General features: G+C 73.3%; 56 protein-coding genes. 33 read left to right on the top strand and 23 right to left on the bottom strand.

The features are described from left to right. Positions 1-693, bottom strand: a 693-nt coding sequence (locus ECOMGDLI_RS04685; protein WP_143447514.1) for a hypothetical protein, incomplete at its 3' end; no start/stop codon positions are given. A 196-nt stretch (positions 694-889) separates the two neighbouring features. On the opposite strand from ECOMGDLI_RS04685, the gene ECOMGDLI_RS04690 reads away from it, so the two are divergent. The 8 genes from ECOMGDLI_RS04690 (at position 890) to ECOMGDLI_RS04725 (ending at position 8,850) form a co-directional block, all read left to right on the top strand. Next, the gene (locus ECOMGDLI_RS04690) at positions 890-1,801 is read left to right on the top strand and encodes a catechol 2,3-dioxygenase (protein ID WP_088314393.1); all 912 of its coding nucleotides are present in this window, start codon (positions 890-892) and stop codon (positions 1,799-1,801) included. A 9-nt stretch (positions 1,802-1,810) separates the two neighbouring features. Beyond that, the gene (locus tag ECOMGDLI_RS04695; protein ID WP_088314398.1) at positions 1,811-2,728 is read left to right on the top strand and encodes a catechol 2,3-dioxygenase; all 918 of its coding nucleotides are present in this window, start codon (positions 1,811-1,813) and stop codon (positions 2,726-2,728) included. Beyond that, positions 2,725-3,780 carry a histidine phosphatase family protein gene (locus ECOMGDLI_RS04700; RefSeq protein ID WP_088314404.1) on the top strand — a complete coding sequence of 352 codons (1,056 nt, stop codon included), beginning with the start codon at positions 2,725-2,727 and terminating at the stop codon, positions 3,778-3,780. The genes ECOMGDLI_RS04695 and ECOMGDLI_RS04700 overlap by 4 nt, the downstream gene beginning before the upstream one ends. Then, positions 3,777-4,583, top strand: a complete 807-nt coding sequence (locus tag ECOMGDLI_RS04705) for an IclR family transcriptional regulator (RefSeq protein ID WP_088314407.1) — start codon at positions 3,777-3,779, stop codon at positions 4,581-4,583. The genes ECOMGDLI_RS04700 and ECOMGDLI_RS04705 overlap by 4 nt, the downstream gene beginning before the upstream one ends. Before the next feature lie 43 nt (positions 4,584-4,626). Further along, complete coding sequence (locus ECOMGDLI_RS04710) at positions 4,627-5,526, top strand: acetaldehyde dehydrogenase (acetylating) (RefSeq protein ID WP_088314409.1); 900 nt, start codon at positions 4,627-4,629, stop codon at positions 5,524-5,526. Beyond that, positions 5,523-6,608, top strand: a complete 1,086-nt coding sequence (gene dmpG, locus ECOMGDLI_RS04715; RefSeq protein WP_088314412.1) for a 4-hydroxy-2-oxovalerate aldolase — start codon at positions 5,523-5,525, stop codon at positions 6,606-6,608. The genes ECOMGDLI_RS04710 and dmpG (ECOMGDLI_RS04715) overlap by 4 nt, the downstream gene beginning before the upstream one ends. A 17-nt stretch (positions 6,609-6,625) precedes the next feature. Beyond that, positions 6,626-8,074: an aldehyde dehydrogenase gene (locus tag ECOMGDLI_RS04720; RefSeq protein ID WP_088314418.1), complete on the top strand. Its 1,449-nt coding sequence runs from the start codon at positions 6,626-6,628 to the stop codon at positions 8,072-8,074. 74 nt (positions 8,075-8,148) lie between these two features. Next, positions 8,149-8,850, top strand: coding sequence for a Clp protease N-terminal domain-containing protein (locus ECOMGDLI_RS04725; protein ID WP_088314421.1), 702 nt, complete (start codon positions 8,149-8,151; stop codon positions 8,848-8,850). Here ECOMGDLI_RS04725 and ECOMGDLI_RS04730 read toward each other — a convergent pair. The 3 genes from ECOMGDLI_RS04730 to ECOMGDLI_RS04740 form a co-directional block, all read right to left on the bottom strand. Further along, positions 8,837-9,445: a class I SAM-dependent methyltransferase gene (locus ECOMGDLI_RS04730; RefSeq protein ID WP_088314424.1), complete on the bottom strand. Its 609-nt coding sequence runs from the start codon at positions 9,443-9,445 to the stop codon at positions 8,837-8,839. The genes ECOMGDLI_RS04725 and ECOMGDLI_RS04730 overlap by 14 nt on opposite strands. 41 nt (positions 9,446-9,486) lie before the next feature. Beyond that, positions 9,487-9,954: a hypothetical protein gene (locus ECOMGDLI_RS04735; protein WP_088314427.1), complete on the bottom strand. Its 468-nt coding sequence runs from the start codon at positions 9,952-9,954 to the stop codon at positions 9,487-9,489. Between the two features lie 63 nt (positions 9,955-10,017). Then, the gene (locus tag ECOMGDLI_RS04740) at positions 10,018-10,692 is read right to left on the bottom strand and encodes a histidine phosphatase family protein (RefSeq protein ID WP_088314431.1); all 675 of its coding nucleotides are present in this window, start codon (positions 10,690-10,692) and stop codon (positions 10,018-10,020) included. Between the two features lie 118 nt (positions 10,693-10,810). Here ECOMGDLI_RS04740 and ECOMGDLI_RS04745 point away from each other — a divergent pair, with 118 nt between their 5' ends. The 4 genes from ECOMGDLI_RS04745 (at position 10,811) to ECOMGDLI_RS36410 (ending at position 14,320) form a co-directional block, all read left to right on the top strand. Beyond that, entirely contained in the window at positions 10,811-11,008 is a 198-nt protein-coding gene (locus tag ECOMGDLI_RS04745; protein WP_088289221.1) for a hypothetical protein, read from the top strand. Positions 11,009-11,132: 124 nt separating this feature from the next. Further along, complete coding sequence (locus ECOMGDLI_RS04750) at positions 11,133-11,720, top strand: SigE family RNA polymerase sigma factor (RefSeq protein WP_198954551.1); 588 nt, start codon at positions 11,133-11,135, stop codon at positions 11,718-11,720. Further along, on the top strand, positions 11,717-12,763 hold the full coding sequence (locus ECOMGDLI_RS04755) for a glycoside hydrolase family 16 protein (RefSeq protein WP_143447515.1): 1,047 nt from the start codon (positions 11,717-11,719) through the stop codon (positions 12,761-12,763). Before ECOMGDLI_RS04750 ends, ECOMGDLI_RS04755 begins: the two co-directional genes overlap by 4 nt. A 105-nt stretch (positions 12,764-12,868) precedes the next feature. Further along, a complete protein-coding gene (locus ECOMGDLI_RS36410; RefSeq protein ID WP_158220900.1) occupies positions 12,869-14,320 on the top strand; it encodes a ricin-type beta-trefoil lectin domain protein in 1,452 nt (483 codons plus the stop codon). A 42-nt stretch (positions 14,321-14,362) separates the two neighbouring features. On the opposite strand, the gene ECOMGDLI_RS04765 is transcribed toward ECOMGDLI_RS36410, so the two are convergent. After that, positions 14,363-15,181, bottom strand: a complete 819-nt coding sequence (locus tag ECOMGDLI_RS04765; RefSeq protein WP_088314440.1) for a 2-keto-4-pentenoate hydratase — start codon at positions 15,179-15,181, stop codon at positions 14,363-14,365. Positions 15,182-15,289: 108 nt separating this feature from the next. Here ECOMGDLI_RS04765 and ECOMGDLI_RS04770 point away from each other — a divergent pair, with 108 nt between their 5' ends. After that, the gene (locus ECOMGDLI_RS04770) at positions 15,290-16,219 is read left to right on the top strand and encodes a hypothetical protein (protein ID WP_088314443.1); all 930 of its coding nucleotides are present in this window, start codon (positions 15,290-15,292) and stop codon (positions 16,217-16,219) included. Between the two features lie 30 nt (positions 16,220-16,249). Here the strand turns inward: ECOMGDLI_RS04770 and ECOMGDLI_RS04775 are convergent, their stop codons facing one another. The 4 genes from ECOMGDLI_RS04775 to ECOMGDLI_RS04790 form a co-directional block, all read right to left on the bottom strand. Next, positions 16,250-16,540, bottom strand: a complete 291-nt coding sequence (locus ECOMGDLI_RS04775; RefSeq protein ID WP_198954552.1) for a hypothetical protein — start codon at positions 16,538-16,540, stop codon at positions 16,250-16,252. After that, positions 16,540-17,787 carry a Rieske 2Fe-2S domain-containing protein gene (locus tag ECOMGDLI_RS04780; RefSeq protein ID WP_088314446.1) on the bottom strand — a complete coding sequence of 416 codons (1,248 nt, stop codon included), beginning with the start codon at positions 17,785-17,787 and terminating at the stop codon, positions 16,540-16,542. The genes ECOMGDLI_RS04775 and ECOMGDLI_RS04780 overlap by 1 nt, the downstream gene beginning before the upstream one ends. A gap of 79 nt (positions 17,788-17,866) precedes the next feature. Next, positions 17,867-19,675: a PEP-utilizing enzyme gene (locus tag ECOMGDLI_RS04785; RefSeq protein ID WP_088314449.1), complete on the bottom strand. Its 1,809-nt coding sequence runs from the start codon at positions 19,673-19,675 to the stop codon at positions 17,867-17,869. 95 nt (positions 19,676-19,770) lie between these two features. After that, entirely contained in the window at positions 19,771-20,916 is a 1,146-nt protein-coding gene (locus tag ECOMGDLI_RS04790; protein WP_198954553.1) for a PEP/pyruvate-binding domain-containing protein, read from the bottom strand. Between the two features lie 167 nt (positions 20,917-21,083). Here ECOMGDLI_RS04790 and ECOMGDLI_RS04795 point away from each other — a divergent pair, with 167 nt between their 5' ends. Continuing rightward, positions 21,084-21,896: an IclR family transcriptional regulator gene (locus ECOMGDLI_RS04795; protein ID WP_198954554.1), complete on the top strand. Its 813-nt coding sequence runs from the start codon at positions 21,084-21,086 to the stop codon at positions 21,894-21,896. A gap of 73 nt (positions 21,897-21,969) precedes the next feature. Here ECOMGDLI_RS04795 and ECOMGDLI_RS04800 read toward each other — a convergent pair whose 3' ends face one another. The 3 genes from ECOMGDLI_RS04800 to ECOMGDLI_RS04810 all read right to left on the bottom strand — a co-directional run bounded on the left by ECOMGDLI_RS04800 (position 21,970) and on the right by ECOMGDLI_RS04810 (position 23,828). Beyond that, positions 21,970-22,755 carry an SDR family NAD(P)-dependent oxidoreductase gene (locus tag ECOMGDLI_RS04800; RefSeq protein WP_088314455.1) on the bottom strand — a complete coding sequence of 262 codons (786 nt, stop codon included), beginning with the start codon at positions 22,753-22,755 and terminating at the stop codon, positions 21,970-21,972. Next, positions 22,752-23,027 carry a tautomerase family protein gene (locus ECOMGDLI_RS04805; protein WP_088314458.1) on the bottom strand — a complete coding sequence of 92 codons (276 nt, stop codon included), beginning with the start codon at positions 23,025-23,027 and terminating at the stop codon, positions 22,752-22,754. Before ECOMGDLI_RS04805 ends, ECOMGDLI_RS04800 begins: the two co-directional genes overlap by 4 nt. 69 nt (positions 23,028-23,096) lie before the next feature. After that, the gene (locus ECOMGDLI_RS04810) at positions 23,097-23,828 is read right to left on the bottom strand and encodes an HAD-IA family hydrolase (RefSeq protein ID WP_088314462.1); all 732 of its coding nucleotides are present in this window, start codon (positions 23,826-23,828) and stop codon (positions 23,097-23,099) included. A 91-nt stretch (positions 23,829-23,919) separates the two neighbouring features. Here ECOMGDLI_RS04810 and ECOMGDLI_RS04815 point away from each other — a divergent pair, with 91 nt between their 5' ends. Next, on the top strand, positions 23,920-24,708 hold the full coding sequence (locus tag ECOMGDLI_RS04815) for a maleylpyruvate isomerase family mycothiol-dependent enzyme (protein WP_088314464.1): 789 nt from the start codon (positions 23,920-23,922) through the stop codon (positions 24,706-24,708). 53 nt (positions 24,709-24,761) lie between these two features. Continuing rightward, a complete protein-coding gene (locus ECOMGDLI_RS04820; protein WP_198954555.1) occupies positions 24,762-26,165 on the top strand; it encodes an MFS transporter in 1,404 nt (467 codons plus the stop codon). On the opposite strand, the gene ECOMGDLI_RS04825 is transcribed toward ECOMGDLI_RS04820, so the two are convergent. Further along, positions 26,138-27,139, bottom strand: coding sequence for an inorganic phosphate transporter (locus tag ECOMGDLI_RS04825; protein WP_088314467.1), 1,002 nt, complete (start codon positions 27,137-27,139; stop codon positions 26,138-26,140). The genes ECOMGDLI_RS04820 and ECOMGDLI_RS04825 overlap by 28 nt on opposite strands. A 96-nt stretch (positions 27,140-27,235) precedes the next feature. Here ECOMGDLI_RS04825 and ECOMGDLI_RS04830 point away from each other — a divergent pair, with 96 nt between their 5' ends. Both ECOMGDLI_RS04830 and ECOMGDLI_RS04835 read left to right on the top strand, forming a co-directional pair. After that, positions 27,236-27,856 carry a DUF47 family protein gene (locus ECOMGDLI_RS04830; RefSeq protein WP_088314470.1) on the top strand — a complete coding sequence of 207 codons (621 nt, stop codon included), beginning with the start codon at positions 27,236-27,238 and terminating at the stop codon, positions 27,854-27,856. 24 nt (positions 27,857-27,880) lie between these two features. After that, positions 27,881-28,657 (top strand): DUF1345 domain-containing protein, encoded by a 777-nt coding sequence (locus tag ECOMGDLI_RS04835; protein ID WP_198954556.1) that lies wholly within the window; start codon positions 27,881-27,883, stop codon positions 28,655-28,657. A gap of 6 nt (positions 28,658-28,663) precedes the next feature. Here the strand turns inward: ECOMGDLI_RS04835 and ECOMGDLI_RS04840 are convergent, their stop codons facing one another. Next, positions 28,664-29,368 (bottom strand): NUDIX domain-containing protein, encoded by a 705-nt coding sequence (locus ECOMGDLI_RS04840; RefSeq protein WP_088314474.1) that lies wholly within the window; start codon positions 29,366-29,368, stop codon positions 28,664-28,666. Between the two features lie 91 nt (positions 29,369-29,459). Between ECOMGDLI_RS04840 and ECOMGDLI_RS04845 the strand changes: the two genes are divergently transcribed. From ECOMGDLI_RS04845 to ECOMGDLI_RS04870, 6 genes are all read left to right on the top strand, one after another. Beyond that, entirely contained in the window at positions 29,460-30,497 is a 1,038-nt protein-coding gene (locus tag ECOMGDLI_RS04845) for an SPFH domain-containing protein (protein ID WP_088314477.1), read from the top strand. 5 nt (positions 30,498-30,502) lie between these two features. Then, a complete protein-coding gene (locus ECOMGDLI_RS04850) occupies positions 30,503-31,411 on the top strand; it encodes a hypothetical protein (RefSeq protein WP_088314548.1) in 909 nt (302 codons plus the stop codon). A gap of 59 nt (positions 31,412-31,470) precedes the next feature. After that, a complete protein-coding gene (locus ECOMGDLI_RS04855) occupies positions 31,471-32,490 on the top strand; it encodes a 1-aminocyclopropane-1-carboxylate deaminase (RefSeq protein ID WP_088314480.1) in 1,020 nt (339 codons plus the stop codon). A gap of 88 nt (positions 32,491-32,578) precedes the next feature. After that, on the top strand, positions 32,579-34,060 hold the full coding sequence (locus ECOMGDLI_RS04860; protein ID WP_088314483.1) for a cryptochrome/photolyase family protein: 1,482 nt from the start codon (positions 32,579-32,581) through the stop codon (positions 34,058-34,060). Positions 34,061-34,234: 174 nt separating this feature from the next. Beyond that, complete coding sequence (locus tag ECOMGDLI_RS04865; protein WP_088314551.1) at positions 34,235-34,561, top strand: 2Fe-2S iron-sulfur cluster-binding protein; 327 nt, start codon at positions 34,235-34,237, stop codon at positions 34,559-34,561. 55 nt (positions 34,562-34,616) lie between these two features. After that, complete coding sequence (locus ECOMGDLI_RS04870) at positions 34,617-35,540, top strand: catechol 2,3-dioxygenase (RefSeq protein WP_198954558.1); 924 nt, start codon at positions 34,617-34,619, stop codon at positions 35,538-35,540. A gap of 119 nt (positions 35,541-35,659) precedes the next feature. Here the strand turns inward: ECOMGDLI_RS04870 and ECOMGDLI_RS04875 are convergent, their stop codons facing one another. Beyond that, the gene (locus tag ECOMGDLI_RS04875) at positions 35,660-36,133 is read right to left on the bottom strand and encodes an HIT family protein (protein WP_198954559.1); all 474 of its coding nucleotides are present in this window, start codon (positions 36,131-36,133) and stop codon (positions 35,660-35,662) included. Positions 36,134-36,351: 218 nt separating this feature from the next. Between ECOMGDLI_RS04875 and ECOMGDLI_RS34460 the strand changes: the two genes are divergently transcribed. The 3 genes from ECOMGDLI_RS34460 to ECOMGDLI_RS04885 are packed head-to-tail and all read left to right on the top strand — an operon-like array spanning position 36,352 to position 37,899. Continuing rightward, positions 36,352-36,522: a hypothetical protein gene (locus ECOMGDLI_RS34460; protein WP_158220901.1), complete on the top strand. Its 171-nt coding sequence runs from the start codon at positions 36,352-36,354 to the stop codon at positions 36,520-36,522. Between the two features lie 12 nt (positions 36,523-36,534). After that, complete coding sequence (locus ECOMGDLI_RS04880) at positions 36,535-37,077, top strand: hypothetical protein (protein ID WP_088314488.1); 543 nt, start codon at positions 36,535-36,537, stop codon at positions 37,075-37,077. Positions 37,078-37,113: 36 nt separating this feature from the next. After that, the gene (locus ECOMGDLI_RS04885; RefSeq protein ID WP_088314491.1) at positions 37,114-37,899 is read left to right on the top strand and encodes a hypothetical protein; all 786 of its coding nucleotides are present in this window, start codon (positions 37,114-37,116) and stop codon (positions 37,897-37,899) included. 5 nt (positions 37,900-37,904) lie between these two features. Here ECOMGDLI_RS04885 and ECOMGDLI_RS04890 read toward each other — a convergent pair whose 3' ends face one another. The 8 genes from ECOMGDLI_RS04890 to ECOMGDLI_RS04925 all read right to left on the bottom strand — a co-directional run bounded on the left by ECOMGDLI_RS04890 (position 37,905) and on the right by ECOMGDLI_RS04925 (position 44,657). Further along, entirely contained in the window at positions 37,905-38,996 is a 1,092-nt protein-coding gene (locus ECOMGDLI_RS04890; RefSeq protein WP_088314494.1) for an NADH:ubiquinone reductase (Na(+)-transporting) subunit F, read from the bottom strand. 40 nt (positions 38,997-39,036) lie between these two features. Then, a complete protein-coding gene (locus tag ECOMGDLI_RS04895; RefSeq protein ID WP_088314497.1) occupies positions 39,037-39,960 on the bottom strand; it encodes a catechol 2,3-dioxygenase in 924 nt (307 codons plus the stop codon). 98 nt (positions 39,961-40,058) lie between these two features. Further along, positions 40,059-40,385 (bottom strand): phenol hydroxylase subunit P4, encoded by a 327-nt coding sequence (locus ECOMGDLI_RS04900; RefSeq protein ID WP_088314500.1) that lies wholly within the window; start codon positions 40,383-40,385, stop codon positions 40,059-40,061. Positions 40,386-40,399: 14 nt separating this feature from the next. Then, positions 40,400-41,941, bottom strand: coding sequence for a YHS domain-containing protein (locus ECOMGDLI_RS04905; RefSeq protein WP_088314502.1), 1,542 nt, complete (start codon positions 41,939-41,941; stop codon positions 40,400-40,402). A gap of 13 nt (positions 41,942-41,954) precedes the next feature. Beyond that, positions 41,955-42,263: an MmoB/DmpM family protein gene (locus tag ECOMGDLI_RS04910; RefSeq protein WP_088314505.1), complete on the bottom strand. Its 309-nt coding sequence runs from the start codon at positions 42,261-42,263 to the stop codon at positions 41,955-41,957. Position 42,264: 1 nt separating this feature from the next. Continuing rightward, positions 42,265-43,269: a phenol 2-monooxygenase gene (locus ECOMGDLI_RS04915; protein ID WP_088314507.1), complete on the bottom strand. Its 1,005-nt coding sequence runs from the start codon at positions 43,267-43,269 to the stop codon at positions 42,265-42,267. A 49-nt stretch (positions 43,270-43,318) separates the two neighbouring features. Further along, a complete protein-coding gene (locus ECOMGDLI_RS04920) occupies positions 43,319-43,753 on the bottom strand; it encodes a hypothetical protein (RefSeq protein ID WP_143447517.1) in 435 nt (144 codons plus the stop codon). Between the two features lie 124 nt (positions 43,754-43,877). Then, the gene (locus ECOMGDLI_RS04925; RefSeq protein ID WP_088314513.1) at positions 43,878-44,657 is read right to left on the bottom strand and encodes an IclR family transcriptional regulator; all 780 of its coding nucleotides are present in this window, start codon (positions 44,655-44,657) and stop codon (positions 43,878-43,880) included. 188 nt (positions 44,658-44,845) lie between these two features. On the opposite strand from ECOMGDLI_RS04925, the gene ECOMGDLI_RS04930 reads away from it, so the two are divergent. From ECOMGDLI_RS04930 to ECOMGDLI_RS04955, 6 genes are all read left to right on the top strand, one after another. Further along, positions 44,846-45,760, top strand: a complete 915-nt coding sequence (locus ECOMGDLI_RS04930) for an IclR family transcriptional regulator (RefSeq protein WP_088314514.1) — start codon at positions 44,846-44,848, stop codon at positions 45,758-45,760. A gap of 46 nt (positions 45,761-45,806) precedes the next feature. Continuing rightward, on the top strand, positions 45,807-46,610 hold the full coding sequence (locus ECOMGDLI_RS04935) for a 2-keto-4-pentenoate hydratase (protein WP_088314517.1): 804 nt from the start codon (positions 45,807-45,809) through the stop codon (positions 46,608-46,610). Next, positions 46,607-47,617, top strand: a complete 1,011-nt coding sequence (locus ECOMGDLI_RS04940) for an acetaldehyde dehydrogenase (acetylating) (protein WP_088314520.1) — start codon at positions 46,607-46,609, stop codon at positions 47,615-47,617. The genes ECOMGDLI_RS04935 and ECOMGDLI_RS04940 overlap by 4 nt, the downstream gene beginning before the upstream one ends. A 6-nt stretch (positions 47,618-47,623) precedes the next feature. Beyond that, on the top strand, positions 47,624-48,757 hold the full coding sequence (dmpG, locus tag ECOMGDLI_RS04945; protein ID WP_088314523.1) for a 4-hydroxy-2-oxovalerate aldolase: 1,134 nt from the start codon (positions 47,624-47,626) through the stop codon (positions 48,755-48,757). Further along, positions 48,757-49,557, top strand: coding sequence for a 2-keto-4-pentenoate hydratase (locus ECOMGDLI_RS04950; RefSeq protein WP_088314526.1), 801 nt, complete (start codon positions 48,757-48,759; stop codon positions 49,555-49,557). The genes dmpG (ECOMGDLI_RS04945) and ECOMGDLI_RS04950 overlap by 1 nt, the downstream gene beginning before the upstream one ends. Positions 49,558-49,618: 61 nt before the next feature. After that, positions 49,619-50,944: aldehyde dehydrogenase (locus ECOMGDLI_RS04955; protein ID WP_369812714.1), on the top strand; the 1,326-nt coding region annotated here is incomplete at its 3' end.

The raw sequence follows: 50,944 nt of genomic DNA on the forward strand, positions 1-50,944 counted from the left end.
GTCCGGGGCGGGTGGGGACCACTGGGTGCGGCCGCCGAAGTGGCCGAGGAGAGCCTTGCGGAGGGCGTCGGGGTCCGGGGCCGGGGCGTCCGCGAGGGCGACGACCTCGGCGGCGTGCGGGGCGATCGCCTTCGCGAGCAGCGCCTGGGCCCGCGGCAGGCCGGCGTTCGCGGCGCCCGCCAGCTCGTCGACGAGGGCCTCCCGGCCGCGGGCGCGGGAGCGGATCGTCTCGAAGTCGCGCGCGGCCGAGGAGTGCCCGTTCGCCAGACCGGTCCCGACGTGCCCCGCCTGGTGCGCTGACAGGCCCGCCCCGACGGTGGCGACCACGTGGTAGACGACGGTCGTCACCCCGAGGGCGTGCTTGACCTCGTCGAAGGCCGGCCCTTCGGACTCGTCGAGGAGGGCGAGGGACGGTGTGACGACGGAGTCGAAGAAGCGCAGCTCCCAGGCGAGCCCCTGGTACGCGGCCTCGATGCTCACCTCCTGGCCCTGGAGCGGGCCGAGCGACTCCCGGGTCGCGAGCAGGTGCAGGTTGCGGGCCGCGACGGCCGCGACGGTGAGCCGGCCGCCGTCCAGCATGGGCATCCGGCCGCGGACGGCGGGCGGGAAGGTCAGCGCCTGGTCCACGTAGGAGCGGTGGATCTCCTGGACGTAGCCCGCGACGGCCCGCCGCATGTCCTCGGGTCCGGCCATGACCCCTCCCGTCCTGCCGCACCGCGCCGTCGCGGTGCCCGCCCGCCGCACGCTACCCCGCGCCGCGCGACCACGGGGCCTGTTGTTCTTCTATGTGGAACGGCGGTCCTTCCCACGGAACGCCGGCGCGACCTACCGTCGGCAGCGAGCGACCGACGCACGTCCACCCGGTCGCCCGCGACGAGGAGGTCATCCCGTGGGAGTCCTACGCCTGGCACACGTCGACGTCCGGACCCCGGACCTCGAGCTCTCGACCGCGTACTACACGCAGGTCCTGGGCCTGCAGCTCGCCGGCCGGGACGAGGACTCGGTCTACCTCAAGGGCTGGGACGAGGAGGACCACCACTCGCTGCGGCTGCGCTACGACAACCGGATCGGGATGGACCTGTTCTCGTTCCGGGTCGAGCGAGAGGACGACCTCCACGACCTCGAGAAGCGGCTGGAGAAGGCCGGCTGCCACGTGCAGCGCCTGTCCAAGGGCGACTACCTGGGCCAGGGCGAGTCGATCCGGTTCGAGGTGCCGTCCGGCCAGACGATGGAGCTCGTCTGGGACCTGGAGAAGACCGGCAACATCCTCGGCAAGCTCAACCCGTCACCGGTGCCGCCGCCGGACCTCGCCGGGATCGCCCCGCCCCGGATGGACCACCTCCTCATCAACGCCGAGGAGGTCGGCGAGGCCTACCGCTTCTTCAAGGAGGTCCTCGGCTTCCGGATGACCGAGCAGGTGCTCGACGCCAACGGCCACCAGCTCGGGGTGTGGATGGAGCGGTCGCACTCCCCGCACGACGTCGCGATCGTCAACGGCCCCAACGGCGCGCTGCACCACTTCGCGTTCTGGCTCGACGACTGGGACCACGTCCGCAAGGCGGCCGACATCCTCGCCTACAACGGCGTCCAGATCGACCAGGGCCCGACCCGGCACGGCGTCACCCGCGGCAACACCATCTACTTCTTCGACCCGCTGGGGATCCGCAACGAGGTCTTCACCGGCGGCTACAGCCCCGACCCCGACTTCCCGGCCATCACGTGGTCCGAGGAGCAGTTCGGCCGCGGCCTCTTCTACTACGAGAACGTCGTCTCCCAGCGCTTCCTGCGCTTCCACACCTGAGGAGTGCCCGTGTCCGATCGCATCCTTCGCCTGCAGCACGTGCAGATCCGGGTCCCGGACCTCGAGCTCTGCACGGCCTACTACACCGAGGTCGTCGGTCTCGTGGAGACCGCGCACGACGAGGGCCGGGTCTTCCTCAAGTGCTGGGACGAGCACGAGCACCACTCCGTCGTGCTGCGCCAGGCACCGACGTACGGGCTGGACCACATGTCGTTCAAGGTCGCCGAGCTCGACGACCTCGACTACTACACGCAGCGGGTCGAGGGCGCCGGCATCGCCGTCAAGCGCTACGCCCGCGGCGAGCTCGGCCCGGGCTGGGGCGACGCGATCCGGTTCGAGGCGCCGTCCGGCCACACGGTCGAGCTCGTCTTCGGCATGGAGAAGGTCGGCAACATGCTGCCGCTGTTCAACCCGCCGCCCCGGCCGGGCAACCTCGTCGGCATCGCGCCGCCGCGGCTGGACCACATCTTCATCATGGCCGAGGACGTCGACGCGGCCACCGCGTTCTTCCGCGACGTGCTGGAGTTCCGGCTCACCGAGCAGATCCTCGCCAACGACGGCCACCAGATCGCGACCTGGCTCGAGCGCTCGCACACCCCGCACGACCTCGCGATCGTCACCGGCCCGAACGGCGCGCTGCACCACTTCGCGTTCTGGCTCGACGACTGGAACGCCGTTCGGGAGGCCGCGGACGCGTTGGCGTACAACGGCGTGACGATCGACGTCGCCCCGACGCGGCACGGCGTGACGCGCGGCTACACCGTCTACTTCTTCGACCCGGTGGGCAACCGCAACGAGCTCTTCACCGGCGGCTACTGGGTCGACCCCGACTTCGAGCCGATCACCTGGACCGAGGAGGAGATGGGCCGGGCGATGTTCTACTACGCCCGCGAGGTCAACGAGCGCTTCTTCACGGTGCACTCGTGACGGCCACCGACGAGGGGAATGCGACGTTCCGGCGGACGGACCGCACCGACGCCCCTCTCTACCTGTCGAAGTACACCGCCCGCACCCATCGCGCGAACCCCGGCCGGCCGGACGCCGACCCGTCCCAGGACGAGTCGACCCCGCTCTACCTGCGCCGCTTCCGCGAGCGCCAGGACGGCTCCGGCCCGGCCCGGCCCGCGCTCCTCGAGGTCGACGGCGAGCGGTTCGCCCAGCAGTACGCCGAGGCGACCCGCAGCCACGAGATCATCCCGGAGCCGGCGCAGCGCGAGACGGACGACTACGTCGCCGAGATCCGGATCATCCGGCACGGCATCACGCAGGGGTACTCCACCGACGCCGGCCTCACGCCGATGGGCGGCTGGCAGGCCCACCAGCGCGGCCACGCGCTGTCGAAGACCCTGCGCGCCTGGCCGAAGATGCGGATCATCTGCGCCGACACGAACCGGGCTCGGCAGACCGCCGAGCAGATCCACCGCGGGCTGCTCGACGGCCTCGACCAGTTCGGCCGCGACGCCCAGATCGAGGGCCCCACGGCGATCCCGGAGCTGCGCAACTTCCAGGTGTGGACGCCCGACGGCCCCCGCGACATCACCGCGGCGTTCCGGCAGTACCAGGCGCTCATGGAGAAGCTCGAGCGGATGGCCGTCGGCGACCGCCCCCGCTGGCTTGTCGAGATCGACCGGTTCTACCGCACCCAGCTCGGCGGCCAGGACCCGATCCAGACCTGGCTGACGATCCCGCTCATGTACTTCGAGTCCCCGCAGGCCTGCGTCCGCCGGTTCTGGAAGGGCTTCCTGCGGATCATGGAGGAGTCGCCGGGGTCCCGGATCATCGCGGCCACCCACTCCGGGCCGATCCGCGCCTTCGCGACGTGGGCGCACGGGTACGACCCGGGCGAGCCGCACAACGTCGAGGAGGTCATCGTCCGGATCCGCAAGGGCGGGAAGACCGCTCTCGTCGGCTACCGGAACCGGGTCACCGAGGTGAACATCCCGGACCCGGACGACATGCCGGTCTGGGACGGGGCATGACCGTCACCGAGCTCGCGCCGCACCAGCCGCACGCGGAGGGCGAGCTCCGCTCGGTGTCGATCGCGGTCGCCGTCCTCGACTGCTTCGCGGACGCCGTCGAGCTCGGCCCGACCCAGGTCGGCCGCCGGATGGGGATCGCCAAGAGCACCGCGAGCCGGATGCTCAGCGCGCTCGCCGTCGGCGGCATGCTCGAACGCACACCGGCCGGGCGGTACCGGCTGTCGATGCGGCTGTTCCACTACGGGCAGCTCGCCGTCGACCGGCTGCCCCTGCGCAGCGTCGCGCGCCCGGTGCTGCTCGACCTCCACGAGTCGCTGCGCGAGGTGGTCCAGCTCGGCATCCCGGTCGGCGGGCACGTGCTCTACGTCGACCGGGTCGGCGGCGGCGCCTCGACCGCGCGGCTGTCGGGCGAGGTCATGCGCCGGGTGCCCGGCTACTCCTCGAGCGCCGGCCGGGTGATGGCCGCGTTCGACCCCTCGATCGCGCGGGCGACCGCGGGTGTCGAACGGCGCAAGCACACCCCGTTCACGGTCACGGACGGCGCCCGGCTCGGCCAGGTGCTCCGGCAGGGCCGGCAGGTCGGCTGGGTCGCCAGCCGCGAGGAGTACGAGCTCGGGTACTCCTCGATCGCCGCCCCGGTGCTCGTCGGCGTCCCCGGTGCCCCGCCGCGGGTCGTCGGGGCGATCTCGGTCGTCGGCCCGAGCGTGCAGGTCGTCGGCCAGCGCCGCGAGTTCGTCGCGGCGAGCGTGTGCCGGGCCGCGCGCCGTGTCGGCACCGCGCTCACCGGTCTCATGGAGGACTGACCGTGCCCACGAAGGCAGTGCCCACCACAGCAGGAGGACCGCGTTGACCAAGGCTCTCGCCGCGATCGTCGGCCCCGGCAACATCGGGACCGACCTGCTCGCGAAGCTGCGCCGCAGCGACGACATCGAGGTCGGCTACGTCGTCGGCATCATGGAGTCCGAAGGGCTCGAGCGGGCCCGGGCGCTCGGCGTCGAGGCGTCGGCCGGCGGGGTGGACTGGCTGCTGGACCGGCCGGTGCTGCCGTCGATCGTCTTCGACGCGACGTCCGCGAAGGCGCATCGCGCCGCCGCGCCCCGGTTCGCCGAGGCGGGCATCGTCGCGATCGACCTCACCCCGGCGGCGGTCGGTCCGCTCGTCTCGCCGCCGGTGAACTTCCGCGACCACGTCGCGGCGCCGAACATCAACATGATCAGCTGCGGCGCGCAGGCGACGGTGCCGATCGTGCACGCGGTGAGCAGCGTCGTCCGGGTCGACTACGCCGAGATCGTCGCCTCGGTGGCGTCGAAGTCGGCCGGCCCCGGCACCCGCGCGAACATCGACGAGTTCACCCACACGACGAGCCGCGCCGTCCGCGAGCTCGGCGGGGCGACCCGGGGCAAGGCGATCATCGTCCTCAACCCCGTCGAGCCACCGATGATCATGCGGGACACCGTGTTCTGCTCGATCCCGGCCGACGCCGACCGCGACGCGGTCACCGCCTCGATCGAGCGCCGCGTCGCCGAGGTGCAGGAGTACGTGCCGGGCTACACGCTGCGCAACGCACCGCAGTACGACGAGCCGCGCGAGCAATGGGGCGGCAACGGCCGGGTCGCGGTGTTCCTCGAGGTGCGTGGCGCCGGCGACTACCTGCCGGAGTACGCCGGCAACCTCGACATCATGACGGCGGCCGCCGCTCGCGTCGGCGAGCTCGTGGCCCGCGAGAAGGCGAGCGTGACCGCTTGAGCAGCAACGGTTCCCAGCCGGACGGCGGCACCGCCACGACGGGCGGCACGCAGCGGCCGGTCCGGATCACCGACACGACCCTGCGCGACGGCAGCCACGCGATGTCGCACCAGTTCACCGAGGCCCAGGTCCGGGCCACGGTGCACGCGCTCGACGGCGCCGGCGTCGAGGTCATCGAGGTGACCCACGGCGACGGTCTCGGCGGCTCCTCGTTCAACTACGGCTTCAGCCACACGAACGAGATCGACCTCATCCGGGCGGCCGTCGAGGAGGCCGCCCAGGCGACGATCGCCGTCCTGCTCGTCCCCGGCATCGGCACGATGGACGACCTGCGGCAGGCCCGCTCCGTCGGCGCCGGCATCGCCCGCGTCGCGACGCACTGCACCGAGGCCGACGTCTCGGTGCAGCACTTCGGCCTCGCCAAGTCGCTCGGCATGGAGACCGTCGGGTTCCTCATGATGAGCCACCGCACCGACCCCGCGAACCTCGCCCGGCAGGCCCGGATCATGGCGGACGCCGGGGCGGACTGCGTGTACGTCGTCGACTCCGCGGGCGCGCTCGTCCTCGGCGACGCCCAGGAGCGGGTCAAGGCGGTCTTCGACGAGATCGGCCACCAGGCGCAGGTCGGCTTCCACGGCCACCAGAACCTCTCCCTCGGCGTCGCCAACTCGGTGCTCGCGTTCCAGACCGGTGCCCGGCAGATCGACGGCTCGCTCTGCGCCCTCGGCGCGGGCGCCGGCAACTCGCCGACCGAGGTGCTCGCCGCGACGTTCGACCACCTCGGCGTCACGACCGGGGTCGACGTCGGCGGGGTCCTCGACGCCGCCGAGGAGGTCGTGCGGCCGTACCTGCCGCGCTGGCCGAAGGCCGACCGGACGGCGATCGTCCAGGGCTGGGCCGGCGTCTACTCCTCGTTCCTCCTGCACGCCGAGCACGCCGCCGAGCGCTACCACGTGCCCGCGCACGAGATCCTCCAGCGCGCGGGCGAGGCCGGGTACGTCGGCGGCCAGGAGGACATGCTCATCGACATCGCGCTCCAGCTCGCCCAGGAGCGCGACCTCGCCGCCACCGGCGCCCGCTGAGCGACAGGAAGGTCACCGTGGAGTACTTCGGTCACGTCATCGACGGCCAGGAGGTCGCGTCGGTCGACGGCGCGACGATGCCGTCCGTCGACCCGTACACCCGCGAGCCGTGGGCGACGGTCGCCCTCGGCGGGGCCGAGGACGCCGCCCGGGCGGTCGCGGCGGCCCGTGCGGCCTTCGACTCCGGCCCGTGGCCGCGGATGGGGTTCGAGAAGCGGCAGGCGATCCTGCACCGGCTCGCGGACCTCATGGAGGAGCACGCCGACGAGCTCGCCCTCGCCGACACCCACGACATGGGCAAGCCGATCACGCAGGCCCGGCACGACGTCGCGCGCAGCGTGTGGAACTTCCGGTTCTTCGCCGACCACGCGCGGATGACGTCGTCCGAGGCGTACCCGATGGACTCCGGGCACCACGCCTTCACCCAGTACGACCCGGCGGGCGTCGTCGTCGCGATCTCGCCGTGGAACTTCCCGCTCATGCTCAGCACGTGGAAGGTCGCCCCCGCGCTGGCCTGGGGCAACACGGTGGTCCTCAAGCCGGCCGAGGACACCCCGGTGTCCGTGACGATCCTGGCCAGGCTCGCGGTCGAGGCGGGCTTCCCGCCCGGGGTGCTCAACGTCGTCCACGGCTACGGCCCCGACTCGGTCGGCTCGGCACTGACGGCGAACCCGGACGTCGACCGCATCACCTTCACCGGCGAGTCCGGCACGGGCAAGATCATCGCCGCGGCGGCGTCCCGCAACCTCGTGCCGGTGAGCCTCGAGCTCGGCGGCAAGGGCGCGAACATCGTCTTCGACGACGCCGACCTGGACAACGCCGTCCACTGGGCGATCGAGTCGATCTTCCGCAACGCCGGGCAGGTCTGCCTGGCCGGCTCCCGTCTGTACCTCCAGCGCGGCATCCACGACGAGTTCATGGCCCGGTACACGGCCGCCGCCGAGGCGCTCGTCGTCGGCGACCCGAAGGACCCGGCCACGCAGTTCTCCGCCGCGCTGGCCAGCGAGGAGCACTTCCGCAAAGTGACCGCCTTCCTCGACGAGGCCTCCCTCGGCGGCGGCCGCGTCGTCACCGGCGGGCGGTTCACCGACGACCGCAGCGACGGCTGGGGCGTGCGTCCCACGATCGTCGCCGACGCCCCCGAGGACGCCCGGGTCGTCCGCGAGGAGATCTTCGGCCCCGTCGTCGTCGCCACCCCGTTCGACACCGAGGACGAGGTCGTCGCGCTGGCGAACGACACCCGCTACGGCCTGAACGCCATGGTGTTCACGGAGAACCTGTCCACGGCGCACCGGGTCTCGGGGCGGCTGAAGGCCGGCACGGTCTGGGTGAACTGCTTCTTCATCCGCGACCTGCGCGCGCCGTTCGGCGGCGTCGGCGACTCCGGCGTCGGCCGCGAGGGCGGCACCTTCAGCCGCGAGTTCTTCACCGAACCCAAGGCCGTCGTCATGCAGATCACCCGCTGACCCCGCACCACGCCAGGCCCACGGGTCGTCAACCATTGGTTGACGACTCGGCGACGTCAACCTAGGGTTGACGCGTGACGACCCCCAAGCCTGCGGCGAGCCCCGTGCGGCTCGACGAGCTGATCCAGACCATCAAGCAGGCTCACCCCGACCCTCTCGACCAGCTGAGCGACGCCGTGCTGACCGCCGACCACCTCGGCGACGTCGCGGACCACCTCATCGGGCACTTCGTGGACCAGGCACGCCGCAACGGCGCGTCCTGGACGGAGATCGGCCGCAGCATGGGTGTCACCAAGCAGGCGGCCCAGAAGCGGTTCGTCGCCAAGGCGGACGCGCCCGACCTCGACGCGAGCCAGGGGTTCAGCCGCTTCACGGAGCGGGCCAGGGCCGTCGTCGTCACGGCGCAGGAGGAGGCCCGCGGGCGCGGCCACGACCACATCACCGTCGGCCACCTGGTGCTCGGCCTCGTGGCGGACCCGACGTCGCTCGCAGCCCGGACGGTCGAGGGGCAGGGCGTGTCGCTCGACGCCGTCCGCCGGACCGCTGTCGCGACGCTCCCGGAGCCCGCCGGTTCGGTCCCGGCGCTCATCCCGTTCGACGCACAGACCAAGAAGGCCCTGGAGCTGACCTTCCGCGAGGCCCTGCGGTCGGACGCCACCCACGTCGGCACCGAGCACATCCTGCTCGCCCTGCTCGAGGTCGAGGACGGCACCGGCGTGCTCGCGGGTCTCCGGGTCGACAAGGCCGCCGCCGAGGCCGCGGTCAGGACAGGCTGAGGACGGCGAACCGCTCGTCACCGGTCTGACCGCCCCACAGCGCCGGGTCGTCGAGCGGCGTGACCGCCGCCTCGTCACGGTGCCGCAGCACGAGCGCCTCGACGTCCGACGCGTGCAGACCGGCACCGGTGTGCCAGAACCCTTCCACGAGAACGAGTCTGCCACCCGGCGCGAGCAGCCGGATCCAGCGGGTCAGGGCGGAGTCCGGGTCCGGCAGCGCCCAGAGCACGTGCCGGCAGAGGACGACGTCGTAGCCGCCTGTGGCGAGCAGCGGCGCCGCGGCGTCCCCGACCCGGAACGACGTGACCGCATCGACGCCGGCGTCCGCCGCCTTGCGGACCGCCGCCTCGACCATCCGCGGCGAGAGGTCGACACCGTCCACCCGGTGGCCCGCCTGCGCCAGGAGCACCGACAGCGTCCCGGTGCCGCAGCCGAGGTCGGCGACCCGGGCCGGAGCGGGCGGCAACAGGGTGCCGAGCAGCCCCGCCCACGCCGCCCGGGCGGCCGGGTCGCGCAGCCCGTGGTCGGGCTCGTCGTCGAAGGTGGCCGCCTCGGCGTCCCAGAGCCGCGCGACGTCGTCCGGTTCCGCAGTCATGCCGCCACCCTGTCGCACCGGACCGACACCGGCTCAGCGGGTCAGCCCCGTCCGAGGTCCGCGACGGCCCGGTCGAGCAGCTCGGCCCGGGTACCGTCGACCGTGACGTCCTGCTGGAACAACCGGTCGACGAGCTCCGGCGGGAAGAGCCGCCGGACGCCCACCGCGTAGGCGGCACCGTCCCCGGGCAGCTCGACCGTGCGCGCCGTCGTGTCGACCCGCACAGGGGCCGACACCCCGGTCACCGGTTCGACGACCCCGTCCCTGCGAACGAAGGTCACGCAGTCCGCCCAGACGTAGGCGTAGCGCCCGTCCGCCGACCCGCCGAGCACGTCCACCCCGCAGTAGACCGGCCCGCCAGTGGTGCCGAACAGGGCCGTGCGCGCCGCCGGGTCCGACTCGAGCAGGTCGCGGACGGCGTCCGCCGGCCACGGCGACGGCGGTACGCCCGGGGACGAGCAGGCCGCGAGCGCGAGCAGCACCGCGCCGATCCGTCTCTTCCCGGCCATGCCACCCTCCCGGTCTCTCCACCGCAGGACGCTCAGCGGCCGACCGACGTTGCCATCGGGGCGTCAGGGCCGGTCCACCACGACCCCGCTGCGCAGGTCGGGCGAGAGGTGCCCGAGGTCGTCGAAGCCGAGGAGGTTCGCGGGCACGTCGTCGCGCAGGTGCAGCACCGTCAGCGAGGCGTGCGACGGGTTGAGGCCCATCCAGCGCCAGCGCGGCGCGTCGAGCGCGTGCCGGACGAACCAGCCGACGACGAAGGCGTGCGTCACGAGCACGAGCCGTAGCGGTGCGCCCGGCGGCCGGTCGGCACCCGGCCGGTCGCCGAGCAGCAGCGACACCGTCCGCGCCGCGCCGCCCGCCGAGAACGCGGCCACGGCGGCGTCGAGGGCCACGCCGTCCGGGTCGACCTCGTCGCCGCCCGCGGCGGTCGCCGAGGCGACGAACCGGCGGTACGGCTCGGGCGCCTGCGTGACGTCCCGCGGCAGCGGCGTCCGGTCGTCGAGATGCGCCGTCTCCGCGACCGCGGTGCAGCCGGCCGCCGCGGCGACCCGCTCCGCCGTCTCCCGGGCGCGGACGAGCGGGCCGTGCAGGACGGCGTCCACGCGCCGGTCTCGCAGCCGCGCACCGAGCGCGTCGGCCTGCGCCCGGCCGCGGGCCGACAGCCCGGCCGACGGCTCCTCGGAGTCGCTCGCGTACCCCGGTTCGGCGTGCCGGACAACGTGGAGCAGCACCTCGGTCATCCCCCGACCCTGCCCTACCCGGCGGCCGACGTCGCGGGGTTTGGGCCCTCACGGCCGGGGCACGGTCACCGGGAAGGACGCCACGGACCGACTCCGCAGCACCAGGAAGGGACGCGACATGCAGATCCCTAAGGACCAGATCCTCAAGTACCTCGAGCAGCAGGGTCAGGGCAGCACGGCGAGCCGGGCGCAGAACGAGCTGCCCGACCAGGTCGACACCGAGCAGCACGGCGACCTGCTCGCCAACCTCGGCATCGACGTCGGCAGCATCATGAACGCCGGTGGCGGCGGCCTGCGCGGCAAGCTCGGGCTCTGACCCTACGCACCACCCGCGACGACGGGGGTCACCTCGCGGTGGCCCCCGTCGTCGCACGTCGGGCCGTCCCCGGCGGGCAGATGCAACCCTTTCCCGGTCCCACCCGCTCACAGTGGGACGGGAGGTGGTCCGTCTGGACAGCGACGTCGCCGAGGCGTTCGACGCCTACGTGCGCGCCCGCGGCCAGCGGCTGCTGCGGACGGCGTACCTGCTCACCGGCGGCGACCGGCTGCTCGCCGAGGACCTCGTCCAGAACGCGCTGGCGTCCGCCCTCGTCTCCTGGCGGCGCCTGCGGGACGTCACGGACATGGACGCCTACATGCACACCGCCCTGGTGCATGCGCGCAGCCGCTGGTGGAGCCGGCGCTGGCACGGCGAGGTGCCCTCGGACCGGGTGCCCGACACCGCGACGCCGAGCGAGACCGACCAGGTCGACGGCACCACCGACATCGTCGCCGCCCTGCGCGAGCTCCCGCCGCGGCAGCGTGCCGCCGTCGTCCTGCGGTATTTCGAGGACCTCACCGAGGTGCAGACGGCCGCCGTGCTCGGCTGCTCCGTCGGCACCGTGAAGAGCCAGACGGCCCGAGGGCTCGACAAGCTGCGCGTCGCGCTCGGGCCCGGCGCCGGCTCGGGCGGCCCGGGCGGCCCGGGCGGCGATCTTCCGGGGCAATGCCCGCCCGCACCCGCAGCGCCCTCGAGGAGGAGACCGTGACCCGACCCGACCAGGTCGAGCCCGCCGTCCGGAAAGCCCTCGAGGACGCTGTCGCCCACCTGCCCCCGGTGCCCGGCCTCGTCGAGGGGATGCACGTCCGCGCGGCGCGGATCCGACGCAGGCGGCGCACGGTGGGCGCGGCCGTGGCGGTCGCCGTGGTGGTCGGCGGCGTCGGCGGTCTGCTGCCGCGATGGGGCGGCACCGGCACGCCGCCGGACGTCCCACCGGCCGGGTCGTCGCAGTCGGCCGCTCCGGCACCGGCCACCCGGACCCCGGCGCAGGGCACCGGCGCCCCGGTCCCGTCCGGCCCGCCGACGTCCGGCCCGAGCACCCCGGGGACGCCGTCCGGTCGGTCCGAGGCACCGCTCCCCCGCCCCGCAGCGACCTCGTCGGGGACGTCGGCCGGCACCTGGTCCCGGCGCACCCCGGAGCTCGACGAGACGTTCGCCGCGGGGCCGCTCGACCGGCGCCGGTGGACGCCGTACGTCGGCTCCTCGGCCCCGGTCACCGACTGGATGCCGGACGCTGTGACGGTCTCCGCGGGCACGCTCCGGATCTCCGTCGAGCCGGTGCTGCCGCGGGTGCGTGCGGGCGGGGTCAAGGCGGTCGCGGAGCACCGGACCGGCCGCTGGGAGGTCCGCTGGCGGATGAGCGCGGGCGCCGGAGCGATCGCCCAGCTCGACCTGCTCGGAGACGGCCCGGACGGCGTGAGTCACGCCGCGACGCTCGACCCGAGCCGGCGCACGCTGACCGTGCAGGACCTCGTCCACGGCACCCAGACCCGGGTCAGCGTGGACGGCCGTGACTACCACAGCCTCGCCGTCGAGACCTCGCCCCGCGGCGTGCGCTGGCTGCTCGACGGCGTCGTCGTCGACGACCGGCCGGGCACCGCGCCGCGCAGGCCGCTGCGGCTGGCGCTGCAGGCGTTCGTCTCCGAGCCGGCGTGCGCGGCGCAGCCGCCCGCAGCGGGCTGCCCGGGCCCGTCGACGTCCGGTGCCGTCCTCGAGGTCGACCGCGTCCGCTTCTGGGAGTACCGGCCCTGACCCACCCGTGGCCCGCCCGGTGCAACCCTCCGCGGCCGCCACCCGCTCATGTCTGCCGAACGAGCGCGCGCCACGGGGGTGCGCGCCCGCATCAGGAGGCAACGCGTGACGACACGACGCACTCGAGGACGACGGCAGCGACGGACCGCAGCCCTCGTCACCACCCTGATCGCCACCGCGGGGACCGTCGTCGCGGTGACCTGGTCCGGCGCCGCCACGGCCGCCGGACCTGCAGCCGCTCTCTCGGAGGACTTCCACCCCGCGGGCATGGTGCTGAAGTTCGGTGACGAGTTCGACGGGACGACGCTCGACCGCGGCCGGTGGTGCACGCGCTACCAGTACGGCGGCGGTGTCGCGCTGCAGCCCGGGTACGCCGACGCCTCGTGCACCCCCGGCGGCTCCGGGACGCTCGACTTCCTCAACGACGAGCAGCAGCGCTACCGCGACGTGACCACCACCGGCGAGCCGCTGCACGTCGTCCGCGACGGGGTCCTCTCGCTGCGCGCGACCCGGACCGGCAAGGACTCGTACGCCGCGTACGAGGCGGCCATGCTGCGCAGCAAGACGGAGTTCGTCCCGGCGGCCGGCGAGCGGCTCTACCTCACCGCTCGCGTCCGCCTGCCCGACGTGCAGGGCACCTGGCCCGCGTTCTGGCTCGCGCCCGGCGTCCGCAACGGCACCGCGCAGTGGCCGCCGGAGATCGACATCCTCGAAGGTCCGCTCAACCGGGTCGAGGACCGCGACACGATGCTGCACCTCGCGGCGCACGGCAACGCCGGGGGTTCCACGACCTTCCGGGCCGCCTCCTACGACAGCAACGGGAACTACGTCGCGCCGTCGAGCCTGCGCGGGCGCTGGGTCGAGGTCGGGCTGGAGTGGACGGGGACCTCGGCCTGCTGGTTCGTCGACGGCACGAAGATCCTCTGCCGGGGGTCGTCCTGGACCGACGACGCCGGGAAGCCGGCGAACCCGTCCCCGATCCTGCTCAACCTCGCGGTCGGCGGCGGCTGGGCAGGGCGTCACGGGATCGAGAACAACCGCTTCCCGGCGTCCTTCGACCTCGACCACGTCCGGGTCTGGACCTCGGCCGTGGCCACCGCACCGGCGCCGACCGTGCCCCCGACGCAGCCTGCGCCGCCCGCACCGACGCCGTCCGCGCCTCCGCCGCTGCCTGCGCCCGCCACATCAGGGCCGCTGCGCAGCGTGGCCAGCGGCCGCTGCCTGACGGCGCACTCCGTGGGCCGGTCCGCGACGATCGAGGACTGCTCGGGATCCGGCCGGCAGTCGTGGACCCTCTCGGCCACGGGCGAGCTGCGGTCGGGCGACCGGTGCCTCGCCGCGTGGTCCGGAAGCACCCGCAACGGGACCCGGGTCGTCACCGTGCCGTGCACCGGGCGGCAGAGCCAGCGCTGGACGATGCGGCCCGACGGGACGATCAGGGGCGCGGCGTCGGGGCGGTGCCTCGACGTCAGCGGCGACGTGCGCACCGCCGGCACCCGGACGGTCCTCTGGGACTGCCACGGCGGCGCGAACCAGCGCTGGAAGGCTTCTGCCTGATCGTGTCCCGGGGGCCCTGAGGCCGGACGGACGACGTGGAGGTCACCCCGCGCGGGTGACCTCCACGCGCACGTCCGGGCCGCCGCCCGGCGCCGAGAACTCCGCGGCGACGACGGACCCGGCCGCGAGCACGTGCGCGGCCGTGAGACCCCCGGTGATGACGACATCCCCGGCGGCGAGCGCCAGTCCGGTCCGCGGGCCGACCTGCTCGGCGAGCCAGCCGACCCCGGCCGCCGGGTGGCCGCTCGCCGCGGCACCGGTCGACGTGGCGACCTCCTCGTCGTCGACGAGCAGCCGGACGCCGATCGCGGGCAGGTCGTCGAACGGCAGCGCCGGGCCGAGCACGACCCAGGCGGCCGAGGAGCCGTCCGCGGTGTTGTCCTCGATCCGGAACCGGTACCCGGCCCACACCGAGTCGACGACCTCGAGCGCCGCGAACGCGCCGTCGCACGCGGCGAGCACCTCGTCGACGCCGCTGCCGGCCGGCACCGGGCGCGCGAGCCGCAGGGCGATCTCGGGCTCGACCCGGGGTTGCAGGGCGGACGGCGGCACGACGCCGCGGCCGGCGGACCCCGGCTGCGTGAGGAGCATCGTGTCGGTGAGCGGGCCGAGGTTGGGCTGGTCGATCCCCATCTGGGCGCGCATGGCGAGCGAGGTGTAGCCGAGCTTCCAGCCGACGACGCGCTCGCCGCGGGCCAGCCGCAGCGCCGTCACCTCGCGCTGGACGGCGTAGGCGTCGTCGAGCGAGAGCGGACCGGCGTCGGTGAGCGGGACGTCGAGCACGGCGCCGCTCAGCCGGGCCGCGACGAGCTGCCGGGCGACGTCGCCCGGCACGAGGGGTTCGGGCCGCACGTCAGGCATACCGGTCATCATCCGGCTCCGGCGGCACGCGACAATGTTTGCGTCCCGCCCAGCGGCACACCGCTGGGACGGCCTGCCGCGCACCGCACCAGGGAGACCACGAGCACCATGACGGACGACGAGAACGGCCCGGACCGCTCGGCCCCGCCGGCGCCGCCGCAGACCTGGCCCGTGCAGCCGCCCGCGTGGGGCACCCCGCCGGCCTCCCCGGGGCCTGTGGCCGACCCGGCGCCGCCGGCCCAGCCGGCCCAGCCGGCCCCGCCGCCCGCTCCGGAGTGGGCGTACGCCGCACCCCCGTCGGCGTGGCAGTCCGCACCGCCGCCGGCTCCCCCGGGCCAGCTGCCGCCGTGGGGCGCACCGGTCGGCGCACCCCAGGGCCCCTCGACCGCGCGCACGGTCGGGATCATCCTCGGCGTCACCGCCGCGCTCGTCGTCGCCGTGGTCGCCGCCGCGCTCGTGCTGTGGCGCCCGTGGGACGGCGTCACGCCGGTCGCGGACCCCGGCCCGCGGCCGAGCATCACCGGCGAGGCGCCGACCCCGCTGCCGGATCCCGACGGCGGTGCCACCCCGGCACCGGTCCCGACCGAGCCCGCGCTGCCGCCGCAGGCGCTGGAGAGCGCGGCGGCCAAGGCCTACGTGAAGCGGGCCAACGCATACTGCCGCGCGACGACCGACCCCGCGCTGAAGAAGGCGTTCGCCTACGCGGACAGCGACCCGGAAAGGTTCCTCACCGAGGCCGCCCGGATCAACCGCGAGCTCGACACGTACCTGCGCAAGGACGTCCCCGACGAGATCTCCGACAACGTCGCCGGGATCACGAAGGACTGGGACACGTTCGCCGCGGAGTACGAGAAGGGTGCGAAGGCGTACGTCGCCGGCGACCTCGAGACGGCCGGGCAGCGGCTCGCGGCGGGCGAGGCGGCCAACCGGGACGGCAACGCGAAGGCGCGGCAGATCGGCCTGTCCGACTGCGCCGACGCGGGCGGTCTGGGCGGCGGCCCGGCCGGTGGCGGCGCCTCGCCGGGCGTCACCGCCTGACCGGACGCCGGCCCGGCGCGGCCCGACCGGTCAGTGCTCCGGTTCGTGCCCGATGACGCGGGCCGCGAGGACGACGTCCCCGGACCACCCGCACGCACCGCAGAAGCACACGAAGACCCGGTCGGCACCGGTCCAGTACTCGGTGACGATGCCGTGCCCGCCGTCGGCGATCGAGAGCGCCGCGGCGCACCCGGGGCAGAACCTCGGCGCGTCGCGGCGGTGCGCCGCGACGTCCTGGGGGTACCGGCCGCGGCCGGTGTCGCCGCCCACCCCGGGGCCCGGGGCGGACGACGGCACCGACCGGTCGGACAGAGCCGTCATCAGAACTGCTTCTCCGTGGACTCCCACGCCTCGATGTGCAGCTTCTTCAGGGCGTCCTTCTGCGGGCTGAACCGCATCGACGCCATCTCGATGAAGTCGAGCGCGAACGACGGGCCGGCGTGGAACTTGTTCTTCTCGCACGGCAGGTCGATGCGGTCGTGCTTCTCGCGGATGACACCGAGCGGGTCCTCGCCGCGGGCGACCTTGGCCATCTCGGACTTGTACATCTTGCGCAGCATGGAGACGCCGATGTCGGAGCGGCCGAGGTGCTCCTGCGTCCGGTCCGTCACCTTGCCCTGGGTCACCCAGGCCATGACGTCCTGGCCCTCGACGTAGTCGACGCGGTGCCGGCCGTTCTCGTCGAAGATCGGCACCTGGTAGTCGGGGATCTGCGGCTGGTCGGGGAAGGCGACGCCCTTCGGCGCGTGCGTCGTGTAGAGCATGAACCGCGTCGTGTACCGGTCGATCGGCACCCGGATCTGCATCTGCTCGATGTTCGCGCCGCCGACCCGCATGTTGTAGGGGAAGACGAGCGGGTGACCGACCTTCCAGTCGTCATCCTCCTCGGTCGCCCCGGCCAGCACCCGGCGCTTGATGATGCCCCACTCGAAGGCGTCGAACCCGACCTTCTGGTGCTCCTTCTGGAACGACGCCGGCGCCTCGAAACCCTGCGACCGCCCGATGAAGTCGAAGTACCGGCCGTGCAGCCACTCGACGTGGTGCGGGTCGACCGCGTTCTCCATGACCTGGATGAGGTTGCACGGCAGGTCCATCCAACCGATGTCGCGGACGCCGTCCATGACGAAGACGTCGAAGCGCGGCAGCTCGGGGGCGGGCAGCGGACCGATGTACGCCCACACGAGTCCGCCCATCTCCTGGACGACCCCGACCCGGGCCCGGACCCGGTCCTTGAAGTTCGTGTCCTCGCGCTCGGCCGGCATCTCGAGGCACTCGCCGTCGATGCCGAAGAGCCAGCCGTGGTACGGGCAGCGCAGGCCGTCCGGCTCGACCACGCCGTAGGACATCGACGCGCGGCGGTGCGGGCAGGCCTCCTGCATGATCCCGTAGCGGCCCGAGGCGGTCTTGTAGACGGCGAAGTCCTCGCCGAGCAGCCGCGTGTGCTTGACCGGGAACTCCTCGAGCTCACGGGTGAAGCAGACCGGGTACCAGTAGCGCCGCAGGAGCTCACCCATCGGGGTCCCGGGCTCGAAGTTCGTCAGCTCGTCGTTCTGCTCTGCGGTCAGCATGGTCGTCTCCCGTGGGGGCGTGAGGGCAGGGCTGCGCGTGCCGGCGGCCCGGGATCGCCGGGCCGCCGGTACGCAGGTATCAGTCGAGGATCGTGACCGTGCCGGCGTTGCCGTCGACGCGGAGCATCTGACCCGTCTTGATGTTCTTCGTGGCGAAGGCCGTGCCGGTGACGGCCGGCAGGCCGTACTCCCGGCAGACGATGGCGGCGTGGCTCATGATCCCGCCGACGTCGGTGACCGTCGCGGCGATCTTGCCGAAGACCGGTGCCCACGACGGTGCGGTCAGCGGCGCGACGAGGATCTCCCCCTCGAGGAGCTCGCTGATGCCGTCGGCGCTCGAGATGACCCGGGCCGGGCCCTCCGCGACGCCGGGGCTGGCCGCGAACCCCTTGAGGTCGCCGCCCTCGTCGGAGCCGCCGAGCCACTGCTTGACGCTGTCGGACGTGACGCCCCACAGCATGACCGTGAAGGGCTCGGTGATGACCTCCGGCGGGACGCCGAGCGCCGGCGGCGGGGACCACTGCCGCAGCGCGTTCATGATGCCCTTGCGGCGCTCGATCTCGGCCGGCCAGTAGGCGGCACCGCGGCTCGGGATGCCGACGGCCCACGCGTGGTAGGCGTCGAAGAGCGCCGTCGGGACCTCGTTGCGCTGCAGCAGGAAGATGTCGTCCGCCTGCGTGAAGAAGCCTTCCTTGACGAGCACCTCGCCGAGCTGGCGCATCTTGCGCCAGATGACCGAGTGGGCCCAGTGCTCGATGTAGAAGTTGTGGTTCTCCACGTAGGGGAAGACCACCCGGGCCAGGCCCAGCTTGCCGTCGAAGGTCGCGGCGTCCTCGTCGGAGTCGATGAGCTCGCGGTACTCCGCGACGATCCGGTCCCGCTCGGCGGCGACCGCCTCGGTCGGGCGGGCCAGCGACTCGCCACGGCGGACCTTGGCGACGTAGTTGCGGATGAAGCCGAGCGGGATGTCGAGGTTCTCCAGCCACACCCGGTCGGAGTGGTAGAAGCCGCTGCCCGCGGAGAAGTTGAACCACGGGTTCTTCGCCTCGTCGAAGGCGGCGAGCCACTGCCGGCCGGCCTCGTCGGACCCCAGCGCGGCGAACACCTCGGCGGCCGTGCCGTCGTCCAGGCGGGCGTCGACGCCGAGCTCGACGGCCAGCGTCGCGAGCTTCTTCAGCTCCTCGTCCGGCTGGAAGAGGTCGACGTGGACGCCGGCCACCATCTTCGCGATCGCCTGGTCGGGGATGCTCGGCCACAGGCCCTTGCAGAACCCGAAGAAGTCCAGGTAGGCCGCGTAGCCGAGGTTGAGGAACTCGAAGTGGTGGTTCCAGGTCTTCAGCGTGAGGTCGAGCAGACGGTTGTACGACTGCATGAGGTGCATGCCGGAGCCGGTACCGCGCCCCTCGGTGAGGACGGCCATCTCCTCGCGCTCGGGGAGCGGCTCGAAGGAGATGTCCTCGAGCTCGGCGATGACGGCCTTCACCTTGGGCAGCCAGGCGTCCTCGAGGGTCTTCCAGTTGCCGAAGTAGAAGCCGGCCCGCTCCATGAACTCCGGGATCCGGGACTCGATCTCGGCCGGGTCGAGGACCGGGACGGGCGCGAGGTACATGTACCCGTTGAGGATCCGGATGTCGACGCCGCGCGCCGGCGGGATGACGTAGTGCCGGGTGTTGTACTGCGAGAGCGCGATGAGCGCGTACTCGACGATCGTCGCGTCCCACGGCTCGATGACCTCGGGCGTGTGGACGCCGTCCATGAACCAGAACGCACCGTCCTCGTACGCCTGCCGCTCCTTGCTGAAGACGACCGAGTACGAGTAGAGGTCCTCCCACCCTTCGGCACCCACAGGTGGGGTCATCTCGAACGGGCTCGGGAAGCGGTCTGCCATGGTCGTCCTCCTCGACGCCTGACTGCTGCACGGCGGGCCGGGCGGCCGCCGGGTGGTACGGATCTGTTGCGGGGCAGGGCGTTCGTCCCCGTCGGTCAGCCGACCGACTGCGGGTGCTCGGTGTCGCGGGTCGTCTCGACCGAGTGCGGGTGGCCGTGGTGGGCGTCGACCCCCTGCGCGTGGTGGCCGTCGAGCAGCGTCGCGACGATGCTGCGGAACGTGTCCTTGGCGACGCCGTTGAGCGGCGACGTGCGCGGCTTGCGGCTCCAGACCGTCTCCGGCCGGGCCTGCAGGAGCAGGACGTTCTCGCCGTCGGGGAGCTGGGCGTCGAGCGCCCACTCGACGTCCTGCGGGCAGCCGTAGTGCTTCTCCGCGCGCCGGGCCAGCGCCGCGACGGCGCGGATCTCCTCGTCGCTGAGGCACGCGGCGTCCCGGCGCTCGGGCTCGACGTCGCACTCGACGACGCGGCCGTCGTCCCCGAGCCGGTGCTCGACGTGCTTCGGCGAGATGGTGCGGCTCGTGACCTGGCCCATGACCTTGTCGACGAGGAAGTTGTCCGGGGTGACCGAGCCGGAGACGACGGCCTCGCCGAGCCCCCAGCTCGCGTCGATCGCGACCTGGGACCGGTCACCGTTCGTCGGGTTGAGCGTGAACGCGACCCCCGCCGTCCGCGGCGTGACCATCTTCTGGATCCCGACGCTCATCGCCGCGGTGCCGTCCGCGTAGCCCATCTCGCGGCGGTAGGTGATGGCCCGGTCGGTGAACAGGCTCGCCCAGCAGCGCCGGACGTGGTCGATGACCGAGTCGTGGCCGCGGACCCACAGATAGGTGTCGTGCTCGCCGGCGAACGAGGCGTCGGGCTGGTCCTCGCTCGTCGCGCTGGAGCGGACGGCGACCCCGACGTGCGGGTCGGAGCACCGTGCGGCGAGCTCGTCGTAGGCCGCGACGATCTCGTCGGTGAGCCACTGCGGCAGCGGGACCGAGGTCACGGCGTCCCGGGCGGCGGCGCCGGCAACCTTGACGGCGGCCTGGTCGGTGACGTCGAGACCGTCGAGCAGGGCGGCCATGCGCTGCTCCAGACCGGACTCGGCGAAGACGCGGCGGTAGGCGTCGGCGGTCACCGCGAACCCGGGCGGGACGGGCATCCCGGCCGCGGTCATCGTCACGAGGCTCGCGTTCTTGCCCCCGAGGTGACGGACGTCGCCCGGGTAGGGGTCGGAGAACCACACGATGTAGGACACAGGCCCCTCCTTGGCATTCCGCGACGTTGCGTTGCCGAGCGCCGCCGGCGGCGCGAGGGGTGGTGGACCCCCCATGTGACTGCGGTAGGGCCCAGTGAAGGGGCCAAGGTCCCGATCGGCAATGACCTTGTCCCGCATAGCGGGACGGTAAGGCTAGGATCTGCTCAGTGGAGCCGACGGAGCACGCCACCGGGGAGGCGCCTGCGCGCGACCGGCTGCTCGGCTCGGTCCGCACGGCGGCGCGGGTGCTGCGCGCGTTCAGCGAGGCGGACACCGAGCTCGGGGTCACCGAGGTGGCCCGCCGGCTCGGCCTCAGCACGAGCACCGCGCACCGGGTGCTCGCGACGCTCGCGGCGGAGCGGCTCCTCGAGCAGGACCCGACGACCGGCCGGTACCGGCTGGGCCTGGCCCTCTACGAGCTGGGCAGCGCCGTCAGCGAGCACGTCGACCTGCACCAGGCCGCGCTGCCGGTGCTGACGACCCTGCGGCACCGCACCGGCGAGATGGTCCACGTGGCCGTCCTCGACGGGCTCGAGGTCGTCTACGTCGAGCGGCTGGAGAGCCATCACATGCTCCCGGTGTTCCGCCGCGTCGGGCACCGGCTCCCCGCGCACGTGACGAGCTCGGGCAAGGCGCTGCTCGCGGCGCTCCCCCGGGCGGACCTGCTCTCCCGGCTCGACGGCCGCACCCTCGTCGCCCGCACGCCGCGCACCATCACGAACCGGACGGCGCTGCTCGCCGAGCTCGACCGGACCGCCCGGCGCGGGTGGGCGAGCAACATCGAGGAGGGCCAGCTCGGCGTCTCGTCGGTCGGCGCCCCGATCCGCGGCGCGGACGGCGTCGTCATGGCCGCCGTCAGCGTCGTCGGGGACGCCGTCCGGTTGCGCGGCACCGGCCTGCAGAAGGCCGCGACCCTCGCCGTCGAGGCCGCCGCGGTGATCAGCGCCCGCCTCGGCCACCGCTCGCCGCGGCACACCTGACCCGTTCTCCGGCGGGTTGCGCACGTGAAGACGCAGTCTCGGGGTGGTTGCCGCACCAGAGGACGAGCGGGTGTCAGTGGATGCCCCGGTGCCCGCCGGCGTCGAGGTACATGACCGAGCCGTGCATGAGGTCGGCCTCGGGGTCGAGCAGGACCGTGACGCCCCAGGCGACCTCCGCCGCCGTCGGCAGCCGGCCGAGGCTGTTCTCGGCCGCGTAGGACGCCCAGACCGCGTCGAACGGCTCGCCCCGTTCGGCGGCGACCGCCTCGACGATCCGCCGCAGCCGCGGGGTGTCCGCCGGGCCGGGGCTGATCGTGTGCGTCGTGACGCCGCGCGGGCCGTAGATGAGCGAGAGCTGGCGCATGAGGTTGAAGACGCCCGCGTTGATCGCCCCCGGGCCGGCCTCGGTCGCGCGCGGCTCGAGCCCGAGGGACCCGGCGAACGTGACGATCCGGGAGCCCCGGACGAGGTGGTCCCGGACGGCGTGCACGAGGCGCAGCAGCCCGCCCATCTTCACGTCGGCCCCGACCGCGAGCATCGACGGGTCGATCGTCTCGGCCGAGCCGCGCACCGGCAGCCCGGCGGCGAACACCGCCATCCGGACGCCGCCCGGCCGCTGCGCGAGGGCCGCCTCGACACCGGCGCCGATCGCCCCGACGGCCGAGGCGTCGCCGATGTCCGCGACGCACGGCAGCACGCCCGGCAGCCGGGCGGCGAGCTCGTCGAGCGACTCCTTGCTCCGCGCGACGGCGAGCACGCGCAGCCCGCGGCCGACGAGCCGCTCGACGACCGCCGAGCCGATGGAGCCGGTCGCGCCGACGACGACCGCGAGATCGGCGCCCAGGTCGGCGTCCGTCATGCCTGCCCTGCCCCCGCGCCGTCCGCCGCAGCGTCTGCGGCCTCGCGGGCCAGCGCCGCCTGCTTGCGGGCCTCGACGTCCGCGGCCCGGGCGACGTCCGCCGGCACGCCGCCGATCCCCCAGGCGTGCGGCGGGAACTGGGTGATGTAGGTCCGGACCCGGTCGATCGGGGAGCCGGTGATCTCGGCGACCAGCGCGGCGACCCGCTCGTGGAGCTCGCGGATCACCTCCGGCGGGCGGCCTTCCATGAGGTCGATGCGGACGAGGGGCACGGCTACCTCCGCTGGTCGGTGCTGGGGTTCATCCGGGTGCTGGATCCGTCTGTCGGTGCGCCGACGCTCTCACGCCGGGACGTCGAGCGGGTCGGGTGTTCCGTCGTCCGCGCGGACCGTCCCGCCGGGCAGCCCGAGCAGCGCCCGGACGCCGGCCAGGACGGCCGTCGGGTCGCCGTGCGGCATGCGGACGGCGCGCAGCCCGGCGACGAGGCCGCCCTCGACGTTCCACGGCATGTCGTCGAGGTACACGATCTCCTCGGGCCGCAGGCCCATCGCCTCGACCGCGAACCCGTAGGCGCGCGGGTCGGGCTTGAGCACACCGGTCAGGGAGCCGTCGACGACGCTGTCGAACAGCGCCACCCACTCCTGCTCGGCGACCCACTCGCGGCCGTGGAAGTCGGCCATGTCGTTCGTCAGCGCGGCGAGCCCGAGCCCGGCCGCGCGCACGTCGCGCATGAGGTCGAGGGTCTGCGCCCGCAGCCAGCCGGCCGACGGCCCCGTGTAGAGCGCCTGCATGAGGGCCCTCGTCGGCCCGCCGTCGCCGTCGATCCCGAGGGCCTCGACGATCTCGGCGCCGCGCACCGCCCAGTACTCCCGCTCGCTCACCTCGCGGACGAGCATCCGGTGCCACAGGTCGTCACGGGGGCCGGCGACACCGCCGAGCGGTGCGAGGAGCCGGGCCAACCGCTCCTCGCGCTCCGCCAGCCGGTTGACGAGCACCGGGCCGGCCGCGAGCACGACGCCGCCGATGTCGAGGAGGAGCCCGCGGGCGGGCGCGTCGGGGTCGGGTCCGCTCACGGGACGACCGTACGGTCGTGAACACGGGCCGGCGCGGGTACGTTCGGCTCTCGGGAACGTCCCCACCGCCGTCCACCCACAGGAGCCACGAGTGCCCTCGCCCGCCGACGCCACGATCCACGCCCTCCGCACCGGCCACGACGACCTCGCCCCGTTCGTCGCAGGGCTGTCCCCGGACGACCTCGTCCGGCAGTCCGTCGCGACCGAGTGGGACGTCTCCCAGGTCGTCAGCCACCTCGGCAGCGGCGCCGTCATCGGGCTCGAGGCCCTCGAGTCGGCGCTCGAGGGCCGGCCCACCGTCGCCGACTTCAACCAGGGCGTCTGGGCCCGCTGGGACGACATGTCCCCGGCCGCCCGCCAGGTCGGCTTCGACGCCGCGAACGCCGCGCTCGTCAAGCGCTACGAGGACCTGGACGACGCGACCCGCGCCGACCTGCGGATCGACCTGGGCTTCCTGCCGGCACCGATCGACGTCCGCACGGCCGGCAACTTCCGGCTCAACGAGTTCGCCCTCCACTCGTGGGACGTCCGCGCGACCTTCGACCCCGCCGCGACCGTGCGTGCCGACGCGGTGGAGCCCCTGCTCGACCACATCGGGATGCTCCTCGGCTGGATCGGCAAGCCCGCCGCGCTCGAGGGCCGGACGGCGACCGTACGGGTCACCACGACGGGCCCGGACCGCACGTTCGGGCTGGCGATCACGGACGGCGTCGCGCTCGTCGACGCACCGGACGACGCCGACGCGACGCTCACCCTGCCCGCCGAGGCCTGGCTGCGCCTGCTCACGGGCCGGCTGCGCCCCGAGCACACCCCCGCGGGGGTCGAGGCGACCGGGTCGGTCGACCTGGACACCCTGCGCCGCGTCTTCCCGGGCTACTGACCGGCACCGGCGGGGGCACGGACCTGCGCTACGGGTCGGCGGCCGGCCGCTGGGTGCTCCTCGCGACGATCCTCGGCTCGGGCATGGCGATGCTCGACAGCACGGTCGTCAACGTCGCGCTCCCGAGCATCGGGGCCGACCTCGACGCCGACGTCGCCGGGCTGCAGTGGACCGCGAACGGTTACCTGCTCACGCTCTCCGCGCTCATCCTGCTCGGCGGCTCGCTCGGCGACCGGCTCGGCCGGCGCCGGGTGTTCGTCGTCGGCACGGTGTGGTTCGCGGCGGCCAGCCTGCTCTGCGGGCTGGCGCCGTCGGTCTGGACGCTCGTCGCCGCCCGGATGCTCCAGGGCGTCGGCGGCGCGCTCCTCACCCCGGGCAGCCTCGCGATCATCTCGGCGGCCTTCGCGCCGTCCGACCGCGGCCGGGCGATCGGCGCCTGGTCCGGGCTCATGGGCATCTTCGGCGCCGCCGGGCCGTTCGTCGGCGGCTGGCTCATCTCGGCCTTCTCGTGGCGGTGGGCGTTCCTCGTCAACGTCCCGGTGGCGCTCGCCGTGGTGCTCGTGACGCTGCGCCACGTGCCGGAGAGCCGCGGTTCCGCCGGCGCGCACGAGGGTGCCGGCCCGTGGCACGGCCTCGACGCCGCCGGCGCCGCCCTGGCGGCGACGGCCCTCGGCCTCGTCAGCTGGGCGCTGGTCACCTGGCCGGAGCGCGGCGCGGGCGGCGCCGTCCTCGTCGCGGGGCTCGCCGGGCTCGCGGCCGGGGCCGCGTTCGTCGTCGTCGAGCGCCGGGTCGACCACCCGATGGTGCCGATGTCGCTGTTCTCCGCACGGGCCTTCAGCGCGACGAACGCGACGACGTTCCTCGTCTACGCGGGCCTGGGCGGCATGTTCTTCCTTCTCGTGCTCACGCTGCAGGTCGTCGCCGGGTTCTCGCCGCTCGCGGCCGGCGCCGCGCTGCTGCCGGTCACGCTCATCATGCTCGTGCTCTCGCCCCGGATGGGCGGGCTCGTCGCCCGCACGGGGCCCCGGCTGCCGATGGTCGTCGGGCCGCTCGTGGCGGCGGCCGGAGCGGCGCTCACGAGCCGGCTCGGTGCGGACGCGCAGTACCTGCGCGACGTCGTCCCGCCGATCGCCGTCTTCGGGCTGGGGATGGCGGTCACGGTGGCGCCGCTGACGACGACGGTGCTCGCCGCCGCCCCGGACCGGTACGCCGGTGTCGCGAGCGGGATCAACAACGCCGTCGCGCGGGCCGGCGGCCTGCTCACCGTCGCGGCCCTGCCGCTCGTCGTCGGGCTGACCGGCGACGCCTACCGCGACCCGGCCCTGCTGCTGCCGGCCTTCCGGACCGGGCTGCTGCTGTGCGCCGCCCTGCTCGCGGCCGGTGCCGTCGTCAGCGCGGTCGCCCTGCCCCGCAACGGTTCCGGGCAGGCTCAGGCGATCAGCGACAGCACGCCGTAGACCGCCGCCGCGGCCAGCGCCGCCATCGGGATCGTCAGCACCCAGGCGACGACCATGCTGCGCGCGACCCCCCACCGGACGGCGGACAGCCGCCGGGTGGCACCGACGCCCATGATCGACGAGCTGATGGTGTGCGTCGTCGAGATCGGCGCCGCGAACACGAAGGCCGTCACGTAGAGCACCGACGCCGCCGTCGTCTCGGCGGCGAGCCCGCGGGGCGGGTCCAGCTCGATGACGCGGCGCCCGAGGGTGCGCATGATCCGCCAGCCGCCGGACCACGTGCCGAGCGCGATCGCCGTGGCGGCGGCGAGGGTGACCCACAGCGGGATGTCTCCGCCGGCGTCCGCGAAGCCGCCGGCGACGAGCGCGAGGGTGATGACACCCATCGTCTTCTGGGCGTCCTGCAGGCCGTGCCCCATCGCCATCGCCGCCGCGGAGAGCCGCTGGCCGTGCCGGAATCCGCGGGACACCCGGTGCGGGTTCGCCCCGCGGAACGCCCAGAGGATCGCCACCATGAGCAGGTAGGCCACGGTGAATCCGACGAGCGGCGAGAGGACCATCGGGACGACGACCTTGTCGAGGATCACCGACCAGTGCACGGTGACGGACGCCGCGATCCCGGCGCCGGCGAGCCCGCCGATGAGCGCGTGGGACGACGAGGAGGGCAGCCCGAGCACCCACGTCGCGAGGTTCCAGGCGATCGCCCCGACGAGACCGGCGAGCACGACGACGAGGCCGCGCCGGCCACCGCCGGGGTCGACGATCCCGCTGCCGATCGTCTTGGCCACCTCCTGCCCGAGCAGGGCGCCGACGAGGTTGAGGACGGCGGCCATCCCGAGCGCCACCCGGGGCGTGAGGGCCCGGGTGGAGACCGAGGTGGCGATGGCGTTCGCCGCGTCGTGGAAGCCGTTCGTGTAGTCGAAGGCGAGCGCCACGACGACGACGAGCACGACGAGGACCGTGAGGGTGGACATCGACGGGCCGAGTACCCGATCACCACGCCGGGAAACCCGCGTGCGCCCGAAGATCGCGCACGCATGAACGACTCCCGGGCGGGGTACCCGACGGGCATGCGCCTGAGCCTCACCCCGCGCGACACGGTCTTCTTCGACCTGTTCGCCGACGCGGCCGCGAACCTCGTCGAGGGCGCGGACCTGCTGCACCGCGTCGTCACCGCGGAGCCGGCCGACCGCCCCGACCTCGTGGTCCTGCTGCGCGACGCCGAGCACCGCGGCGACGAGATCACCCACACGACGATGCGGCGGCTCAACTCCACGTTCGTCACGCCGTTCGACCGCGAGGACATCTACGCCCTCGCCTCCGCGGTCGACGACTGCATCGACCACATCGAGGAGGCCGGGACCCTCGTCGTGCTCTACCGGCCGCACCTGCTGCCGGGCGCCGTCCTCGAGCAGGTCGAGGTGATCCGGGCCCAGGCCCGCTGCACCGCCGAGGCGCTGCCCCGGCTGCGGACGATGACCGACCTCGACAGCTTCTGGACCGAGATCAACCGGCTCGAGAACGTCGCCGACGACATCCACCGGCGCTTCCTCGGGGAGCTCTTCGCGAACGGCACCGACGCCATCGAGGTGCTCAAGGTCAAGGAGGTCGTCGACGCCCTGGAGTCCGCGGCCGACGCCTTCGAGAAGGTCGCGAACCACGTCGAGACGATCGCCGTCAAGGAGTCCTGAGCCCGGACGCGGCACCATGGTCGCGTGACGACCGACGGCCCCCTGCCCGACCCCGCCGACGAGGCGGCCCACGCGGCGATGCACGCCCGGATGCGCGCCGGCGGCCGGACGGCGGTACCGGCGTGGCTGCGCGAGACGGCGGGCGAGCCGCGCTGGCAGGCGATGGTGGCCGTCGTCGTCATGATCGCCCTGCAGCTGCGGCTGCCCGATGCCCTGTCCGCGCAGAACGCGATGCCGGTCGGGCTGCAGTCGTCCGGGCGCTGGCTGCTCCCGGGGCTGCAGGCGCTGCTCGGGGTCGTGCTCGTCGTCGCGAACCCGCGCGACATCAAGCACGCGTCGCCGGGCCTGCGGCTGGTGACCCTGACCCTGCTCGGCGTCGCGAGCCTGGCGAACGCGATCTCGGCGGTCAGTCTCGTGACCGCCATCGTCTCCGGCGCGCCGAGGCTGTCCGCCCAGGAGGTGCTGCTCGACGGCGGCACGATCTGGCTGACGAACATCCTCGTCTTCGGGCTCTGGTACTGGGAGCTCGACCGGGGCGGCCCGCGGGCGAGGGCCCGCGCCGAGCGTCGGCACCCCGACTTCCTGTTCCCGGAGATGACGAACCCGGACGTCGCGGACCCGGACTGGGAGCCGCACGTCGTCGACTACCTCTACGTCGCCTTCACGAACGCCACGGCCTTCAGCCCGACCGACACGGTCCCGTTCTCGCGCTGGTCGAAGCTCGCGATGACGCTCCAGTCGACGGTGTCGCTCGCGGTCGGTGCGCTCGTCATCGCGCGGGCGGTCAACGCGCTGGGGTGAGCCGGGTCAGCGCTCCGGCCGCAGGATCGGCGGGTTGAGCGCCGTCGCGGGGCCGGCCCGGAAGAGCTGGGCCGGGCGGCCCCCGGCGGCCGTCGTCGTGCGGCCCGTCGGCTCGACGAAACCCGGTGCACCCGTGCACTTGCGGTGGAAGTTGCGCGGGTCGAGGCCGGTGCCCCATACGACGTCGTAGACCCGTCGCAGGTCGGCGATCGTGAACTCGCCGGCGCAGAACGACGTCGCGAGCGTCGTGTACTCGAGCTTCGCGCGGGCCCGCTCGACGCCGTCCCGCAGGATCGTCGCGTGGTCGAAGGCGAGCGGCCCGCCGGGGACCAGCAGCCGGTCGACGGGGGACCAGTGCGCCTGCCGGGCGTCCCCGCCGGCGACGGGCAGCGGCAGGTCGGCGGCGAGGCCCAGGTAGGCGACGCTCACGACGCGCATCCGCGGGTCCCGGTCGGGGTCGCCGTAGCTGCCGAGCTGCTCGAGATGCCCCGGCACGTCACCGATCCCGGTCTCCTCGCCGAGCTCGCGACGGGCGGCCTCGCCCAGCCCCTCGCGGGGGCGGACGAAGCCGCCGGGCAGTGCGAGACGCCCCTCGTACGGCTGCTCGCCTCGACGGACGACGAGCACCTGGAGCGCGTCGTCGCGGATCGTCAGGACGACGAGGTCGACCGTCACCGCGAACGGCGGGTAGTCGCCCGGGTCGTAGTCCATCCGTCCTCCTCGGGCGGGCGCCAGGTCTTGTCGTCACCTTGACGATAACAGCAGGCTTAGTTATCGTCGATATGACGATAAGGAGAGATCGATGGCAGACATCACCCGCGTCCTGTTCCTGCGCCACCTCAGCGCCTCGGCGACGAGCCACGTGGTCCACCGCCGCCGGGGCAGGGTCGTCCACAGCGGCCAGGGCCTCGCGTTCTGGTTCCGGCCGCTGACCTCGACCGTGAGCGAGGTCCCGGTCGACGACCGCGAGCTCCCGCTGCTCTTCCACGCCCGGACCGCCGACTTCCAGGACGTCACCGTCCTCGCGAGCGTGAGCTACCGCTTCGCGGACCCCGAGCTCGTCGCGACCCGGCTCGACTTCGGCATCGAGACCGACCTGGGCACCTGGCGCAGCGACCCGCTCGACCAGGTGTCGACGTTGCTCACCCAGCTCGCGCAGCAGCACGCCCTCGACCTGCTCGCCTCGATGCCGCTCGCGGAGGCGATGACCGGCGGCGTGGCCGCCGTCCGGGAACGGGTCGGCGCCGGCCTCGCCGCCGACGAGCGGCTGCGCGACACCGGCATCGCGACGGTCGGCGTCCGGGTCGTCGGCGTCCGGCCCGAGCCCGACGTCGAGCGGGCGCTCCAGACCCCGGCCCGCGAGCTGGTGCAGCAGGAGGCCGACCGCGCGACGTACGAGCGCCGGGCCCAGGCGGTGGAGCGGGAGCGCACGATCAGCGAGAACGAGCTCCAGTCCCGGATCACGCTGGCGACCCAGGAGGAGCAGCTCGTCGCGCAGGAGGGCACGAACGCGCAGCGCCGGGCCACCGAGGCCGCGGCCGCGGCGCGGATCGAGGCCCAGGCCCGCGCGGACGCCGACCGGCTCGCGTCGCAGGCCCGTGCGGACGGGCTGCGCGCCGTCGGCGCGGCCGAGGCGGACGCCGAGCAGGCCCGGATGGCCGCCTACGCCGGAGCCGGGCAGGGCGTGCTCCTGGCCCTCGCGCTGCGCGAGCTCGCGGGCTCGCTGCCGGAGATCGGGTCGCTGACCCTCAGCCCTGACGTCCTGACCGGCGCGCTCGCCCGGCTCGCCGCGGTGCCCGCCGGCCCGGCGGCCGACGCCGACGCCGACCGGGGGCGGTGACGGCGGTGCCGCTCGCCCCCCGGGTCGTCGTCGTCCACCGGCGCTCCGAGCTCGACGAGCTCGTCGACCGGCACGGCACCCGCGGCCAGGTCGAGTTCTTCCTGCGCGGGCGGGGCCGCGGGCTCGGCGAGGTGCAGGCCCGGCACGACGCCCTCGTGCTCGCCCGCCGCCGGGTGGCCGCGGCCGTCCCGCAGGGCTGGCGGACGGCGTCCGCCGAGCGGGCCGACCTCGACCGGTTCGCGTTCGAGCCGCAGGACGTCGTCGTCGCCGTCGGGCAGGACGGTCTCGTCGCCAACGCCGCGAAGTACCTCGACGGCCAGCCCGTCGTCGGGGTCGACCCGGAGCCGGGGCAGCACCCGGGGGTCCTCGTCCCGCACCCGGCCGACGCGGTCGGCGCGCTGCTCACGGCCGCCGCCGACGGCCGGGCGCGCTGCCGCCCGCTGACGATGGTGCGGGCGACGGCGGACGACGGCCAGCACCTCGACGCCCTCAACGAGCTGTACCTCGGGCACCCGACGCACCAGAGCGCCCGCTACGTCGTCCGGGCCGGCGGCCCCGTCGCGGAACGGCAGTCGTCGTCCGGCGTCGTCGTCGGGACCGGCACCGGCGCGACCGGCTGGTGCCGCTCGCTCGCCGCGGAGCGCAGCAGCCCGCTCGCCCTGCCGCGCGCCGACGACCCGGAGCTCGCCTGGTTCGTCCGGGAGGCGTGGCCGTCGCCGACGACCCGGACGACGCTCACCGAGGGGCTGCTCGGCCCGGACGACGCGCTCGAGGTCGTCGTCGAGAGCGAGTCCCTCGTCGTGTTCGGCGACGGGCTGGAGGCCGACCGACTCGTCCCGGTCTGGGGGCAGACCGTCCGGCTGCACCGGTCGCCGCGGGTGCTGCGGCACGTCGTCGGTGCCGGGGGCCGCTGACGGGGCAGCCCGGCGCACGGCAGTATGTCCTGACAAGCCGTCGCCTGCGAGGAGTCCCCATGGCCCTGTCCGACCACCCCCGCACCCCGCTGCTCTTCGGCCCGTCGCCGGTGCACCCCCTCGAGCGCCTCACGGCGCACCTCGGTGGTGCCCAGGTCTGGGCCAAGCGCGAGGACTGCAACTCGGGGCTGGCCTTCGGCGGCAACAAGGTGCGCAAGCTGGAGTACCTGGCGGCCGATGCGCTCGCCAAGGGCTGCGACACGCTCGTCTCGATCGGCGGCGTGCAGTCGAACCACACCCGGGCCGTCGCGGCCGTCGCGGCCCGGCTCGGCCTGAAGTGCGTGCTCGTCCAGGAGTCGTGGGTCGACTGGCCGGACGCCGTCTACGACCGGGTCGGCAACATCCTGCTCTCCCGGCTCATGGGCGCCGACGTCCGGCTCGTGCAGGCCGAGTTCGGCATCGGGTTCAAGGAGTCCTGGGAGCAGGCGCTCGCGGACATCGCCGCGGCCGGCGGCACGCCGTACGCGATCCCGGCGGGTGCGAGCGACCACCCGCTCGGCGGTCTCGGGTTCGCCGGCTGGGCCGCGGAGGTCGCCGAGCAGGAGCAGCAGCTCGGGGTCTTCTTCGACACCGTCGTCGTGTGCTCGGTGACCGGCAGCACCCAGGCCGGCATGGTCGCCGGCTTCGCCGCGCTCGAGGAGGCCGGCGGCCGGAAGCGCCGCGTCCTCGGCGTGGACGGCTCGGCCAAGCCGGTCGAGACCCGCGACCAGGTGCTGCGCATCGCCCAGGGCACCGCGAAGCTCCTCGACGTGCAGCGCGAGCTGACCCTCGACGACGTCGAGCTCGACGAGCGCTACCACGCCGGCATCTACGGCATCCCGGACGACCAGACCCTCGACGCGATGCGCCTCGCCGCCCGGACCGAGGGCATGATCACCGACCCCGTGTACGAGGGGAAGAGCATGGCCGGCCTCGTCGACCTGGTGGCCCGCAAGGAGATCGGCGCCGACTCCACGGTCCTCTTCGCGCACCTGGGCGGGCAGCCCGCGCTCAACGGGTACAGCGCGCTGTTCCGCTGATCCCTGCGGCCGGCGCGGTCGCACGCCCGACGGCGCCCCCGGGTCCTCCGGCGGGCGCCGTCGGGCGTCCTGGGGTTGACTGGGCGCCGTGAGCGTCCGGTGGCTGTTCGGTGACCAGCTCGGCCCGCACTTCACCGACGACCTCGCCGACGACGCCCCGGTGCTCCTCGTCGAGTCGCGCCGGGTGTTCGCGCGCAGGCGGTTCCACCGGGCGAAGGCGCACCTCGTGCTGTCGGCGATGCGGCACCGTGCCGCCGAGCTCGGCGACCGGTGCACGTACGCACAGGTCGGCACGTACGCCGAGGCGCTGGACGCCGTCCGCGGGCCGGTGACCGTCGCGTACCCGACGTCGCACGCGGCGCTGCGCCTCGTGCAGGCCCGCGACGACGTCGAGGTGCTGCCCGCGCGCGGGTTCGCCACGCCGATGCCGGAGTTCGCCCGCTGGGCCGACGGCCGCGGCGCGCGCCGGCTGCTCCTGGAGGACTTCTACCGCGACGCGCGCCGCCGGCTCGACGTCCTCATGGACGGCGACGAGCCCGCGGGCGGGCGGTGGAACTTCGACGCCGACAACCGCGAGCCGCCGCCCCGTGACGGCCGGCTCGCCGTCCCGGGCCCGTGGTGGCCGGCCGAGGACGACGTCGACGCGCAGGTCCGGGACGACCTCGACCGCTGGGAGCGCGACGGCGACGTGGCGTTCGTCGGCCGGGATGGTCCGCGCCGGTTCGCCGCGACCCGGGCCGAGGCGCTGGCCGCGCTGGACCACTTCGTGACCCACCGGCTCGACGCGTTCGGGCCGCACGAGGACGCCATGCTCGCCGACGACCCGTGGATGGCCCACTCGCTGCTGTCGGCCCCGATGAACCTCGGCCTGCTCGACCCGCTGGAGGTCGTCGCGCGCGCCGAGCAGGCCTACCGCACGGGTGCGGCGTCGCTGCAGTCCGTCGAAGGCTTCGTCCGGCAGGTGATCGGCTGGCGGGACTACGTCTGGCACCTCTACTGGCACCAGCCGCCGGGCTACCGCGACCGCAACGCGCTGGCAGCCGGCGAACCGCTCCCGCAGTGGTTCGCGGACCTCGACGCCGACGCCGTCGAGGCACGCTGCCTGTCGACGGTGCTGGCCGGCGTCCGGGACCACGGCTGGGTGCACCACATCCCGCGGCTCATGGTGCTCGGCAACTGGGCGCTCCAGCGCGGCGTCGACCCGGCGGCGCTCACCGACTGGTTCCACCGCTGCTTCGTCGACGGCTACGACTGGGTGATGGTGCCCAACGTCGTCGGGATGTCCCAGCACGCTGACGGCGGGGTGATGGCGACGAAGCCCTACGCGTCCGGCGGGGCGTACGTCGACCGGATGAGCGACTTCTGCCGGGGCTGCCGGTACAACCCGAAGAAACGGCTCGGCCCGGACGCGTGCCCGTACACCGCCGGCTACTGGGCCTTCCTCGACCGCACCCGGGACCGGCTCGCCGGCAACCACCGGATGGCGCAGCCGCTCAAGGGCCTCGAACGGCTCGCCGACCTCGGCGCCGTCGTCGCGCAGGAGCGGGACCGGGGCACCAGCGCCCCCTGACGTCACCCGTCCGCGCGCAGGCTCCCGGGACCTTCGGCCCTTGGTGGTCATCCACGTTCCGCAGGAAGGAATGTGACGGGGGTCCGGCCGCGCGGGAACGCACTCTGGCCCTCACGAGGACGCCGACGGCAGGTGATGCTGGCGTCGTCCGGACACGAAGGGGTGGAGGTGACGATGCCACGGCTCACCGTCGCGGACAGCGACGTCGAGGTGCTGCTCAAGCCCGGGGAGACGATCCTCGGCGGGCTGCACCGCGCCGGTTACGCGGCGCGGACGGGCTGTCTGCGGGGCGGCTGCGGCGTCTGCAAGGTCGAGGTCACGCAGGGGTCGGTGACGTACGCCGAGACCGTGGCCGAGACCGTCCTCACCTCCGAGGAACGCACGTCCGGGATCTGCCTCATCTGTCGCGCCGTGCCCCAGGAGGACACGGTCATCGCGCCGCGGCCGGAGTTCAAGCTCCGCTGCGTCGCCCCCTTCCTCGCCGCGCTCGCGCGGAAGTGAAGGGTCCTGTCGCAACGCCACCGCACGTACGCACGCACCGACCGAAGGAGCTCGGATGTCCGACGTCCTGAGAATGGGCTACGTCCACGCCAGGGTCACCGACCTGGCCCGCGCCAAGGACCACTACGCGAACACGCTCGGCCTGTACCCGACCCTCGAGGAGGACGGGAAGCTCTACTTCAAGGGCTGGGACGAGTGGGACCACCACTCGGTCGTCCTCGAGGAGGGCGGCGTCGGGGCCGTGAAGTTCGGCTTCAAGGTGATGGACACGGCGGGCCTGGAGCGGATCGAGAAGAAGGCGCAGACCTTCGGCGACTGCACCGTGACCCGGATGAGCGCCGGTGAGAACCGCGAGGTCGGCGACGGGATCCGCGTGCAGCTCGACTGCATCGGCCACACCTTCGAGTTCTACACCGACATGACGGCCGTCGGCCTCGAGGTCGGCACGCACAACCCGGACGCGTTCCCGCGCCACCTCGTCGGCATCGGCGCCCCGATGCTCGACCACGCGCTGCTCATCGGCGAGGACATCGACACGGCCGCCCGGTTCTTCATGGAGGTCACGGACTTCTACACGACCGAGCGGGCGCAGACCGACCTGTCGGACGAGGCGCAGACCATCGCCTACTGGCTGTCGTCCATGCAGAAGGTCCACGACATCGCGCTCCTGCGCGGCGAGAACGGCAAGCTGCACCACTTCGCGTTCCAGATGCGCGACTGGAACGACATCCTCCACGCGGCGGACCTGTTCGCGATGGACGACGTCCCGATCGACGTCGGCCCCACCCGCCACGGCATCACCCGGGGCGAGACGATCTACTTCTTCGACCCGGCCGGCAACCGCAACGAGACCTTCGCCGGCGGCTACACGTCGTACCGGGACCGCCCGACGATCATCTGGACGGCGGACCAGCTCGCGAAGGGCATCTTCTACCACGCCCGCGAGCTCAAGGAGTCCTTCACGTCCGTCTACACGTGACGGGCTGAGCGTCCCCCGGGACGCCGAACCCGCTGTCCCGCAACGGGGCGAGGGCCCGGACCACCCACCCGGTGGTCCGGGCCCTCGCGCGTCGCGGGACCGGCCGGACGGCGTCCCGCTCACAACGCGCGGCGGATCTCGGCGGCCAGCGCCGCCTGCTCGGCGTCGGTCACGTCGAGCACCCCGTTCTCGGCCATGAGCGCGTGGAACTGCTGGCGCTCGTAAGGGACCCCGGGCGGCAGCGGCGCGACGTGCCAGTGCACGTGCGCGTTGCCGTCCTGGCTGCCGAGGCTCAGCACGTAGAGCCGTTCGGTCGGGACCGCTCTGGAGACCGCCCGACCGACCCGGTGAACGACCTTCTGCAGGTGCAGGTACTCGGGCAGGTCGAGGTCCTGGACGACTCCCTCCACGTGCCGCTTCGGGGCGACGATGCAGTACCCGCGCAGGGTCGGGTACCGCGAGAGGAACGCCACGGCGTCGTCGTCCTCGAAGACCATCTGGTGCTCGTAGCCCGCGGTGCCGTCGAGGAACGCGCAGACGAAGCACGGCCCGCGCCGCGCCCGCTCCACGTAGGCGTCGAGGTCGAAGGTCACGCGCTCAGTCTGCCCGCCACAGCGCAACCACAACCCCGTCCCGGCTGCACGAGCAGGCCGTCGGGGCAGGTTGTGGTTGCGTTGTGGCGCGTGCGGGTCGGCGGATCCCCCAACGGGCCCCCGGGCGAGCGGGCGATCCCCGACGCGCCGAGGTCCCCGCCCGGCCGACGATCGGTGCACGGACGGGGACCCACCCGCCGGGGACCGAGGAGGCAACCATGTACACCGTCGTCCAGTCCGTCGGCCGGACCAGCTACCGGCACTCCTGCGATCATGGTTTCTGCACCGTCTGCGGCGGGGTGTGGCCCTGTGCCCGCGCCGACGCCGACGTCGCCGTCCCGGCGGTCCCGGTCCCCCGGCTCGCCGCCGACCGGACCGGCGGACACTGACCGGGAGCGCACATGGGCACGACCTACCTCATCGTCGACCCCGACCGCCAGGAGTTCCTCGACCCCGTCGTCCTGATGCGGTCCGACCGGTTCGCGGGTGTCGTCGCCGGGCCGCCGGCGCAGGCGGTGCTCCTGCTGACAGCCCGCGGGGCCGACCTGGACGGGCTCCCGCACGCCGGCCGCTGGCACGGCGACCGGGTGCTCCTCGCCGGTGACGGCGACGCGGCCGACCTGCACGGCGTCCGCACCGCCCTTCCCGACCGCCCGGGCCGCAACCTGGTCGGCCTGGCCGAGGAGGAGTACACCGACCTCAGCCTGGCCGCGCTCGCCCTCGTCCTGCGGGCGGACCGGGCCGGCGCGACGCAGTGGGCCACGGCAGCGGCGCAGGACGACGCCGTGCTGGTCCGGCTCGCCGCAGCGGCGCTCACGAGCGGTTCGGCCACGCTGCGCGACGCGCTGGCCCACGGCGTCGGCACCGACTGGGAGCGGCGGTACCGGAAGGCCGCCGGACGCGACACCCCGATCACCCGGCGGCTGCACCGCGCCGGTGCGTGAGACCGGGCACGAGAGGACCGACACGAGAGGACCGACATGGACCTGAGCGTCTTCTACGCGGGCCTGCTCGCGGCGCCCTCCGCCGCCGAACGGGTGTGGGGTGTCGACCGGTGGACCGAGTACTTCGGCGACGACGCGCACCTGCTGCCGCTCCTCGACGACGACGCCCCTGTCGTGCGCAGCCACGGCGGCCGGCGGCTGCTGGTCGAGGTCCGCGCAGTGGCGCTCGTCGCCCTCCAGGACCGGCACCGGGGCGCACGGCACGGCTGGCCGTACGGGCCGGTGGTCGTCCGGCGGGCCATGCCGGTGGACGACGCGACAGCGCAGGCCCGGGCGGCGCTCGACGCGCTCGACCCGGCGGAGCGCGACGGCGTGACCGACCGGGTCGCCGCGACACTCGCCGAACGCGTCGGACCACCGCCGGACGACGTCGACGCCTGCCGCGCGTACTGCACGCTCCTCGCGCTCGACCTCGTCCCCTACGAGGTGCAGGAGGTGGACCCCACGACGCTGCTCACACCGCTGCAGGTCGCCGTCCACCGGTCCCAGCTCGTCAGCCCACGACCGGTGCCGCACCTGAGGTTCGACGGCCCGGGCGGGACGGTCGGTTACCTCTACCGGGACGGTACCTGGGTCCACGACCTCGACGAGAGCCCGCTCGGCCGCGACGTCGCGCGCTTCCTGGAGCGGCTCGCCGCCGCCCAGCCACGGCGCTGGACCGCGGCCGCAGCAGCCGCCGAGGACGACCTCGACCACCTCCGGCACGTCGCCGACGCGCTCGCCCGCGTGTGCCCCTGCACCGTCGTGACGGACGACGCCTGACCGGCTCAGCGCTTGATGAGCGGCGACCGCACCGTCCCGGCGGCCCGGTTGCTCTCGTCGAGGAACTCCTCGCGGTACATGTCCCGTGGGAAGAGCTGCTTGGACATCAGTGTGCGCATCGCGGCGTCAACCATCGCCGGCGGCCCGCAGACGTACGCGACGTGGCCTCGCAACGTCTCGTGGTCGGCGGCCAGGACGTCGGTGACCATCCCGGACGCGTACCCCTCGGCCTCCTCCTCGGACAGGCACGGCCGGTAGGTGAACCGGTCGGGGAAGCGCGCGGCGAGGTCGCTGAACAGCGCGACGTCGTAGAGCGCCGCCCGGGTGCGCGCGCCCTGGTAGAGGCTCAGGTGGGCGGGCCCGGGACCGTGCTCGGACGGCCCGTCGAGGAGCACCCGTCTGATCATCGAGGCGATCGGGGCGAGGCCGGTGCCGCCCGCGACGAGCACCGCGCGGTCCGGGCGCGACATCCGGACGACGAACCGCCCGTACGGGCCGGTGAGCCGGACGACGTCGCCCGCAGCGAGCCCGGCGAACACCCAGCCGTCGCTGCACGCCCCGCCCGGGGTCCGGCGGACGTGGAACTCCAGCGTCCTGCCGGACGACGGCGGGTTGGCCATCGAGTACGTCCGGGTGACGCCCTCCCGGCCGCCGACGAGCGCGGGCGGGAGCTGCCACGCCATGTACTGGCCGGCGTCGAAGGCGATCTCGCGGTCGAGCTCGACGACGACCCGGCGGGTGTCGAGGGCGATGTCCTCGACGAGCGTCACCGTGCCCGTGTAGTCGTCGACGGCGTGCGACGGGGTCTCCTCGTCGGCGTCCATGTCGGCCTCGACGACGACCGGGCCGCGCGGACGCGCGCAGCACATGAGCAGCTTCTCCTCGCGCTCGAAGTCCATGAGCGCGAAGGAGGAGGAGTCCCCGTGGTCGACGTCGCCGTCGACGAGCTCGGCCTTGCACGTGCCGCAGGTGCCGTGGGTGCACGAGTGCGGCACCCAGACCCCCGCGCGCAGGCAGGCGTCGAGGATCGTCTGGTCCTCGCGGCAGGCGACCTCGACGCCGAGCGGCTCGACGGTGACCATGTGGCTGTCCACCACGGGGCTCCTCCTCCGGTTCGGGCGGGTGGTGCGGGACGGCTCAGGTGAGGACGCTCGTGAACCGCTCGTTGAGCTCCCGCTGGATGTAGAAGATGCCCTTGCCGAGCTGCTCCGGCGTCCAGTTGACGGTCGGGCGGTCGGGGTAGGCGACGTACCCGCCGGAGAAGACCTCGTTGCGGTTGCCCGACGGATCGAAGAAGTAGATCGTCTCGCCGCGGGTGATGCCGTGCTGCGTCGGGCCGACGTCCACCGGGACGTCGTCCATCGCGAAGAGCTGGCCGGCGTGCTTGATGGCCGCCCAGTCCGCGAGCTCGAACGCGAAGTGGTGGAGCTTGCCGTTCGGGCCACCGATGATCGCGATGTCGTGCACCGTGTTGCCGGCGCTCATCCAGGTGCCGATGTAGTCGGCGTCGTCGTCGAGCGAGGTGACGACGCGCTCGGTGGCGTAGAACCCGAGGACGTCGTGGAAGAACCGGTCCATCCCCTTGACGTCCTCGGCGGTGATGAGCGCGTGGTCGATCCGGGGCGCGCCGACGCCGACGAGGTGCCGCGGGAACACCTCCGGGTTGTGGGTGCCGACCTCGGTGCCGTACGCGGTCATCGAGTGGTAGACCTCGACGACGTGCTCGGACGGCGTGACCATCCGCAGCCCGTCGCTCACCTCGAGGTTCTCGCCGGCGCTCATCCGCTCGACGCTCACGCCGAAGGTGCGCGCGGCCGCCTCGATGCCGTCGAGGTCGCCCGGGTCGTTGACCTTGAACCCGAGCTTGACGACGCCGACGCCGCCCTCCTCGAGGACGACCGAGTGGTGGTCCCACTCGTCCCAGCCCTTGTAGTAGACCGAGGTCGGGGTCTCGTGGACCGGGTACAGGCCCATCGTGCTGCCGTAGTGGCCCTTCGCCGCCGACAGGTCGGTGACGCGGGCATGGACGTATCCGAGGCGGGTGACTCCGTGCAGGGGCATGGCGGACCGGCTTTCGTCAGGAGGGTCACGGCAGGGTGGGACGAAGGTCCGCCGGGCGCCGCGGGAGGCGCCCGGCGGACCGGTTCACGGCGTACAGGTCACGCTGCGACGCACGTGATGAGGCTCTTGTGCCCGACGCCGAGGGCCTCGAGGCTCTCGTCGCCGGCGGGGCTGATGGGCTTGTCGTCGACGGTCCAGGTGAAGGTCGTCGTCGCGGCGTCGAACTCGGGGTCGCAGGAGAACAGCGGGTTCACCATGCCTCCCACGAAGTCGTTCCACGACATCGCCTTCGGCGCCCGGAAGCACGCCGCCGCGCAGAACCAGAGGTTGCCCTTCCACCACAGGTGGACGAGCTGGTCGTCGCCGTAGAGCTCCTGGCGGGACCGCGAGGGGAACTTGTACTCGCCGATCGAACGGACGGCCATCGTCTGCTCTCCTCTCAGTTCCCGGCCACCGGAGCAGGGGCCTGCTCCTCGGCGCTCGACGTCGCGTGCCATGTCTCCCAGGCGGTCTGCTCGAGGTTCCCGGCGATCTCGCCGTTGTCCCCGGGCTGGAGCTTGTACCAGGCCAGGACGTCGGGGACCGTCGGGCCGCCGCAGTTGCCCTGGTAGATCTGGTGGACGGGCAACCAGGCCTGCACGTACTTCTCCGGCTCCCGCTCGAAGATCCACTGGCAGCCGTCGGAGCAGAAGTCGTACCGCTCGCCCTCGAACTCGGTGTGCCGCTGGCAGATCGTCGTCGGGTCCCCGGGCTCGGTGAAGAGCATCGGCACCTGGCACACCTGGCACAGCTGGGGCAGGCCCTGGTAGAAGTACCGGCCACCGTTGTCGACGACCGCGGCGGCCTTGCCCCACAGCGGCTTGTAGAGCTTCTCGAAGGTCTGCGGGTACTGCTCCGCCAGCCACTTCTGGGCGTCCTCGCTCGGGATCGTCGTCGTGAAGCCGGCGGCGAACGAGAACTGGTAGAGCGTCCAGTAGACCTGGTGGGAGAGGACCTCCTTCTCCGCGATCGCGTGCTCGACGTGCCGCGGGGGCGTGATGCCGTAGTAGGCGAGGTCCGGGAAGAGACCGCCCAGCATCTGCTCCTCGAAGTAGAGCTCGAACGCCTCCTTCCAGCTCATGACCTTGCGCGGCAGCATGTAGTCGAGCATCTGGCTCACGAGCGCGAGGAGCCGGTAGCCCCGCCAGAACCACTTGTCGATCCAGGCCTGGACGATCGGCACGTTGTCCGGGTCCTGCTCGAGCATGAACTTGATGGCCTCGAGGCCCAGCGTCATGTGCCGGCTCTCGTCGCTCTGCGCCGAGAAGCCGAACGTCATCGTCGGCAGGTCACCGTTGAAGCTGGCGCCGGACATGAACGGCACGAAGAGCAGGTTCGTCAGCAGGTACTCGAACGAGAACCCGATGGCGATGAGGAACTCGAACGGCCCGGCGGTGACGGCGTCGTCGAAGTAGGACTTCGGCACGGACAGGTACCAGACGCGGTCGTGCTGGTGCTGCCAGGAGTGCATGCCCTGGTAGTACTTGTTGTAGTTCGACAGCGTGTGGATCTCGGTCTGCGCGTGCCGCAGCTCGTCCTGGCTCTGGCACAGCGCCGCGAACCGCGGCCCGGGTCCGTTGAGGAACCGCGCGAGGTAGGCGAAGTTGCGGTGCGCCTGGTACTCCAGCGGCGTGACGCCCTGGAGGAACAGCTTCATCGCGTTGAGGTAGCTGGGGTCCGTGAGCTGCAGGTGGCCCTGGCCCTGGGCGAAGGAGTCGAGGACGGCGTACAGCCGCTTGTCCTTCTCCGCCTGGTACTTCATGTACGCGTCGATGGTCAGGCGGAAGGGGTCCTCCCACTTGGACCAGTCGTGGATCTTGATCCCCTCGAAGGACGTGTACGGGTACGCCTTGTCCTCGTCCACGTAGGACAGGTCCCAGTCGAGGTCGCGGGTCAGCGCTGCGTAGCGCTGCTTCATCGAGAGCTTGCGGGGTGCGGCCATGTCCGGGTCTCCTTCAGTGGTCCCACTGGATGAGGATCTGGTCGTCGTCCCACTCGGCGATGTGGCCGAAGTACGACACGATCGCGAGCTGGAACTCGTGGGTCTCCCACTCGCGGCCCAGCCGCTGCTCGACGCTCTCGCGGTTGACGACGATCCGCGTCGGCGAGGTGATGCGGACGAGGCCCGGCATGTGCCGGACGGCGCAGTCGGCGTTGTCGGCCTCGATGGCCTCGACGACCGCGCGGTTCTCCTCGGTCTCCTGGATGTCGACGCCCACCTGGCGGGCGCGCGTGGTCCGGGTGGAACCGGTGCTCTGCGTCATGTCAGCTCTCCTCGGGGGCGAACGCCGCGGCGAGCGCCCGGGCTCGGGTCTCGACGTAGGCGACGGCGCCGGCGTCGAGGCAGCGGTCGGCGATCCGGGCGACACCCAGCGCACCCTCGAGCGCACCGGGCAGCAGCCGGGCGACGAGCGCGGAGAGCTCGGCCTTGTTCGCCGCACCGTGCTCGGGGTCACGGCCCCAGGCCGCGTAGAGCGCGTCCACCCAGCGACGGTTGTCCGTGAACCAGCCGGACAGGTGCTGCGCGACGAGCGAGTACGCACCGGCACCGCCGAGGAGCGCGGTCTCGTCGAGGTGGGTGTAGAGCAGCCCGTAGATCAGCTGGTCGGCCAGGTCGAGCCCGACGTGCTGCGCGGCCCAGTCGTCCTCGACGAGGAGCAGCTCGACGTACTTGCGCAGCGGCTGCAGGTCGGCGTCCTCCATCCAGGCCTGCTTGGCGCTGACGAGGATGCCGTCCGACCCGCCGTCGAGCGAGATCCCGAGGCGGCTCAGCAGCTGGGCGTTGCCGACGCGGTCGAAGGACGCGTACGACAGGCACTGCGTGATCGTCGTCCCGTAGCCGAACCGGCATCCGAAGGCGCCGATGAGCTGCCCTCCGGACTCGTAGTGCCGCAAAGGGATCACGGCCCGGGCGACGAGGTCCTTCCAGCCCTGCGGGAGCCGCTCCACGAGGTCGCGGTTCTCCAGGTACGCGAGCGTCGAGGCGAACGCCTCGTGCAGGTGCGCCCGGGACGTCACGTACGGCGCGTAGTAGAACTGCCGCGGGTCGACGAAGGAGTACGGGTCGGTCAGCCGCAGCGCCGAGTACTCCGGGTCGTAGATCTCGTGGGTCGGGTCCCACAGCGGCCGGTAGTGGAAGTTCGCCGTCGCCTGGACGTCGACCGAGCCTTCCTCGTAGCGGGTCGCCGGCCGGTCGCCGTAGCGCTCGGTGAGGTTGGTGAAGGTCTTGCGCCGGGGTTCGATGACCTGGGTGCGCAGCTCGTACTGCACGAAGCCTCCTCGGTTCGTGGTCAGGGCAGCCGGGGGTGATGCGTGCTGCTCAGAGCGAGACGGGGTGGTGCGGGAGCCCGGCCTCGGTGAGGAGCAGCAGGAGCAGGTCGGCGACCTCCTCCGGGCCGGCCAGCTCGCTCGCGGGGCCGGGCGGGACGCCGTCCCCGACGAGCCGGCCGTAGGCCACGCCGTCCTCGAAGCGGGTCGAGACCCGGACGGCGCGGTTGCGGTACGTGACGCTGAAGGCGAGCTCGCCGTCGGCGACCTCGTCGAAGAGGCCCATGTGGTCGTCGCTGTCGTCGAGCACCGCGTTCGCCTCGCACAGCAGCTGCTCGCACAGCGACCGGACGGCGACGTGACGGTCGGCCCCGACGTTGACCGGCATCCCGGTGGACGGGCGCGTCCTGTACCGCAGCGGCTCGGAGGGCTCGTCGTCCACGTCGGCTCCGACGAGCTCGGCGACCCGGACCATGAACGGCGTCATCGTGCGCTCCCTCCGTGCGGCCGCTTCGGTGCGGCGTCGCCACGGTGAGCCAGGACACGTGACCGGGAGCGGGGCCGTTCCGCGGCCCGGAACGGTGATTTCTTGACGGTTGCCCGTCGGGGCGTCAGGCGCGTGTGGAAGCCCGGCGCAGCGGCGCCCCGAGCTGGCGGGACAGGGTGAGCGCCGCCGTGCGCACGGCGGGCGCCATCCGCTCGGTGTCGAGCCGCTCCGCACGCCCGGTCACGGACAGGCCGCCGAGCACCCGGCCGTCGGCGCCGAAGACGGGCGCCGCCGCGCAGACGACGCCCATGGCCGACTCCTGCCGGTCGTACGAGATGCCGGCCTCGCGGATCGTGGCCAGCTCGCGCATGAGCGGGCCGGGCATGATCACCGTGTAGGCGGTGCGGCGGGTCAGCCCGGCGTCGATCCGGGCCTTGACGACCTCCGGCGGGCTGTACGCGAGGATCGCCTTCCCGACGCCGGTCGCGTGCGCGGGCAGCCGCCCACCGACCCGGGACGGCAGCGGCTGGGAGTCGCGCACCCGCAGGATCTCGACGTAGACGACCTCGATGCCCTCGAGGACGGCGAGGTGCACGTTGCTGTTCGTGGCCTCCCGCAGGTCCTCCATGAAGGGCAGCGCGGCCTCACGCAGCGCGCGCTGGCGCGGGACGAGCTGCCCGAGCTCGAACAGGTGCATGCCGAGCCGGACCTTCGTGCCCGCCTGCTCGAGCCAGCCGATCCGGACGAGCTCACCGGCAAGCCGGTGCGCGGTGGACTTCGCCAGACCCGTCCGGCGGGCCAGCTCGGAGATGCCCAGCTCGGTCGTGTCGGCCCCGAAGGCGTCGAGGACCGCGGCGGCCCTCGCGAGGACCGAGGGGCCGCCGTCCCACTCAGCGGTACGCATGGTTTGCATCCTCACCGTTCCCCGGGCGACTGTCTACTGGCGCGACGACGGTGGCCGGGCAGGTGAGGGCCTCGGCAAACCCGTTGTCACGCAACAGGTCCGGCGACCGCTCTCAGGCAGGTGCGCCAGGGACCAAAGACCCCGGGACCAACGTCCCGACGGCCAGGACGGCGAGAAGGAGCAAGTCGATGACGACGGTGCGGGCCCTCACCCCCGGTCCGACGACGGCCGGGGAGCCGACGACCGTGCACACGGCCGCGCCCCTCGGGCGCCCGCCGCTGCGGCTCGTGGAGCCGGGCGCCCCACGGGTGCGCACCGGCCGCCCGAAGGGCCCGTCACGGCGCTCCGCCGACGAGGACCTCAGCGGCGGGGTGAAGTCGGTCGTCGCGGCGCTCGACGTCCTCGACTGCTTCGCCGAGACCGACGAGCTGGGCGTCAGCGACATCGCGCGCCGGCTCGGCGTCGCGAAGAGCACCGCGCACCGGCTCCTCACGTCGCTGTGCGCCCGCGGCCTCGCCGAGCGCAACCCGGAGTCCGGCCAGTACCGGCTCGGGCTCCACCTGTTCGAGCTCGGCCAGCTCACCGCGGACCGGATGCGGCTGCGCCGTGCGGCGATGCCGCTGCTCGAGGAGCTGCGCCAGGCCAGCGGCTGCTCGACCCAGCTCGGCATCGCCCGCGGCGAGGACGTCTTCTTCGTCGGCCGGCTCGAGACGCTCAGCGGGATGAAGCTGCTCGCCGCGGCGCCGCGCCGGTTCCCCGCCCACCGCACGGCCACCGGCAAGGCCATCGCCGCCTTCGACCCGGCCGTCGCCCGGGCCTGCCGGACGGCGGGGCTCAACCCGGCCGGCAACGCGGCGGTCGTCTCCCCCGCCCAGTTCGACGGCGTCCTCGACGAGGTGCGCCGCCGCGGTGTCGCGACGAGCTTCGACGACGCGATGCAGGGGGTCGGCTCGGTCGCCGCGCCCGTGCTCGACTCCACCGGGCGCGCGGTCGCCGCCGTCTCCCTGCTGCGCCCGTCGGCCGAGCTCGCCGCGGACCTCGGGCGGCACGCGCAGCTCGTGAGCATCGCGGCCCGCCGTCTCGCGCGCACGCTCGCGATCTGACCACGCACGCCCGCACCGCCGACCGGCGCACCGACGAAGGAGACCCATGGACGACGCAGCACGCCTGCGCCTCGGGGCGGCCGAGCTGCTGCTCACCGCGTACGAGACGAAGAAGCCCGTCGACCCGCTCGTCGACCTCTACCCCGGCCTCACCCTCGACGACAGCTACGCGATCCAGCAGGTGCAGATCGAGCACCGGCTCGCCGCCGGGCGCACGCTCAAGGGGCACAAGGTCGGCCTGACGTCGGCCGCCATGCAGCGCCAGCTCGGGGTCGACCAGCCGGACTACGGCCAGCTCCTCGACGACATGTTCTTCCTCGAGCACATGGCCGTCCCGGCCGGGACGTACCTGCAGCCGCGGATCGAGCCCGAGGTCGCGTTCGTCCTCAAGCGGCCGCTCGCCGGCCCGGGCGTCACGGTCGCCGAGGCGGTCGCCGCGGTCGACTTCGTGCTGCCGGCGCTGGAGATCATCGACAGCCGGATCCGGGACTGGAAGATCGGGCTGCTCGACACGATCGCCGACAACGCGTCGTCCGGCGGGGTCGTCCTCGGCAGCACCCCGGTCGGCGTCGGGGAGGTCGACCTGCGACTGTCCGGGTGCGTCCTGCACCGCAACGCCGAGATCGTCGGCACCGGCGCCGGCGGCGCCGTCCTCGGCTCGCCGCTGAGCTCCCTCGTCTGGCTCGCCAACACCGTCGGCGCCCGCGGCGTCGTCCTCGAGGCCGGCCACGTCATCCTGCCCGGGTCGATCACGGCGTCGGTCGCCGTCGCCCCCGGGGACACGTTCACCGCGGCGTTCGCCGGCATCGGCAGCGTCACCGCCCGCTTCGCGAAGGAGGAGACCCGATGACGGAGCGCCTCACCGCCGCCATCGTCGGCCCCGGCAACATCGGCACCGACCTCATGTTCAAGCTGCTGCGCCGCAGCGAGATCCTCCAGCCCCGGTACATGATCGGCGTCGACCCGGCGTCGGACGGTCTGCGGCGGGCGCGCAGCGTCGGTCTCGAGGCGAGCCACGAAGGTGTCGACTGGCTGCTGGCGCAGGACGACCTGCCGGACATCGTGTTCGAGTGCACCTCGGCCAAGGCGCACGCCGCCAACGCACCGCGCTACGCCGAGGCGGGCATCCTCGCGGTCGACCTCACCCCGGCCGCCGTCGGCCCGTACGTCTGCCCGCCGGTGAACCTCGACTTCAACCTGGACGCCGTCAACGTCAACATGATCACCTGCGGCGGCCAGGCGACGACGCCGATGGTCCGCGCGGTCGCGGACGTCGTCCCCGTCCCCTACGCCGAGATCGTCGCGTCGATCTCCTCGAAGTCGGCCGGCCCGGGCACCCGCGCGAACATCGACGAGTTCACCGAGACCACCTCGCAGGCGCTCGAGGTCGTCGGCGGCGCCGACCGGGGCAAGGCGATCATCATCCTCAACCCGGTCGAGCCGCCGTTGATGATGCGCAACTCGGTGTTCTGCGCGATCCCGCCGGAGGCCGGTGAGCCGGGCGACCTGCAGGACAAGATCCTGGAGTCCGTCCACGCCATGGTCGAGCGGGTCCGCGAGTACGTCCCCGGCTACCACCTGCGCGCCGAGGTCCAGTTCGACCACGCGCGCGACCTCTGGCAGGGGATGGCCCGGGTCTTCGTCCCGATCGAGGTCAAGGGCCGCGGCGACTACCTGCCGGACTACGCGGGCAACCTCGACATCATCACCGCCGCGGCGGCCCGGGTCGGCGACCTCATGGCCGCCCACCGCCTGGGGATCCGGTCCAGCTGGAAGTCCTCGTCCGACCTGGGCGAGCTCACCGGCGCACCCGCCCCGGCGTCGTCCGCCCCCCTCGACGAGACCGCAGGAGTCTGACCCGCCATGGCCGATCTCAGCATGCGTCCCGAGGACGTCCCGGTCACCGCTGCGGCGGACGAGTCCGAGGTCCTGGCGAACACCCCCACCGGCGGCGGCGAGCGCGATCTGCGGATCACCGACTCGACCCTGCGCGACGGCTCGCACGCGATGTCCCACCAGTTCACCGAGGCCCAGGTCCGCGGCGTCGTGCACGCGCTCGACGCGGCCGGCGTCCAGGTCATCGAGGTCAGCCACGGCGACGGGCTCGGCGGGTCCAGCTTCAACTACGGCTTCAGCCGGGTCGACGAGATGCAGCTCATCCGGGCCGCCGTCGAGGAGACCACGCAGGCGAGGATCGCGGTCCTCATGCTGCCCGGGCTCGGGACCGTGCACCACCTGAAGCAGGCCCACGCGGCCGGCGCGTCGGTGGCCCGGATCGCCACCCACTGCACCGAGGCCGACACGTCGATCCAGCACTTCGGCGCGGCCCGCGCGCTCGGCATGGAGACCGTCGGGTTCCTCATGCTGTCGCACCGGGCGAGCCCGCAGACGCTGGCGCAGCAGGCCCGGATCATGGTGGACGCCGGCGCCCAGTGCGTCTACGTCGTCGACTCCGCCGGCGCCCTGGTGCTGGAGACGGCGCAGGAGCGGATCCGGGCGGTCATCGCCGAGATCGGCCACGAGGCGCAGGTCGGCTTCCACGGCCACCAGAACCTCTCGATGGGGGTGGCCAACTCGGTGCTCGCCTTCCAGGCCGGTGCCCGGCAGATCGACGGCGCCCTGTGCGCGCTCGGTGCCGGCGCCGGGAACTCCCCGACCGAGGTGCTCGCCGCGACGTTCGAGCGGATGGGCATCCGGACCGGGATCGACCTCGGCGAGGTGCTCTCGGCGGCCGAGGACGTCGTCCGGCCGTTCATCCCGCGGCTGCCGTGGATGGACCGGGCCTCGATCACCCAGGGCTACGCGGGCGTCTACTCGTCCTTCCTCCTGCACGCCGAGCGCGCCGCCGACCGGTACGGCGTCCCGGCGCACGCGATCCTGCAACGGGTCGGCGAGTACGGCTACGTCGGCGGCCAGGAGGACATGATCATCGACATCGCCCTCCAGCTGCAGTCCGAGCTGTCGATGGGTGACCTCGCCGCGGTCGGGGTGCGCTGATGACGCGGGCCTGGGACCTGGACTCGGTGGCCACGGAGCTGCTCGCCTGCGAGGGCGAGCGCCGCGACCGGGAGCCGTTCACCGACGACTGGACGGATCTCGACCTGGACACCGCCTACGCGATCCAGGACGAGACCCTGCGGCGCCGGCTCGCCCGCGGCGAGCGGCTCGTGGGGGTCAAGCTCGGGCTCACGAGCCGGGCCAAGCAGAAGCGGATGGGGATCGACGTCCCGCTCGTCGCATGGCTGACCGACGCGATGGTGCTCCCCGCCGGGGAGCCGGTGCCGCAGGGCGCGCTCATCCACCCGCGGGTCGAGCCCGAGATCGTCTTCGTCATGCGCGACCGGCTCCAGGGCCCCGGTGTCACGGCCGTGCAGGCGCTGGCCGCCGTCGACCGGGTCCACGGCGGCGCCGAGGTCATCGACTCGCGGTACCGGGACTTCCGCTTCCGGCTGCCGGACGTCGTGGCGGACAACGCCTCCAGCGGCGCCTACGTCACCGGTCCGGTCGGGCTCGACCCGTCGGGCCTGGACCTCACGAGCGAGGCGGTCCTCGTCGAGGTCGACGGCGCGGTGGTCGACTCGGCGACGGGTGCCGCCGTGCAGGGCAACCCCGCCGAGGCGCTCGCTCTCGCGGTGAACGACCTCGGCCGCCGCGGGCACGCGCTCGAGGCGGGCTGGGTCGTCCTGACCGGCGGCATGACGGACGCCGTCTTCGCGCCCCCGGGTGCCTCGATCGCCTGCCACTTCACGAACCTGGGCTCGGTCCACATCAGCGGTGGGCCGCGGGAGGACAGCTGACATGAGCAGCACCAGCAGCAGCGCCGGCAGCAACACCGGCAGCACGGCCGGCAGCGAGGCACTGCCGTTCTACGGGCACGTCATCGCCGGGCAGGAGGTGCCGTCCATCGACGGCGCCACGATGGCCTCCGTCGACCCCTTCACCCGCCGGCCCTGGGCGACGGTGGCCCTCGGCGGGCAGAAGGAGGCCGAGCTCGCCGTCGCGGCGGCGCGTGAGGCGTTCGACTCCGGGCCGTGGCCGCGGATGGGGTTCGAGAAGCGGCAGGCGGTCCTGCACCGGCTCGCGGACCTCATGGAGGAGCACGCCGACGAGCTCGCCCTCGCCGACACCCACGACATGGGCAAGCCGGTGACGCAGGCGCACCACGACGTCGCGCGCAGCGTGTGGAACTTCCGGTTCTTCGCCGACCACGCGCGCCTCGCGACCGGTGACGTGTACCCGATGGACTCCGGCCACCACGCCTACACCCGCTACGACGCGGCGGGTGTCGTCGTCGCGATCTCGCCGTGGAACTTCCCGCTCATGATGAGCACCTGGAAGGTCGCGCCCGCGCTGGCCTGGGGCAACACCGTCGTCCTGAAGCCGGCCGAGGACACCCCGGTCTCGGCGACGGTCCTCGCCCGGCTCGCGGTCGAGGCGGGCCTGCCCGCGGGCGTGCTCAACGTCGTCCACGGTTACGGCCCCGACTCCGTCGGGTCCGCGCTCACGAGCCATCCCGACGTCGACCGGATCACCTTCACCGGGGAGTCCGGCACGGGGCGGGTCATCAGCGCCGCCGCCGCCCGCAACCTCGTGCCGGTGAGCCTCGAGCTCGGCGGCAAGGGCGCGAACATCGTCTTCGACGACGCGGACGTCGACAACGCCGTCCACTGGGCCGTCGAGGCGATCTTCCGCAACGCCGGCCAGGTGTGCCTCGCCGGCTCGCGCCTCTACGTGCAGCGCGGCATCTACGAGGAGTTCATGGCGCGGTACAAGGCCGCTGCCGAGGCGCTCGTCGTCGGCGACCCGAAGGACCCCGCGACCCAGTTCTCCGCCGCGCTCGCGAGCCAGGAGCACTTCACCAAGGTGAAGGGCTTCTTCAGCCCGGAGTCGCTCGGCGGCGGCACGGTCGTCACCGGCGGGCTGCTCGGCGGCGAGGACGGCGAGGGCTGGGGCGTCAGCCCGACGATCATCGCCGACACCGCCGCCGACGCCCGCGTCGTCAAGGAGGAGATCTTCGGGCCGGTCGTCGTCGCGACGGCCTTCGACACCGAGGACGAGGTGGTCGACCTGGCGAACGACACCCCCTACGGGCTCAACGCCATGGTGTTCACCGAGAACCTCTCGCGCGCCCACCGGGTCTCCGGGCGTCTCAAGGCCGGCACGGTCTGGGTGAACTGCTTCTTC

The sequence above is a fragment of the Kineosporia sp. R_H_3 genome (genome assembly GCF_002198675.1).
Classification (GTDB): Bacteria; Actinomycetota; Actinomycetes; order Actinomycetales; family Kineosporiaceae; genus R-H-3.

What these genes read in the sequence shown, in the direction of transcription:
- ECOMGDLI_RS04705 (WP_088314407.1), top strand. Translation starts at nt 3,777, where the DNA reads ATGACCGTCACCGAGCTCGCGCCGCACCAGCCGCACGCGGAGGGCGAG.
- ECOMGDLI_RS04730 (WP_088314424.1), bottom strand. Translation starts at nt 9,445, where the DNA reads ATGACTGCGGAACCGGACGACGTCGCGCGGCTCTGGGACGCCGAGGCG.
- ECOMGDLI_RS04735 (WP_088314427.1), bottom strand. Translation starts at nt 9,954, where the DNA reads ATGGCCGGGAAGAGACGGATCGGCGCGGTGCTGCTCGCGCTCGCGGCC.
- ECOMGDLI_RS04740 (WP_088314431.1), bottom strand. Translation starts at nt 10,692, where the DNA reads ATGACCGAGGTGCTGCTCCACGTTGTCCGGCACGCCGAACCGGGGTAC.
- ECOMGDLI_RS04745 (WP_088289221.1), top strand. Translation starts at nt 10,811, where the DNA reads ATGCAGATCCCTAAGGACCAGATCCTCAAGTACCTCGAGCAGCAGGGT.
- ECOMGDLI_RS04765 (WP_088314440.1), bottom strand. Translation starts at nt 15,181, where the DNA reads ATGCCTGACGTGCGGCCCGAACCCCTCGTGCCGGGCGACGTCGCCCGG.
- ECOMGDLI_RS04770 (WP_088314443.1), top strand. Translation starts at nt 15,290, where the DNA reads ATGACGGACGACGAGAACGGCCCGGACCGCTCGGCCCCGCCGGCGCCG.
- ECOMGDLI_RS04775 (WP_198954552.1), bottom strand. Translation starts at nt 16,540, where the DNA reads ATGACGGCTCTGTCCGACCGGTCGGTGCCGTCGTCCGCCCCGGGCCCC.
- ECOMGDLI_RS04780 (WP_088314446.1), bottom strand. Translation starts at nt 17,787, where the DNA reads ATGCTGACCGCAGAGCAGAACGACGAGCTGACGAACTTCGAGCCCGGG.
- ECOMGDLI_RS04785 (WP_088314449.1), bottom strand. Translation starts at nt 19,675, where the DNA reads ATGGCAGACCGCTTCCCGAGCCCGTTCGAGATGACCCCACCTGTGGGT.
- ECOMGDLI_RS04800 (WP_088314455.1), bottom strand. Translation starts at nt 22,755, where the DNA reads ATGACGGACGCCGACCTGGGCGCCGATCTCGCGGTCGTCGTCGGCGCG.
- ECOMGDLI_RS04825 (WP_088314467.1), bottom strand. Translation starts at nt 27,139, where the DNA reads ATGTCCACCCTCACGGTCCTCGTCGTGCTCGTCGTCGTCGTGGCGCTC.
- ECOMGDLI_RS04830 (WP_088314470.1), top strand. Translation starts at nt 27,236, where the DNA reads ATGCGCCTGAGCCTCACCCCGCGCGACACGGTCTTCTTCGACCTGTTC.
- ECOMGDLI_RS04840 (WP_088314474.1), bottom strand. Translation starts at nt 29,368, where the DNA reads ATGGACTACGACCCGGGCGACTACCCGCCGTTCGCGGTGACGGTCGAC.
- ECOMGDLI_RS04845 (WP_088314477.1), top strand. Translation starts at nt 29,460, where the DNA reads ATGGCAGACATCACCCGCGTCCTGTTCCTGCGCCACCTCAGCGCCTCG.
- ECOMGDLI_RS04855 (WP_088314480.1), top strand. Translation starts at nt 31,471, where the DNA reads ATGGCCCTGTCCGACCACCCCCGCACCCCGCTGCTCTTCGGCCCGTCG.
- ECOMGDLI_RS04865 (WP_088314551.1), top strand. Translation starts at nt 34,235, where the DNA reads ATGCCACGGCTCACCGTCGCGGACAGCGACGTCGAGGTGCTGCTCAAG.
- ECOMGDLI_RS04870 (WP_198954558.1), top strand. Translation starts at nt 34,617, where the DNA reads ATGTCCGACGTCCTGAGAATGGGCTACGTCCACGCCAGGGTCACCGAC.
- ECOMGDLI_RS34460 (WP_158220901.1), top strand. Translation starts at nt 36,352, where the DNA reads ATGTACACCGTCGTCCAGTCCGTCGGCCGGACCAGCTACCGGCACTCC.
- ECOMGDLI_RS04880 (WP_088314488.1), top strand. Translation starts at nt 36,535, where the DNA reads ATGGGCACGACCTACCTCATCGTCGACCCCGACCGCCAGGAGTTCCTC.
- ECOMGDLI_RS04885 (WP_088314491.1), top strand. Translation starts at nt 37,114, where the DNA reads ATGGACCTGAGCGTCTTCTACGCGGGCCTGCTCGCGGCGCCCTCCGCC.
- ECOMGDLI_RS04895 (WP_088314497.1), bottom strand. Translation starts at nt 39,960, where the DNA reads ATGCCCCTGCACGGAGTCACCCGCCTCGGATACGTCCATGCCCGCGTC.
- ECOMGDLI_RS04900 (WP_088314500.1), bottom strand. Translation starts at nt 40,385, where the DNA reads ATGGCCGTCCGTTCGATCGGCGAGTACAAGTTCCCCTCGCGGTCCCGC.
- ECOMGDLI_RS04905 (WP_088314502.1), bottom strand. Translation starts at nt 41,941, where the DNA reads ATGGCCGCACCCCGCAAGCTCTCGATGAAGCAGCGCTACGCAGCGCTG.
- ECOMGDLI_RS04910 (WP_088314505.1), bottom strand. Translation starts at nt 42,263, where the DNA reads ATGACGCAGAGCACCGGTTCCACCCGGACCACGCGCGCCCGCCAGGTG.
- ECOMGDLI_RS04920 (WP_143447517.1), bottom strand. Translation starts at nt 43,753, where the DNA reads ATGACGCCGTTCATGGTCCGGGTCGCCGAGCTCGTCGGAGCCGACGTG.
- ECOMGDLI_RS04925 (WP_088314513.1), bottom strand. Translation starts at nt 44,657, where the DNA reads ATGCGTACCGCTGAGTGGGACGGCGGCCCCTCGGTCCTCGCGAGGGCC.
- ECOMGDLI_RS04930 (WP_088314514.1), top strand. Translation starts at nt 44,846, where the DNA reads ATGACGACGGTGCGGGCCCTCACCCCCGGTCCGACGACGGCCGGGGAG.
- ECOMGDLI_RS04935 (WP_088314517.1), top strand. Translation starts at nt 45,807, where the DNA reads ATGGACGACGCAGCACGCCTGCGCCTCGGGGCGGCCGAGCTGCTGCTC.
- ECOMGDLI_RS04940 (WP_088314520.1), top strand. Translation starts at nt 46,607, where the DNA reads ATGACGGAGCGCCTCACCGCCGCCATCGTCGGCCCCGGCAACATCGGC.
- dmpG (WP_088314523.1), top strand. Translation starts at nt 47,624, where the DNA reads ATGGCCGATCTCAGCATGCGTCCCGAGGACGTCCCGGTCACCGCTGCG.
- ECOMGDLI_RS04950 (WP_088314526.1), top strand. Translation starts at nt 48,757, where the DNA reads ATGACGCGGGCCTGGGACCTGGACTCGGTGGCCACGGAGCTGCTCGCC.